General features: G+C 70.0%; 40 protein-coding genes, 6 pseudogenes and 1 riboswitch. Of the genes and pseudogenes, 20 read left to right on the forward strand and 26 right to left on the reverse strand.

Annotated features, from left to right (window positions below):
• Positions 1–96: 96 nt before the first annotated feature.
• Positions 97–717: pseudogene (locus AB0I23_RS33695) on the reverse strand (hypothetical protein); the annotation flags it as partial.
• A 54-nt stretch (positions 718–771) separates the two neighbouring features.
• Here AB0I23_RS33695 and AB0I23_RS33700 point away from each other — a divergent pair.
• Together AB0I23_RS33700 and AB0I23_RS33705 are read left to right on the forward strand one after the other, a co-directional pair.
• On the forward strand, positions 772–1,698 hold the full coding sequence (locus AB0I23_RS33700; protein ID WP_359115163.1) for an N-acetylmuramoyl-L-alanine amidase: 927 nt from the start codon (positions 772–774) through the stop codon (positions 1,696–1,698).
• On the forward strand, positions 1,625–3,919 hold the full coding sequence (locus tag AB0I23_RS33705) for an FG-GAP-like repeat-containing protein (protein ID WP_359115253.1): 2,295 nt from the start codon (positions 1,625–1,627) through the stop codon (positions 3,917–3,919). The genes AB0I23_RS33700 and AB0I23_RS33705 overlap by 74 nt, the downstream gene beginning before the upstream one ends.
• A gap of 221 nt (positions 3,920–4,140) precedes the next feature.
• Here the strand turns inward: AB0I23_RS33705 and AB0I23_RS33710 are convergent, their stop codons facing one another.
• Positions 4,141–5,508: a peptidase C39 family protein gene (locus AB0I23_RS33710; RefSeq protein ID WP_359115166.1), complete on the reverse strand. Its 1,368-nt coding sequence runs from the start codon at positions 5,506–5,508 to the stop codon at positions 4,141–4,143.
• A 175-nt stretch (positions 5,509–5,683) separates the two neighbouring features.
• Here AB0I23_RS33710 and AB0I23_RS33715 point away from each other — a divergent pair, with 175 nt between their 5' ends.
• Positions 5,684–6,313 (forward strand): uridine kinase family protein, encoded by a 630-nt coding sequence (locus AB0I23_RS33715; protein WP_359115168.1) that lies wholly within the window; start codon positions 5,684–5,686, stop codon positions 6,311–6,313.
• 360 nt (positions 6,314–6,673) lie between these two features.
• Positions 6,674–8,587, forward strand: coding sequence for an AAA family ATPase (locus tag AB0I23_RS33720; RefSeq protein WP_359115171.1), 1,914 nt, complete (start codon positions 6,674–6,676; stop codon positions 8,585–8,587).
• Between the two features lie 435 nt (positions 8,588–9,022).
• Here the strand turns inward: AB0I23_RS33720 and AB0I23_RS33725 are convergent, their stop codons facing one another.
• The 10 genes from AB0I23_RS33725 to ribD all read right to left on the reverse strand — a co-directional run bounded on the left by AB0I23_RS33725 (position 9,023) and on the right by ribD (position 17,611).
• Positions 9,023–10,168 (reverse strand): hemolysin family protein, encoded by a 1,146-nt coding sequence (locus tag AB0I23_RS33725; protein ID WP_359115173.1) that lies wholly within the window; start codon positions 10,166–10,168, stop codon positions 9,023–9,025.
• A complete protein-coding gene (locus AB0I23_RS33730; protein ID WP_359115176.1) occupies positions 10,165–11,535 on the reverse strand; it encodes a hemolysin family protein in 1,371 nt (456 codons plus the stop codon). The genes AB0I23_RS33725 and AB0I23_RS33730 overlap by 4 nt, the downstream gene beginning before the upstream one ends.
• A gap of 183 nt (positions 11,536–11,718) precedes the next feature.
• The gene (locus tag AB0I23_RS33735) at positions 11,719–12,183 is read right to left on the reverse strand and encodes a PH domain-containing protein (RefSeq protein WP_359115178.1); all 465 of its coding nucleotides are present in this window, start codon (positions 12,181–12,183) and stop codon (positions 11,719–11,721) included.
• Between the two features lie 44 nt (positions 12,184–12,227).
• Entirely contained in the window at positions 12,228–13,076 is an 849-nt protein-coding gene (gene hisG / locus AB0I23_RS33740; RefSeq protein WP_037696727.1) for an ATP phosphoribosyltransferase, read from the reverse strand.
• A gap of 66 nt (positions 13,077–13,142) precedes the next feature.
• Entirely contained in the window at positions 13,143–13,415 is a 273-nt protein-coding gene (locus AB0I23_RS33745; RefSeq protein WP_018524273.1) for a phosphoribosyl-ATP diphosphatase, read from the reverse strand.
• Between the two features lie 35 nt (positions 13,416–13,450).
• Positions 13,451–13,936 carry a 6,7-dimethyl-8-ribityllumazine synthase gene (gene ribH / locus AB0I23_RS33750; protein WP_266988058.1) on the reverse strand — a complete coding sequence of 162 codons (486 nt, stop codon included), beginning with the start codon at positions 13,934–13,936 and terminating at the stop codon, positions 13,451–13,453.
• Positions 13,937–13,965: 29 nt separating this feature from the next.
• Positions 13,966–15,264 (reverse strand): bifunctional 3,4-dihydroxy-2-butanone-4-phosphate synthase/GTP cyclohydrolase II, encoded by a 1,299-nt coding sequence (locus AB0I23_RS33755; RefSeq protein WP_359115182.1) that lies wholly within the window; start codon positions 15,262–15,264, stop codon positions 13,966–13,968.
• Positions 15,261–15,905, reverse strand: coding sequence for a nicotinamide mononucleotide transporter family protein (locus AB0I23_RS33760; protein ID WP_359115185.1), 645 nt, complete (start codon positions 15,903–15,905; stop codon positions 15,261–15,263). Before AB0I23_RS33760 ends, AB0I23_RS33755 begins: the two co-directional genes overlap by 4 nt.
• Positions 15,902–16,510, reverse strand: a complete 609-nt coding sequence (locus AB0I23_RS33765) for a riboflavin synthase (RefSeq protein ID WP_359115188.1) — start codon at positions 16,508–16,510, stop codon at positions 15,902–15,904. Before AB0I23_RS33765 ends, AB0I23_RS33760 begins: the two co-directional genes overlap by 4 nt.
• Complete coding sequence (gene ribD / locus AB0I23_RS33770) at positions 16,511–17,611, reverse strand: bifunctional diaminohydroxyphosphoribosylaminopyrimidine deaminase/5-amino-6-(5-phosphoribosylamino)uracil reductase RibD (protein WP_359115190.1); 1,101 nt, start codon at positions 17,609–17,611, stop codon at positions 16,511–16,513.
• Between the two features lie 159 nt (positions 17,612–17,770).
• Positions 17,771–17,901, reverse strand: a riboswitch (FMN riboswitch).
• 161 nt (positions 17,902–18,062) lie between these two features.
• Here ribD and AB0I23_RS33775 point away from each other — a divergent pair.
• Positions 18,063–18,818: an SDR family oxidoreductase gene (locus AB0I23_RS33775; protein WP_359115192.1), complete on the forward strand. Its 756-nt coding sequence runs from the start codon at positions 18,063–18,065 to the stop codon at positions 18,816–18,818.
• Between the two features lie 116 nt (positions 18,819–18,934).
• Here AB0I23_RS33775 and AB0I23_RS33780 read toward each other — a convergent pair whose 3' ends face one another.
• Complete coding sequence (locus tag AB0I23_RS33780) at positions 18,935–20,125, reverse strand: ROK family transcriptional regulator (RefSeq protein ID WP_359115195.1); 1,191 nt, start codon at positions 20,123–20,125, stop codon at positions 18,935–18,937.
• A gap of 148 nt (positions 20,126–20,273) precedes the next feature.
• On the opposite strand from AB0I23_RS33780, the gene AB0I23_RS33785 reads away from it, so the two are divergent.
• Positions 20,274–21,503 carry an MFS transporter gene (locus AB0I23_RS33785; protein ID WP_359115197.1) on the forward strand — a complete coding sequence of 410 codons (1,230 nt, stop codon included), beginning with the start codon at positions 20,274–20,276 and terminating at the stop codon, positions 21,501–21,503.
• Between the two features lie 767 nt (positions 21,504–22,270).
• On the opposite strand, the pseudogene AB0I23_RS33790 reads toward AB0I23_RS33785, so the two are convergent.
• The 3 genes and pseudogenes from AB0I23_RS33790 to AB0I23_RS33800 form a co-directional block, all read right to left on the reverse strand.
• Positions 22,271–22,581 (reverse strand): annotated as a pseudogene (locus tag AB0I23_RS33790) (helix-turn-helix domain-containing protein); the annotation flags it as partial.
• Positions 22,582–22,623: 42 nt separating this feature from the next.
• Entirely contained in the window at positions 22,624–23,247 is a 624-nt protein-coding gene (locus AB0I23_RS33795) for a hypothetical protein (protein WP_359115200.1), read from the reverse strand.
• 65 nt (positions 23,248–23,312) lie between these two features.
• A pseudogene (locus tag AB0I23_RS33800) lies at positions 23,313–23,679 on the reverse strand (transposase); the annotation flags it as partial.
• Positions 23,680–24,247: 568 nt separating this feature from the next.
• On the opposite strand from AB0I23_RS33800, the pseudogene AB0I23_RS33805 reads away from it, so the two are divergent.
• The 3 genes and pseudogenes from AB0I23_RS33805 to AB0I23_RS33815 all read left to right on the forward strand — a co-directional run.
• Positions 24,248–24,406: pseudogene (locus AB0I23_RS33805) on the forward strand (nitrate reductase); the annotation flags it as partial.
• A 185-nt stretch (positions 24,407–24,591) separates the two neighbouring features.
• Positions 24,592–25,977 carry a uracil-xanthine permease family protein gene (locus tag AB0I23_RS33810; protein WP_359115203.1) on the forward strand — a complete coding sequence of 462 codons (1,386 nt, stop codon included), beginning with the start codon at positions 24,592–24,594 and terminating at the stop codon, positions 25,975–25,977.
• A gap of 42 nt (positions 25,978–26,019) precedes the next feature.
• Positions 26,020–26,145: pseudogene (locus AB0I23_RS33815) on the forward strand (3-hydroxyacyl-CoA dehydrogenase family protein); the annotation flags it as partial.
• A gap of 1,076 nt (positions 26,146–27,221) precedes the next feature.
• Here the strand turns inward: AB0I23_RS33815 and AB0I23_RS33820 are convergent.
• Positions 27,222–27,722, reverse strand: a complete 501-nt coding sequence (locus AB0I23_RS33820; RefSeq protein WP_359115206.1) for a hypothetical protein — start codon at positions 27,720–27,722, stop codon at positions 27,222–27,224.
• A 775-nt stretch (positions 27,723–28,497) separates the two neighbouring features.
• Positions 28,498–29,793, reverse strand: a pseudogene (locus tag AB0I23_RS33825) (RHS repeat-associated core domain-containing protein); the annotation flags it as partial.
• Positions 29,794–30,074: 281 nt separating this feature from the next.
• Here AB0I23_RS33825 and AB0I23_RS33835 point away from each other — a divergent pair.
• Entirely contained in the window at positions 30,075–30,776 is a 702-nt protein-coding gene (locus AB0I23_RS33835) for a DUF5995 family protein (protein WP_359115255.1), read from the forward strand.
• Between the two features lie 18 nt (positions 30,777–30,794).
• Here the strand turns inward: AB0I23_RS33835 and AB0I23_RS33840 are convergent, their stop codons facing one another.
• The 6 genes from AB0I23_RS33840 to AB0I23_RS33865 all read right to left on the reverse strand — a co-directional run bounded on the left by AB0I23_RS33840 (position 30,795) and on the right by AB0I23_RS33865 (position 38,387).
• Complete coding sequence (locus AB0I23_RS33840) at positions 30,795–31,736, reverse strand: GNAT family N-acetyltransferase (protein WP_359115209.1); 942 nt, start codon at positions 31,734–31,736, stop codon at positions 30,795–30,797.
• Positions 31,733–33,871 (reverse strand): peptidase C14, encoded by a 2,139-nt coding sequence (locus tag AB0I23_RS33845; RefSeq protein ID WP_359115212.1) that lies wholly within the window; start codon positions 33,869–33,871, stop codon positions 31,733–31,735. The genes AB0I23_RS33840 and AB0I23_RS33845 overlap by 4 nt, the downstream gene beginning before the upstream one ends.
• Before the next feature lie 89 nt (positions 33,872–33,960).
• Entirely contained in the window at positions 33,961–34,800 is an 840-nt protein-coding gene (locus tag AB0I23_RS33850) for an SDR family NAD(P)-dependent oxidoreductase (RefSeq protein WP_359115215.1), read from the reverse strand.
• Between the two features lie 190 nt (positions 34,801–34,990).
• Positions 34,991–35,836 (reverse strand): amidohydrolase family protein, encoded by an 846-nt coding sequence (locus AB0I23_RS33855; RefSeq protein WP_359115217.1) that lies wholly within the window; start codon positions 35,834–35,836, stop codon positions 34,991–34,993.
• Positions 35,833–37,020 (reverse strand): mandelate racemase/muconate lactonizing enzyme family protein, encoded by a 1,188-nt coding sequence (locus AB0I23_RS33860; RefSeq protein WP_359115220.1) that lies wholly within the window; start codon positions 37,018–37,020, stop codon positions 35,833–35,835. Before AB0I23_RS33860 ends, AB0I23_RS33855 begins: the two co-directional genes overlap by 4 nt.
• Positions 37,020–38,387 (reverse strand): aspartate aminotransferase family protein, encoded by a 1,368-nt coding sequence (locus tag AB0I23_RS33865; protein ID WP_359115222.1) that lies wholly within the window; start codon positions 38,385–38,387, stop codon positions 37,020–37,022. The genes AB0I23_RS33860 and AB0I23_RS33865 overlap by 1 nt, the downstream gene beginning before the upstream one ends.
• A 291-nt stretch (positions 38,388–38,678) precedes the next feature.
• Here AB0I23_RS33865 and AB0I23_RS33870 point away from each other — a divergent pair, with 291 nt between their 5' ends.
• The 10 genes from AB0I23_RS33870 to AB0I23_RS33915 all read left to right on the forward strand — a co-directional run bounded on the left by AB0I23_RS33870 (position 38,679) and on the right by AB0I23_RS33915 (position 50,681).
• Entirely contained in the window at positions 38,679–39,533 is an 855-nt protein-coding gene (locus tag AB0I23_RS33870; RefSeq protein ID WP_359115225.1) for an IclR family transcriptional regulator, read from the forward strand.
• Positions 39,534–39,741: 208 nt separating this feature from the next.
• Positions 39,742–41,895: a peptidase C14 gene (locus AB0I23_RS33875; protein WP_359115227.1), complete on the forward strand. Its 2,154-nt coding sequence runs from the start codon at positions 39,742–39,744 to the stop codon at positions 41,893–41,895.
• 40 nt (positions 41,896–41,935) lie between these two features.
• On the forward strand, positions 41,936–43,192 hold the full coding sequence (locus AB0I23_RS33880; protein WP_359115230.1) for a Gfo/Idh/MocA family protein: 1,257 nt from the start codon (positions 41,936–41,938) through the stop codon (positions 43,190–43,192).
• A gap of 47 nt (positions 43,193–43,239) precedes the next feature.
• On the forward strand, positions 43,240–44,496 hold the full coding sequence (locus AB0I23_RS33885; protein ID WP_359115233.1) for an extracellular solute-binding protein: 1,257 nt from the start codon (positions 43,240–43,242) through the stop codon (positions 44,494–44,496).
• Positions 44,497–44,832: 336 nt separating this feature from the next.
• Positions 44,833–45,738 carry a carbohydrate ABC transporter permease gene (locus tag AB0I23_RS33890; RefSeq protein ID WP_266988015.1) on the forward strand — a complete coding sequence of 302 codons (906 nt, stop codon included), beginning with the start codon at positions 44,833–44,835 and terminating at the stop codon, positions 45,736–45,738.
• A 2-nt stretch (positions 45,739–45,740) separates the two neighbouring features.
• Positions 45,741–46,691, forward strand: coding sequence for a carbohydrate ABC transporter permease (locus AB0I23_RS33895; RefSeq protein WP_436847043.1), 951 nt, complete (start codon positions 45,741–45,743; stop codon positions 46,689–46,691).
• 6 nt (positions 46,692–46,697) lie between these two features.
• Complete coding sequence (locus AB0I23_RS33900; RefSeq protein WP_359115236.1) at positions 46,698–47,726, forward strand: NAD-dependent epimerase/dehydratase family protein; 1,029 nt, start codon at positions 46,698–46,700, stop codon at positions 47,724–47,726.
• Positions 47,727–47,734: 8 nt separating this feature from the next.
• Positions 47,735–48,796 (forward strand): dihydrodipicolinate synthase family protein, encoded by a 1,062-nt coding sequence (locus AB0I23_RS33905; RefSeq protein ID WP_359115238.1) that lies wholly within the window; start codon positions 47,735–47,737, stop codon positions 48,794–48,796.
• The gene (locus AB0I23_RS33910; RefSeq protein WP_359115241.1) at positions 48,780–49,793 is read left to right on the forward strand and encodes a hydroxyacid dehydrogenase; all 1,014 of its coding nucleotides are present in this window, start codon (positions 48,780–48,782) and stop codon (positions 49,791–49,793) included. Before AB0I23_RS33905 ends, AB0I23_RS33910 begins: the two co-directional genes overlap by 17 nt.
• A gap of 39 nt (positions 49,794–49,832) precedes the next feature.
• Complete coding sequence (locus AB0I23_RS33915; RefSeq protein ID WP_359115244.1) at positions 49,833–50,681, forward strand: fumarylacetoacetate hydrolase family protein; 849 nt, start codon at positions 49,833–49,835, stop codon at positions 50,679–50,681.
• A gap of 6 nt (positions 50,682–50,687) precedes the next feature.
• On the opposite strand, the gene AB0I23_RS33920 is transcribed toward AB0I23_RS33915, so the two are convergent.
• Entirely contained in the window at positions 50,688–52,394 is a 1,707-nt protein-coding gene (locus AB0I23_RS33920) for a flavin monoamine oxidase family protein (RefSeq protein ID WP_359115247.1), read from the reverse strand.
• Positions 52,395–52,443: 49 nt separating this feature from the next.
• Complete coding sequence (locus AB0I23_RS33925) at positions 52,444–53,241, reverse strand: carbon-nitrogen hydrolase family protein (protein WP_359115250.1); 798 nt, start codon at positions 53,239–53,241, stop codon at positions 52,444–52,446.
• Between the last annotated feature and the right edge of the window lie 245 nt (positions 53,242–53,486).

Genomic DNA, 53,486 nt, shown 5'->3' on the forward strand with positions numbered 1-53,486 from the left:
CTTGCTCATGTTGCTCTTGCCACTCAACCTGGACTGCTTCCTCCGGGACCCATCCGTCCCAGTATCAGGCTGTCCACTTCAGAGGGGGAACTTCATCTTGTCGATCGCCGACGTCAAGTAGCCGTCGCAGCCGAACAGGAAGCGGGTACCGTCCGGGCGCGTCAACGTCCAGGCGTCCGGGACGGGGTCCTTGGTCGGCTTGCAGTCCAGGCCTGACTTCATCGTGACCTTGTAGTGGACGCCCGCGGGGGCCTTCCACGAACCGTCGGGCTGCTTACGGAAGACGTGTGTGGTGCCGTCACCGTCCGGGAGACGGATCTCCGTCGGGTTCGGGTTCGGATGGAAGTCCAGCGGCGCACCCAACCGGATCGGACCGGCTGCCTGGAACGACCAGCCGTGACCGGCAACCGTGTCGGATGTGTCCTGCGAGTTGTAGGCGAACCGCGCGAACGTGTTCAAGCCCCGGCCGGGGTTGGTGAACGCGTTGTACGACCAGACACTGTTGCCCGAGGCCAGGTTGTTCATGACCGTCGAGCCCGCGCCGGTGTTCTTGCCCGTGTAGGAGTAGAACTTCTCCAGGCCCAGCGCGTTGGACGTCGGGTCTTCGACGGCGACGTTCTGCTTCAGCGGCGGGATGCCGCCGGTGCCGGCGGACAGCCAGGTGCCGTCGGAGATTTTGCGGATGTCCCAGCCGAGAACGTACTCGGTGCGCTTGCTGACTACACCTGCGCCGAATCGGCCTCCATCATCCGCGGCATCCTCACCTACCACGTGAAGAGCAACGGCTGGAACGACATCGGCTACAACTTCCTCGTCGACAAGTGCGGAACGCTCTTCGAGGGCCGCGCGGGCGGCATCGACAAGCCCGTCTACGGCGCGCACACCTACGGCTTCAACACCGACACCAGCGGCATCGCCGTCCTCGGCGACTACAACACCGCCACCACCACTCCCGTCGTACGGGAGTCCATCGCGAAGCTCGCCGCCTGGAAGCTCGGCCTGTACGGGATCAACCCGTCCGGCACTGTGGTGATGGCGGCCGGCGCCGACAACGGCAAGTTCACCGCGGGCCAGCTGGTCACCATGAACCGCATTTCCGGCCACCGTCACCGTCCAGCTCGGCAAACAGGGCGGCCAGGCCACCTGCGCGGTCCTGCTGCGCGGCCGGGAGGTGCAGATGGCTACAGCCTCCGGACCCTATGGCCGCGCCACCTGCACCGCCGAAATCCCGGTCGGGCGGGGATAGATGACAGCCCCGCGGATCCCGTCGCCGGCAAGTCCTACCCGGTGGCGACGGGACCCGCGGGGCCGGTTCGAACCCCTCGCGCGACCACCCTGAGACGTTTCGCGGTCCGGATGCGCTGTATGAGTTGCACCCGGATCAACACCCCACCACCGTTACGGAGTTCACTTGAACGGCAAGAGAAGGCTGCCGCGCCGGCGGCTGCTCAAGATCGGCGTGCCCGCACTCGGCAGCGCCCTGCTGGCCTCCGGGCTGCTCGCAGCGTTCGCCATCGGGTCGCCCGGCGAGCAGGGCGGGTCCGGTGGGGATCACCGGCGGGCCACCGTACGGACGCTGGGGTTCGAGAAGGAGCGGCAGCGGACCGGCACCGAGGCGTTCTCGATGGTCGGGGTGAGCTGGGCGTCGCCCACCGCGCGACCCACGGGCGCGGTGGAGGTGCGGACCCGCGGCAGTGAGAGCGGGCGGTGGGGTGACTGGCGTGCCCTCGAAGTGCCCGATACCCCGATGGACTTCGCGCGCGGGGCGACCGAGCCGCTGTGGGTCGGGCCGTCGAACGGTGTCCAGGCGCGGGTCGGGGGGCGTCCTGCGGGCGGCGGGCTGCGGCTCGACCTCGTCGATCCGGGTACGACATCGGAGGCGGCCTCCACGGCCTCGACTGTCGCGGCAGCCGACCCCGTGGCGTATGCCGCCGAGACGGCGACGCCCACCCCGACCGCGACCTCCGTCACGGGGCCCCGATGCCTGACCGGCCTCACCACTGCTCCCACGAAGCCACCGGCCGGCAAGGTGCCCCGCCCGCCGATGGTCACCCGTGCGCAGTGGGGCGCCGACGAGACGATCGTGCAGTGCCCCACCGTCTACAGCCCGGCCGTCAAGGCCGTGATCGTTCATCATGAGGCGGGCACCAACACCTACAGCTGCACCCAGTCCGCGGCCATGATCCGCTCCATCCAGGCCTACCACGTCAAGACCCAGGGCTGGGGCGACATCGGATACAACTTCGTCGTCGACAAGTGCGGCCGGATCTTCGAGGGCAGCAAGGGCGGGGCCGACCTGCCGGTCAAGGCGCGTCACACCCTCGGCTTCAACCCGGACACCGTGGGCATCTCACTCCTCGGCAACATGGAGACCGCCAAGCCCACCAGGGCCGCCCGCGCCGCCATCGCCCGCATTGCGGGATGGAAGCTCGGCCAGTACGGCGCCGACCCGCTCTCCAGGACCACGCTGACCGCCGAGTTCGACAACGGCAAGTACACCGCCGGTCAGCAGGTCGAGGTCGACCGGATCATCTCGCACCGCGATGTGATGGCCACCGCCTGTCCTGGGGCGAATCTGTACACGCAGCTTCCGAAGCTCCGTACGGCTGCGGCCGGTCCCACCGCATCGGCCGCCCCCGCGACCGCCGACGTCAACCGCGACGGCACCGCCGACCTGACCGCCGGCACCCCCAAGGCGTCCGGCGGCGGCAGCGTCACCGTCCTGCCCGGAAGCCCCAACGGCCCTGCCACCGCCGCGAAGAAGACGGTCGGCCAAGCCTCGGCCGGCGTACCCGGCTCGGCCGAGACCGGCGACGATTTCGGCACCGCCACCGCATGGGGCGACGTCAACGCCGACGGCTACGCCGACCTCGCCATCGGCGCACCCGGTGAGGACGACACCACCGGCCACACCGACGCGGGCGCCGTCACCGTCCTGTACGGCCCGTCCCTGACATCCGGCACGACCCACTCCATCCCCTCGGCCTCCCGCACCAGCGGCGCCAGGCTCGGCACCAAGGTCGCCCTCGCCGACTTCAACGCCGACGGCCGCGCGGACGTCCTCGCCCTCGCCCCCGGGGGCACCGGCCGCTGGTGGCACTTCGACTCGGCCACCGCCGCCGCTGTCTCCGGGCCCTCCGGCCTCACCCGCAACGGCGTGACCACGGGCGACTTCAACGCCGACGGCTACCCCGACGCCGCCCTCAACTACCGCGATACGACCGGCCACGACACCGTCCGCCCCCTGTACGGCTCCGCGAACGGCCCCAAGCCCACCACCGGCGTCCTGCTCACCGGCGCCGGCGCGGTCGCGGCAGGCGACCTCAACGGCGACGGCTTCGACGACCTCGTCATCGGCGACCCGTACACCGACGAGGCCACCGCCCGGACCGACGGCAAGGTCCAGGCCCTGTACGGCTCCGCGACCGGACTGTCCACCACCCGCGTCACGACGATCACCCAGTCCACCACCGGCGTCCCCGGCGCCGCCGAGGCCGGCGACAAGATGGGCACCTCCGTCGCGGTCGGCGACTTCGACCTCGACGGGTTCGCCGACGTCCTGACCGGCCTGCCCGGCGAGGACGTCACCCGCGACTCCATCGCCCGTACCGATGCCGGAACCGTGCTTCTGCTCAAGGGCTCCGCCACAGGCCTCACCGGCACCGGCTCCGTGTCCTATACGCAGGACAGTGCGGGGATCCCCGGCTCCACCGAGGCCGGCGACCAGTTCGGTACGGCAGTCTCGCTCGCCGACGTCACCGGCACCACCCGCGCCGACCGGATCTTCGGCGCCGGCGGCGAGGACGCGGGCGACGGCGCCATCCAATACCTCAACAGCAGCGGAACCGGCACGCACTACAGCCGCACCACCCTCGGAACCCAGACCGCCACCCGCCTCGGCCAGAACCTGGCCCCGTAACAACGCCACCAGCAACGCCGCCCCCACCGAGGAAGGGCCAGGAACTCCTCCGCGGAGTCCTGGCCCTTCCTCATGGGGTACAGCACCCGGCTTGGTACTCCAGCAGCGTTTCGCTATTTTCCCTGGTCAGGAGCTTTCGTTTGAGTGCGGTTACCTGATGTCCCGTCAGGTGTGGGATTCGTTGGTTCAGGTCGTCGAGACCGCCATCGGGCCGTACATGCTCACACCAGTCCGAGCGACCGCAGAGCGCGGCGCTGACTCGGTGCCGGGTCAGCGGGCCAGTAGATGTAGCAGACACCGCCCGTACCGCTTCTGACCCTGCCGTTCGCGTCGTAGCGCTTGGTGCGGAGCCAGATCGTCTCCCACTCGCGGCGCTTGTAGACCCGGCGGACGGCCTCGTCGCTCGGCGAGGCGGGGTCGTTGGCGATCACGTCGCCGTCCGCAGTGAACCCGATCACGGTCATGAGATGGCCGGAGGTCCCGTATCCGGCCCCGGTCAGCTCCGTCTTGAGGAACGACTGCGACGTTATGACCGGAATGCCCGCCCGGATCAGCGTCTCCAGGTCCGTCAGCGAACTCAGCCGGGTCACCACCGCGCTCATGTCGTCGTACGTGGCGGCATAGGCGGCGTTGAACGGCCAGTTGCCGCATCCCTCGTACTGGTAGTCGTACGTGAAGCGGGCCGCGTGGCAGACCTGCGGATCCGCGAGGCCCGGCTTCACCCAGGCGAGATCCTCGGCGGTGGGCCTGCGCCCCCAGTACTCGATGATCATCTGCGAGGAGGTGGGGCTGCACCAGGCCTCACCGCCGTTGTCGTACTCCGGGTACTGGCCGGCGTGCACGTTCTGCGAGTAGCGCGGCACCGGCAGTTCCCGGGCGAGGCCGGGCGTACTGGGTTCCACGGTGAACCGGTCGGGGATGTCCGAGGCCATCGCGCCGAGCCGCCACACGGTCGGCGTGAGGCGACTGCCCGGGGTCCGGTAGAGGGTGAGCCGCAGCCGGTAGGAGACCAGCCGCAGCCCGCTCGCCGCGTCGTCCACCGAGAAGGTGTCCGTCCAGATCGAGCTCTTGCCGTCGGTCTGGTCGTCGACGGAGGTACGGCGGATGTCGCCGTCGCCCGCCGCCCAGCGGCCCATCACGTACCAGGGGGTCTCGGTGTCGTCCGAGTAGCTGCCGCACAGCTCGATCTGGATCCAGGTGCCGGCCGGGGCGTCCGCGTTCCAGGACGCGATCACCTCGGTCGCCGGAACCGACGAGCAGTGGCGCGGCGAGGTCCAGGTCGCGTACTCCCAGGCCGCCGCCTTCCCGGTGTGCGGGTCGGTGTAGTCGGTACGCCCCTGCGGGGTGTCGATCACCAGTCCGGGCCGCCGGCCCGCGACGGCGCGCGTCCCGGCGCCGGAACCGCTGCGCCAGTCGGTGTACGTACTCCAGGAATGGTTGTCCACCAGGGACGCGGCCGCCGCGGGCGCGTGGGACGGGGCGAGCGAGGACGCGGCGGCTGCGGAGCCTGCGGACGCCGCCGTGCCGGCGCCGGCGGCCACGGCGAGCGCGGCGGTCAGCACGGTTCTGCGTGAAGTCGGTCTGTTCATGGGCGAGACCCCCGGTCGTAAGCGGAATGGGGTTGCGGGTGCACGACAGTGCGCCAACTATTGCGGTTCGCAGCCGGATTGGGCCAGCGATTCGCCTTGCGTCGCGAAACAAATATTGGTCTGGTCCACTGACGTGACCTGCGGTTGCTTCACATCACCTCGTACGCTGGTCCGCATGAACGACCTCGCCCGCCATGCCTCGCGACTGATCGCCCTGCCGCCGTCCTGCGGACCCGTGCGGCTGATCGCCGTCGACGGTCATGCGGGATCGGGCAAGAGCACTCTCGCCTCCCGCCTCGCGGTGGCGCTCGGGGACGCACCCGTACTGCATCTGGACGACCTGGCCACCCACGAGGAGCTGTTCGGCTGGGCGGACCGGCTCCGGGACCAGGTGATCGGCCCGCTGTCGCGCGGGGAGACCGCACACTACGCGCCGTACGACTGGACAGCCCGGCGCCTCGGCCCACCGCAGACACTGGAACCGGCACCAGTGGTACTGATCGAGGGAGTGGGCGCCGGCCGCCGGGCCCTGCGCCCGTATCTCGCACGGCTGTGGTGGATGGAACTCGGCCCCCTGGCGTCCTGGCAGCGGGGCCGACGGCGGGACGGGCCGGCACTTTCGGCCTTCTGGGACGGGTGGACCGTGGCCGAGGAACAACATTTCGCCGCCGATCCGTCGCGCCCGTACGCGGATGCTCTGGTACGCCAGTTGCCTGTGGGGTACGAGTGGCTGGAGGGGCCTCGTACGACAGCAGGAGCGAACCATTCCGTCACCCACCGTAAGCCTCCGTGCGCGACGTACTGACCAGCCGGAAAACGGCCCGGAAGTGCCTCAACTCCGCTTGACCCGGGGACGGTACAGGTCTTACGTTCTCAATGTGCGGCTTTTCGGAGCCCTCACGGACGCGAAGCCCCCGGTTGTTCCCCCGTGATCGGGGGCTTCGTTCTGTCCCCACACCCCCCTGCGTACGGCTGTTCACCGTATTCCGGTTACCCTCGGTCACAGCCCCCGTTCTGCTTGCGGTGCCCTTAGTCGCGCACCACCTGCGCAGGTACGATGCCTCTCGGTGCGGTCAATTCCCGTCCACGGCAGTGTGGTTCAGCGCGCCTGTACGAGCGGGTCGTGCGGCGGGACAACCTGGGGGCACGGCTTGTGGGGGACCTGATGGACATCGGCACGCAGGGCGCACAGGCCCCGGCCGACCTCGCCTGGCTGCGCGGCGTGGACGCCTGCACGATGGGCGCCTATCCACAGGCCGAGGAGGAGTTCAGAACGGCGGTGCGGCTGGATCCCGGCATGGCGGACGGCTGGCTCGGCCTCCACGCCCTGCGGATCGACACGACGACCGCGCTGCTGCGGATGTACCGCCATCGCGAGCGCTTCGGCGAACAGCGCACCCGCCATCGACGCACGCTCAACTCCTGGTACTGGCTGGGCTGGTGGGTACAGCCCGTACTGGAGAGCCCGCGTGATCTGCTGCTCGCGCACGCCTCGCACTGGCTGGACGGACGCCATGTCCCGGAGCTGGACCGGGCGCTGGCCGGGCTGCCACCCGTGGACGCGGACCCGCAGGTGCGGTTCCTGCACGCCTGCCGCTCGTATCTGGTCAAGGACTGGGAACAGCTCGTACGCCACACCGAACAGCTCGTCGACGATCCGCTGCTCGGCATCGAGGCGGGGCTCTTCGGCGGGATGGCGCGGGTGAGGCTGGAGATGTACGGGCAGGCCGAGCCGCTGCTCTCCACCGCCCTGATGCGCTGCCGCAGCGAACAGCCGCAGCGCAAGGAGCTGCGCTACTGGCTGGCCCGCGCGCACGAGGGAACCGGGCGAAGCGCGGCCGCCCTGCCGCTCTACCGGGCGGTGCACCGGATCGACCCGGCGTTCATGGACACCTCGGCGCGGCTCGCCGCGATCGCGGACTACGACGGGCTCGAAGGCGCCGACGAGGCGGCCGGTCTCGCGTCCGTGTCGCTGACCGGATTCGGCGCCGACTCCACGTCCGCGGAGGCGCTGCCCGACGGGGATTCGCTGCTCGACACCGATCTGGTGGACGGGCGGGAACTGCGGCCCGGCGGCGATCCGCAGAACCTGCCGGGTGTCGGGGTGCCTCCTCGGAGAGACGGAGCACGGGAGAAGAGCGCCGTGCCCGGCCAGTCGTCGCAGACATTCCCGGCGGGGCCCAGCGATCCGGTGCTGCTCGCCGCGGCGCTGGCGGAGCTGGAGAGGATGGTCGGCCTCGAACCGGTCAAGCGCCAGGTCAAGGCGTTGTCAGCACAGCTGAACATGGCGCGGCTGCGGGCCGGTCAGGGGCTTCCGGTCCAGCCGCCGAAGCGTCACTTCGTCTTCTCCGGCCCCTCGGGCACCGGGAAGACCACGGTGGCCCGCATCCTGGGCCGGGTCTTCTACGCGCTGGGGCTGCTCGGCGGCGACCATCTCGTCGAGGCCCAACGCTCCGATCTGGTCGGCGAGTTCCTCGGTCAGACGGCGGTCAAGGCCAATGAGCTGATCGACTCGGCGCTCGGCGGGGTGCTGTTCGTCGACGAGGCGTACAGCCTCTCCAACTCCGGGTACAGCAAGGGCGACGCGTACGGGGACGAGGCGTTGCAGGTCCTCCTCAAGCGGGCCGAGGACAACCGGGACCATCTCGTCGTCATCCTCGCGGGCTACCCCGAAGGCATGGACCGGCTGCTGGCCGCCAACCCCGGGCTCTCCTCCCGGTTCACCACCCGAGTGGACTTCCCCAGCTACCGGCCGCTGGAACTCACCTCGATCGGCGAGGTGCTGGCCGCCGACAACGACGACGTGTGGGACGAGGAGTCCCTGGAGGAACTGCGCTCGATCAGCGGCCATGTCGTCGACCAGGGCTGGATCGACGAGCTGGGCAACGGCCGCTTCCTGCGCACGCTGTACGAGAAGAGCTGCGCCTACCGGGATTTGCGGCTCTCCGGGTACGCGACGGTGCCCACTCGCGACGATCTGGCGACGCTGCGACTGCCGGATCTGATGCAGGCGTACGGCGAAGTGCTGTCCGGCCGGGGACCGGTGGATCGGGGGCAACAGGAGCCTCCGCCGCTGTGACCTTGCCGGTCGGGTGCGGCGGGTGGCGGGACAGGGGCCGCCCGGTGGGTCGGTCTGTCCTCAACCGTCGGACGGGCGTCCCTGGGCGCCCGTCCGACGCGGAGCCCGGGTCGGGCCGTGCGGCACACGATCGCACTCAGATCCTGTCGGGTGACCTTCGATCGGAGAGCGGACGCGACATGGTGCGTGCGATTCCAAGGCGCCGGGATGGCCTTGGATGGGGTCTCCCCTGCTCGAACGAAGCCGAGAGCTTGGGGAAGGAGTTACCAGGCCATTTCGGCAACGCCGGAAGCGTGCGTGCCAGGGCGTGGCCGCCCGATCAGAGGTCACCCGACAGGATCTCGACCGCCGGACGGGCTCGCGGGCGGACGGGCCCTGACATGAAGCCCGTCCGACGACCGACCCGGATCTGACCGCCCGGCCCCACGACCGTCCTCAACCGCCGGACACGCTCGCGTGTGCGGACGGACCCGATGCGGTCTCCAGTGGCTGCACTTCGTCCGGGACCGGGGCTGTTGCCGCCACCTCCACCGTTCGGCGGGGTATCGAGACCCGGTGCGCCGGGTCGCGCACCTCGCCCACCAGCATTTCCAGGACGTCCTCCATCGCGACCAGGCCGAGGATCCGGCCCGACGCGTCGGCGACCTGGGCCAGATGAGTGGCGGCGCGGCGCATCACCGTCAGGGCGTCGTCCAGGGGCAGCTCCGCGCGCACCGTCGCCATCGGACGCCAGATGTGCTGCGGAACCGCCCGTTCGCCGTCCTCCAGGTCGAGGACGTCCTTGACGTGCAGATAGCCCATGAACGGGCCGCCTCCCTCCGCGCAGACGGGGAAACGCGAGTAGCCGGTCCGTACGGTCAGCTCCTCGATCCTGCGCGGGGTGACCGACGGATCCACCGTCACCAGGGCTGCCCTGGCGAGCAGTACATCGGTGACCGGCCTGCTGCCCAGCTCCAGGGCGTCCTCCAGCCGTTCCTGCGCCTCCGGTTCCAGCAGTCCGGCCTGTCCGGAGTCCTCGACGAGCCGGTTGAGCTGCTCGCTGGTGAAGACGGCCTCGACCTCGTCCTTGGGTTCGACGCGGAAGATCCGGAGCACCAGCCGGGCGCAGGCGCCCAGCGCCCTGGTGACGGGGCGGCACAGCCGGGCGAAGCCGACCAGGGCCGGGCTCAGCCACAGTGAGGTCTTCTCCGGGGCTGCCATGGCCAGGTTCTTCGGAACCATTTCGCCGATGACGAGGTGGAGGAAGACCACGAAGACAAGCGCCAGCACGTAGCCGAGCGGGTGAATGAGTCCCTCGGGCAGGTACACCGCCTGGAAGACCGGCTCCAGCAGGTGGGCGACGGTCGGTTCGGCGACGGCTCCGAGAGTCAGGGAGCATACGGTGATGCCGAACTGGGCGGCGGCCATCATCTGCGGCAGGTTCTCCAGGCCGTACAGCACCTGGCGGGCCCTGCCGGACCCGGCCGCCGCGAGGGGTTCGATCTGGCTGCGGCGTACGGAGACGAGTGCGAACTCGGCACCGACGAAGAAGCCGTTCGCCAGCACGAGGAGCCCGGCGAAGAGCAACTGGACGACGCTCATCGCGCGGCCTCCAGGACGCCACGGGCGGCCGACGGCTCGTCGACCGGTTCGGCCGCATCGGCGACGCGTACGAACCGGACCTGCTCCGCGCGGTAGTGACCGACCTGGCGGACCGAGATCCGCCAGCCCGGCAGTTCGGCCCGGTCGCCGGGGGCGGGGATCCGCCCGAGCAGATCGGCGACCAGTCCGGCCACCGTCTCGTACGGTCCTTCCGGTACGTCGAGGCCTATCCGGCGCAGGGTGAGGACCCGGCAGCTGCCTTCGGCGTCCCAGGTGGGACGACCGTCCTCGGGGGCCGCAAGGACCAGTTCGGGCCGGTCGGCACCTTCCGCGTCGTGCTCGTCCCTGACCTCGCCGACCAGTTCCTCGATGATGTCCTCCAGCGTGACGACCCCGGCGGTGCCGCCGTACTCGTCGACCACGACGGCGATCGGCTGCTCGTTGCGCAGGCGCTGGAGCAATTGTTCGACCGGGAGCGTCTCGGGAACGAGGAGGGGCGGTACGGCGATCCGGCCCGCGGTGGTGCGCAGGCGTTCCTGGGCGGGCACGGCAAGCGCGTCCTTGAGGTGGATCATGCCGACGACCTCGTCGATCCGGTCCCGGTAGACCGGGAAGCGGGAGAGGCCGGTGGCGCGGGTGAGGTTGAGGACGTCCGCCGCGGTGGCGGTCGACTGCAGGGCGCTGACCTTTACGCGCGGCGTCATGACGTGCTGCGCGGTGAGTCCGGCGAGCGACAGGGTCCGTACGAAGAGATCGGCGGTGTCCTGTTCGAGGGTGCCCGCCTCGGCGGAGTGCCGGGCCAGGGAGACCAGTTCACCGGGGGTGCGGGCGGAGGCCAGCTCGTCGGTGGGTTCGACGCCCAGCAGGCGGACCAGCCGGTTGGCGACGGTGTTCAGCAGCGTGATCACCGGCCGCAGAGCACTGGCGAAGCGGTGCTGGGGGCCTGCCACGAACCGGGCGACCTGGAGCGGCCTGGAGACCGCCCAGTTCTTCGGTACGAGCTCGCCGATCACCATCTGGACGGCGGAGGCCACGAGCATCCCGATCACCACGCTGGCGCCGGGTACGGCCCCGTCGGGGAGGCCGGTCGCGGTGAGGGGTCCGGCGAGCAGCTGGGCGAGGGCCGGTTCGGCGAGCATGCCGACGACCAGTGAGGTGATGGTGATGCCCAACTGGGTGCCGGAAAGCTGGAAGGAGAGCTCGCGCAGGGCGTCGACGACGGTACGGGCCCGCCGGTCGCCCTCGGCGGCGGCGCGCTCGGCGTCCGGCCGCTCCACCGTGACGAGCCCGAATTCGGCCGCCACGAAGAATCCGTTCGCGAGGATGAGAAGAAATGCCGCACTCAGAAGCAGCAGGGGGATGGTCATGCCGCCGCCTCCTGGGAAGGGGCGGCGCAGGTACTACCGGACGATCCGTCCATTGCTGGAGGGAGTCACTCCTTGGGTCGCAGGAAAGCCCCGCCGGCCCTGGGGCCTCTGGTGCGGGGCGGGGCGCACAGGGCGCCGCCGCCCTCCAGAGTAATCAAGAAGTGGCCGTGCGGGGCAGGGGGCTCAGCCGTTCTCCGTACAGGTGCCGTGGTTCTCGGCGAGTGCGCGGAGCGTACGGGCGTCGCGAATGGCCTGTTCCTTGCCGATTCCGGGCTGGATGCCGAGGGCGGGCATGCTGGTCCCGTCGCTGAGGTCGAGAAAGACCCATGGGTCGCCGACGCGCAGGTTGACGCGGAGGATCTCCGCCCAGGACAGCCGTCGGGTGCGGGTGAGATTGACCACGGTGACCCCGTGGTCGTCGGCGACGACCTTGGGGCGGCTGAGCAGCGCCAGGACGGCGAAGAAGAGCAGCGCGGTGAAGATGAAGCTGACCCGCTCCCCCGGGCTCAGCTGCTCCAGGCTCATCGCGATGACGGTGATGACGACGAACATCGCCGCCCCCACGGTCAGCAGGACCACCCGGGTACGGGTCGGCCGGAAGGTGACCGGGAGGGTGGGAAGTTCGGGCCGGGGCGTGGGGGCGGACATGGTGTTCTTCTGTCTTCCGGGGGTGATCGCTGGCGGTCCGGCCGTCAGAGGCGGCAGGCGTGGATGGCCGTGGTGAGGATGGCGCGGGCACCGAGCTCGTACAGGTCGTCCATGATCCGCTGGGCCTCCTTGGCGGCGACCATGGAGCGGACGGCGACCCAGCCCTCGTGGTGCAGCGGGGAGATGGTCGGCGACTCCAGGCCCGGGGTGAGGGCGACGGCGCGCTCCAGGTGCTCGACACGGCAGTCGTAGTCCATCATCACGTAGCTGCGGGCGACCAGGACGCCCTGGAGCCGGCGGAGGAACTGCTGCACCTTGGGGTCGTCCTCGGAGGCACCCGTCCGGCGGATGACGACGGCTTCCGACGTCATGATCGGCTCGCCGATCACTTCGAGTCCCGCGTTGCGCAGACTGGTGCCGGTCTCCACCACATCGGCGATGACCTGGGCGACGCCGAGCTCGATGGCGGTCTCGACCGCGCCGTCGAGGTGGACGACGGAGGCGGTGACGCCGACGTCGGCGAGGTGCTTGGCCACGATGCCCTCGTAGGAGGTGGCGATCGTCATGCCGTCGAAGTCCTGCGGCCCTGCGGCCGTGCCGGGCTTGGTGGCGTAGCGGAAGGTGGAGCGGGCGAAGCCGAGCTGCAGGATCTCCTCGGACTGCGCGCCGGAGTCCAGCAGCAGATCGCGGCCGGTGATGCCGATGTCGAGACGGCCGGAGCTGACGTAGATCGCGATGTCGCGCGGGCGCAGGTAGAAGAACTCGACCTCGTTCTCGGGGTCGACGAGGACGAGCTCCTTGGACTCCTTGCGCTGCTGGTAGCCGGCCTCATGGAGCATCGCCATCGCAGGCCCGGAGAGAGAACCCTTGTTGGGGACGGCGATGCGCAGCATGAGGTCAGGTTTCCTTTGTGCGAAGGGGATTTCTGCGGGCGTGACGTGCGGGGTGCGGAACTGTGCTCAGAGGTGGGCGTAGACGTCGTCGAGAGAGATTCCGCGGGCGACCATCATCACCTGGACGTGGTACAGCAGCTGGGAGATCTCCTCGGCGGCGGCGTCCTTGCTCTCGTGCTCGGCGGCCATCCAGACTTCGGCGGCCTCCTCGACGACCTTCTTGCCGATGGCATGGACGCCCTTGTCCACCAGCTCGGCGGTGCGGGAGGTGGAGGGGTCGCCGTTGGCGGCCTTGAGCTGCAGCTCGGCGAAGAGCTCTTCGAAGGTTTTGTTCGCCATGATGGTCCTTAGGGTACGGGGTCCCGCACCCCCGTTCAGCGCCAGGGCTCGCTGACGGTGCGCAGCGTGGCGGCGGTGGCGACGGCCGCGGTGACCGCTTCGTGCCCCTTGTCCTCGTTGGAACCTTCGAGTCCGGCCCGGTCGAGCGCCTGCTCCTCGGTGTCACAGGTCAGTACGCCGAAGCCGACCGGGACACCCGTGTCGACGGCGACCTGGGTGAGCCCGTTGGTGACGCCGTGGGACACGTACTCGAAGTGGGGGGTGCCGCCGCGGATGATCACGCCGAGGGCGACGATCGCGTCGTAGCCGCGGCCGGCGAGGACCTTGGCGACGACCGGGAGCTCGAAACTGCCGGGGACCCGGAGCAGGGTCGGCTCGTCGATGCCGAGCTCGTGCAGGGCGCGCAGCGCGCCGTCGACGAGGCCGCCCATGACCTTCTCGTGCCACTGGGCGGCGATCACCGCCACTCGCAGGTCACCGCAGTTGCGTACGGACAGTTCGGGTGCGCCCTTGCCGCTCATGTCTCTCCTACCGCTCGTTTCCGTGCTGGTTACTGGTTGCCGCAGGTCGACACCGAGGCGGTGTCGAGCCAGGGCAGGTCGTGTCCCATGCGGTCCCGCTTGGTGCGCAGGTACCGCAGGTTGTGCTCGCCGGCCTGGACGGGCATCGGCTCGCGTCCGGTGATCGCGAGGCCGTGCCGCAGGAGCGCGGCGGTCTTGTCGGGGTTGTTCGTCATCAGCCGGACGCCGTGGACGCCGAGGTCCTTGAGGATCTGGGCGCCTGCCGCGTAGTCCCGGGCGTCGGCGGGCAGGCCGAGTTCCAGGTTGGCGTCGAGGGTGTCGACGCCGCGCTCCTGGAGTTCGTACGCGCGCAGCTTGGAGAGCAGGCCGATCCCCCGACCCTCGTGGCCGCGCAGATAGACGACGACGCCACGGCCCTCCTCGGTGATGCGCTGCATGGAGGCGTGCAGCTGGGGGCCGCAGTCGCAGCGCTGGGACTGGAAGATGTCGCCGGTCAGGCACTCGGAGTGGACCCGGACGAGGATGTCGTCGCCGTCACCGAGATCGCCGTGGACGAGCGCGACGTGCTCCACACCGTCGACGGTGGAGCGGTAGCCGTAGGCGGTGAACCCGCCGAACGACGTCGGCAGCCGGACCTCGGCCTCGCGGCGGACGGTCGGCTCGGCGGAGCGGCGGTACGCGATCAGGTCCTCGATCGAGATGATCGTGAGGCCGTGCTTGCGGGCGAACGGGACCAGCTCCGGCAGCCGCAGCATGACACCGTCCTCGCCCGCGATCTCGACGATCGCTCCGGCGGGGCGGAGCCCGGCGAGCCGGGCCAGGTCGACGGCGGCCTCGGTGTGGCCGTTGCGGACCAGGACACCGCCGGCCCGGGCCCTGAGCGGGAAGATGTGGCCGGGGCGCACGAAGTCGCCGGGGCCGGCCCGGCCGCCCGCCAGCATCCGGAGCGTGGTGGCCCGGTCGGCGGCGGAGATGCCGGTGGTGACGCCGTGCGCCGCGGAGGCGTCGACCGAGACGGTGAACGCCGTGCGCATCGACTCGGTGTTGTGGGTGACCATCTGCGGCAGGTCGAGCCGTTCCAGCTCGTCGTTCTCCATGGGTGCGCAGATCAGGCCGCGGCACTCGCTCATCATGAACGCGACGATCTCGGGGGTGGCCTTCTCGGCGGCGATGACGAGGTCGCCCTCGTTCTCCCGGTCCTCGTCGTCGACGACGACGACGGGGCGGCCGGCGGCGATGTCGCGGATCGCCTGCTCGACGGGGTCGAGGGACAGGTCTTCGGCGGTGCTGTGGTCTTCCGGGTGCAACCAGGTGGGCTGGGCAGTCATGCCGTGGCTCCTTCCAGAGCGGGTGTCCGCGTACGCAGCCACCAGTCGCGCATGCCCCACAGGACGAGGGCGCCGTAAATGACGTAGACGAAGCCGGAGAAGGCGAAGCCGTTGGCGAAGTTCAGCGGCACGCCGACCAGGTCGACCAGGAGCCAGGCGAACCAGAACTCGACCATGCCGCGCGCCTGGGCGTACATCGCGACGACCGTGCCGACGAAGATGTACGCGTCGGGCCACGGGTCCCACGACAGTGTCGGGAACGCGGTGAACAGGCCGCCCACGGCAAGCGTGCCGAGGGCCGCGCCGCCGACCAGGTAGGCGCGCTCGCGCCAGGTGGCGAACCGTACGGCGATGGAGCCGTCCTGGGCCTGCTGCCTGCCGCGGTTCCACGACCACCAGCCCCACCCGGCCACGCCGATGACCACCAGCTGCTTGCCCGCGCTGCCCGAGAGGTGGGCGGAGGCGAAGGCGACCAGGAGGATCACACCGGAGAGCAGTTGGGCGGGCCAGGTCCAGATGGAGCGCCGCCAGCCGAGCGCGAGGGCGACCAGACCGACCGTGTTGCCGATCATGTCGGACCACTTGATGTGCTGGCCGAACAGGGCGAAGGCCTCCGAGTTGAGCCAGTCGACCGCGCTCACTTCCCGTCCTCCCGGTCCCGGTCGCCGAGCAGCCGCTCGACGTACTTCGCGATGACGTCCACCTCGAGGTTGACCGGGTCGCCGGGCTCCTTGATGCCGAGCGTGGTCAGGGCGAGGGTGGTGGGGATGAGGCTGATGGTGAAGTAGTCGGGTCCGGCGTCGACGACGGTCAGGCTCACGCCGTCGACGGTGATCGATCCCTTCTCCACCACGTAGCGGGTCAGCTCCGCAGGGAGGGAGATCTTCACGATCTCCCAGTTCTCGGAGAGCTTGCGCTCGACGATGCGGCCCGTGCCGTCGACGTGTCCCTGGACGATGTGTCCGCCGAGCCTGCCGCCGAGCGCCATGGGGCGCTCCAGGTTGACCCGGGAGCCGGTCTCCAGAGCGCCGAGGCTGGACCGGTTCAGGGTCTCGGCCATCACATCGGCGGTGAACTCGCCGTCGCCGAGGTCGACGACGGTGAGGCAGACACCGTTGACGGCGATGGAGTCGCCGTGCTTCGCGCCTTCGGTGACGACGGGACCGCGCAGGCGGAATCGGGAGGCGTCGCCGAGCTTCTCGACGGCGGTGACCTCACCCAGTTCTTCGACAATTCCGGTGAACACTCAGTTTCCCTTCCGGGCAGGGCCGGGGACGGCGGTGATGCGCAGATCGGGGCCGATGCGTACGGTCTCGGTCACATCGAGGCGCAACGCCTGGGCGATGGTGGAGATTCCGGCGTCGGCGAGGGCCGCAGGGCCCGCGCCGAGAAGCACGGGGGCGAGGTAGCCGACGACCTTGTCGACCGTTCCCGCCGCGACGAAGGCCCCGGCCAGAGTCGGGCCGCCTTCGAGGAGTACGGAGCGGACGCCGCGCCCGTGGAGCGCGGCGAGCAGGGCGGGGATGTCCAGGCCGCGGCCGGTGGCGGCACGCGGCAGTCGCAGGACGGTTCCCTCGGGAAGACGGCCGGTGTCGGCGTCGGCGGCGACCGCGATCAGGGTGGGCGCCGTGGTGTCGAGGACACGGGCGCCGGGCCGTACCGCGGTGGCGTCGGTGTCGACGACGACCCGGAGCGGCTGCACGGCACCTTCGATGCCGCGTACACCGAGCTGGGGGTCGTCCGTGCGGGCGGTGCCGGAGCCGACCACGACGGCGTCGGCCTCGGCGCGCAGCCGGTGGACGTCGGCGCGGGATTCGGCGGACGTGATCCAGCGGCTGGTGGCGTCGGCGGCCGCGATCCGGCCGTCGAGGGTCGCCGCGTACTTCCACAGGACGTACGGACGGCCGAGCCGCACCGAGGTCAGCCAGGCGGCGTTGCCCGCTTCGGCGAGTTCGACAAGGAGTCCCTGCTCCACGGTGACCCCGGCGGCCCGGAGGGTGTCCGCACCCCCGGTGGCCTGTGGATTCGGGTCGGCGACCGCGTACACGACACGGCTGACGCCGGCCTCGATCAGCGCCTGGGCGCAAGGGCCGGTGCGACCGGTGTGGTTACAGGGTTCGAGGGTGACGTAGGCGGTGCCGCCACGGGCCTTCTCGCCGGCATCGCGCAGGGCGTGGATCTCGGCGTGCGGCCCGCCGGCGCGCTGGTGGAAGCCTTCGCCGGCCGGCTGTCCTTCGGCGTCGAGAATCACGCATCCGACGACGGGATTGGGGCTGGTGGAGCCGAGTCCGCGGGCGGCGAGCGCGATCGCTCGGCGCATGGCGGTGCTGTCGGCTGCGGTGTCCACCGGGTCCTCCTGCCTCTTCGGGCACGGACTCCGGGGCCTGTCGATGACGACAGATGAAACGGAACGCAACAGGGGACGCCGAAACCGAAGACACGGACGCGGGTGTTCCGGGGATCCCGGAAACGCGTCCGCCGACGGCGGCGTACCTGTGACGGCCCGCCGCGCACTGCCTCCCATCCGGACTTTAACCGTCGGTCCAGGAATCCCACCTGGTCAACCGGCCGCTGGATGCGGACGGGTCGCGGACTATAACCGCCGGTTCGGAATTGCACCGACCCCGGAGTGCGCTGCTGCTGGTACACGATCAGTGTGCCATGCCTGCTCATGGGCCATGCGGGTGAGTACCTGTGGAGTGGCTCACAGGCAGGCTCGGGGAGCCCGGAGGTGATCGGTTCGCCCCCCGATCACCGACGGGCTCTGCCCATTCCCCGGTCTCTGACAGGCTGGGACCATGACGACGGTACTGGTGACCGGCGGAACCGGAACACTTGGACGACAGGTGACGGACCGGCTGCGCGCCGAGGGGCACGACGTCCGCGTGCTGAGCCGCCACTCACAGCCGTACGCCGTCGATCTGCGCGACGGTACGGGGCTCGACGCGGCCGTCGCCGGCGTGGACACGATCGTGCACTGCGCCACCGCGCCGCGCGGCGGCGACGACACGGCGGCCGAACACCTCATCGAGGCGGCGAAGCGCGCCGGTGTCCCCCATCTCGTCCACATCTCGATCGTCGGTGTGGACCGGCTGCCGCTCGGCTACTACACGGTCAAACGGCGCGTGGAGCGAATGATCGAGGAGTCGGGGCTCGGCTGGACGATCCTGCGGACCACCCAGTTCCACGACTTGGTGCTGCGCATCCTCGAGGGAGCCGCCCGGCTGCCTGTGATGCCGCTGCCCGCCGGGGTGCGGATGCAGTCCATCGACACCGGCGAAGTCGCGGACCGGCTGGCCGAGTCGGCGGTGGCCGGTCCGGCGGGGCGGGTACCGGAGCTCGGCGGGCCGGAGGTGCGGGAGCTGCCGGAGCTGGCCCGGGCCTGTCTCCGGGCGACCGGGAAGAAACGGCGGATCCTCCCCGTGCGGCTGGCGGGCAAGGCGTACGCCGGATACCGGCGGGGCGAGCATCTGACACCCGAACGGGCCGTGGGGAGGGCGACGTTCGAGGATTTTCTCGCACAGCGTTTCGGCCGCCCGGAGCGATCCGAGTGAGCCCACGTCGCGGCATGTGCGCGGGTCGCTCCGGCCGCCCGGGCTGAGGAGACGTTGGGGCACGGGCTCCGGCCGGCCGGAGGGAAGCCCCGTCGCGTACGGCCTCGCGGCCCGCGTCAGCCGCCTGCGGTGAACAGCTCGTCCTGAGCCGCCTCGCGGGCGGCGAGCAGCGCGCCTCGCAGCACCGCGGAGCCGCCCAGCGCGCCGGCCCTGACCTCCGTGCGCAGCGGGGACATCATGGCCAGCCGCTCCTCGACCCGCGACGCCAGCGCGTCGCCGCCCGCATGGCCGACCTCGCCCGCGAGGACCACACAGCCGGGGTCGATGACCGAGGCGACGGCGGCGGCGCCCACCGCGAGGCGGTCCGCGAGCGCGCCCAGGAACGCCTCGCTCTCCCCCTCCCCCGCCAGAGCCGCCCGTACGGCGGACACGGCGGCGGGTTCCTGTTCCCCGGAGCCCGACCGCGTACGCACGTCGATGCCGTGGCCCAGGGCCAGTTCACAGACCGGCGCCGAGCCGACCAAGGAGTGGAACCCTCCGTCGCAGTTGGCCGCGGAGGGCACTCCTGTCGCGCCCGGCACGGGCAGGAAGCCGATCTCGCCCGCGCCGCCGGAGGCCCCGCGGCGCAGCCTGCCGTCCAGCATGACGGCGGCGCCGATGCCGTGGCCGAGCCAGAGCAGGACGAAGGTGTCACGGTCGCGGGCCGCTCCGACGCGGTGCTCCGCGACGGCGGCGAGGTTGGTCTCGTTCTCGACGAGCACGGTCGCCGGCAGCCGCTCCTGCAGCACCCGGACCAGGCGGCGGTGCCAGGCGGGCAGGCCGGTGGTGTCGCGGAGCTCGCCGGTGACCGGGTCGATCAGGCCGGGGGCGCCGATGCCGACGCTGTGCAGCGGTGCGGCGCCCGCCTCGCGCGCGGTGCGTTCCAGGAGCGCCGCTGCCTGCTCGGCGGCGGAGTCGGTTCCGGTGTCGCTGCCGATCGGCAGGGTGGCCTCGGCGAGCGTGACGCCGAGGAGATCGGCGACGACGACGGCGACACTGTCGGTCCGTACGTCGAGAGCGGCGAGGTGGGCCCGGTCGGCGACGATTCCGTACAGCCGGGCATTGGGGCCGCGGCGCGCGGCGCCGCTCTCGCCGACGACCCGGATCAGCCCGGCGCCCTGCAGCCGCTCCACCAGATCGGCGACGGTGGGGCGGGAGAGTCCGGTCAGGGTCTTGAGCTGGGTGGCCGTCAGCGGGCCGTCCTGCTGGAGCAGTCGCAGGGCGAGCCGGTCGTTGATGGCCCGGGCGGTGCTCGGTGATGCGGGCATGCCGAGATCCTTCCAGATCACTGCCGCACGGGATCGAGCGTCATCGTCTATTTATCAGGCAGGGTTCCTGATAGTTTACTGGCCGCACCGCGGAGAGGGGCACCGGGGCCACCGGTGGCAGAGAATTCCCAGGGGAGGGAACGGCAGCATGACGACGGATTCCACTGAGACGGTCTTCGGAATGGGGCAGGTGAGGCGGGCCAGGTTCGCCGTCGCCGCGGTCTTCGCCGTCCACGGCGCCGTGACCGGCAGCTTCGCCACCCGCGTGCCCTGGATCCAGGACCACGCCGGGGTCAGCGCGGGGCAGCTCGGTCTCGCCCTCGCGTTCCCGGCGATCGGCGCCTCGCTCGCCATGCCACTGGCCGGTGCGATCAGTCATCGCTTCGGCGCCAGGGCGGCACTGCGCGGCCTCCTGGCGCTGTGGACACTGGCGCTGGTCCTGCCCGCGCTGGCACCGAATCTGCTGACCCTGTGCGCGGCGCTCTTCGTGTACGGGGCATCGGCCGGCATGTCGGACGTGGCGATGAACGCCCTCGGTGTCGAGGTGGAGAACCGTCTCGACAGGTCGATCATGTCCGGGCTGCACGGGATGTGGAGCGTGGGCGCCCTCATCGGTTCGGCGGCGGGCACGGTGGCCGCGCACATGGGCGCCGACGCCCGGCTGCACCACACCGTCGCCGCTCTCGCGCTCACCGTGCTCGGTCTGATCGCCTGCCAGGGCGTGCTGGATCTGCGCAGCGAGCCGGACGAGGAGCCGCCGCCGCGGTTCACGCTGCCGCCCAGGTCGGCGCTGGTCATCGGCGCGGTCGGCTTCTGCGCGGTGTTCGCCGAGGGAGCCAGCCTGGACTGGTCGGCGGTCTATCTCCGCGACATCATGGACAGCTCCGCAGGGCTCGCGGCCGCGTCGACGACGGCGTTCGCGCTCACGATGGCGGTGGCCCGGATCGCCGGGGACAAGGTTGTCGACCGGTTCGGCGCGGTCAGGACCGTGCGGGTCGGCGGCGTGCTGGCGACGGCCGGCGGGCTGCTCGTGGTCACGGCACCGAACTCGGCGCTCGCGATGTGCGGCTTCGGGCTGCTCGGCCTCGGTGTCGCCGTCGTCGTCCCGCTCGCCTTCGCGGCGGCCGGGCGCAGTGGACCGAACCCGAGCCAGGCGATCGCGGGCGTTGCCACCATCACGTACACCTCGGGGCTCATCGCCCCGTCAGCCATCGGTTCGCTGGCCGAGGCGACCTCGCTGATCGTCTCGTTCGGCCTGGTGACGGTGCTGGCATTCGGGCTGGTGCTGGGCGCCGGCGTGTTGCGGGCGGGCGACCGTCGGGTCGCGGCGAAGGGGGGCGGTGTGCCCGGCACGGCGGCGGCCGAGCCCCGCGCCTGAACCGTTCGGCCAGGCGGACCGAGGTGGACAGGGCCAGGGGTCCTGTCCACCTCGTGCGACCGGGTGCGGGCGTCCGGCCGACTACCAGTCGACGTCCGAAGGAGCGAACGTTGCCTGATGCGGCACCAGCGGCCCCCGTACGCTCCCCGCCGTAGACTTATCAGGGAGCTTGAGCCTTGCCAGACGTCCAGTTCAGGCGGGCCCCGCGAGATTGATCCCGCCAAGGGCGGCGGGATCGGAGTTTCGCACACGGCTCCGGCCATCGCGGGCTCTCTCTCCAATGAGCGGAAGCCTCTGCCTCGCTTTGTGAGCGGCGGAATCCCCTCAGGAAGGACGTGGGCCAGATGAGCCACCTTGTGAGCCAGGTGCCCATCAGTGACATCACAGTGGCCGCTTCGGCTGTGCGCTGGATCTTCCCCCTCGGTATAGCAGTGGTCGTAGTCGCCGTTCTGCTTGGCCTCGTCTGGTGGGACGCACGCCGTCGGTCTCGGGCACGACAGCAGGGACCACGGGCCGAGCGTTCCTCCCGAAGCCGCGAAAAGTTGAGGGATGCAGATGATTTCGGGGAAGGTCTCAGCCCATATGAGATCAACCGGCCCTCTTCGCCAAGGGACCTACACAAGGATGACAACGGTGGGGCTTTTGGTAGTGGAGGACCCGGCGGCTGACGGGTCGGCGACATCGGCGGCACTTGCCGAGATCATCGCGCGGTCAAGATCTTGTCAAGATCTACTTTCGATACACGTTGATCGATGACCTGCGCAAGCGACGGTGTCCTTGGCGAACCGCTTGCGGGGCTGGAGCGCGAGCATCGGCCCGAGGTGATCAATGATGCGGTCCGCCGCCGACTTCGACACCCCGAACAGCGGGGCGAGCTGCCGCAGCGTCACGTTCGTGCGCCAGGACGCCGCGATCAGGAGTGCCCGGTCTTCCAGCGGAAGGCTCCACGGCCGGTCCTTGCGGACGGGATCCGCGCCCTCGCGTCGCAGCACGGTCACCAGCTTGCCGAACTGGCGCGGGCTCAGCCCAGTAAACGGGGCTATCCAGAAGGTTCTGACGCCGTGATCACACCAGCCACACTTGGATCATCTCATCCGTGTCAGCGGCTCAGGGGCACTCTCTACGTACCGCTCAGGGGCGAACCCCATGTGTGATCGTGGTGCGATCTCCTCGCCAGGTGGGTAAGCAGCAGCCCCGCTGTGTCTGGGGCGGTGTCTTGGGGGGCGCCTGCCGCGGTCAGGGCGGCACTGAGCCGTGCCGGCGCCGACTCTGGGCTGTGCATGTCGTTAAGAAGGGGAAGGGCGAGCAGGAGACGGGCGGCAGAATCCTCGACACCTTCGGCTGCGGGGGCGGGGTTGTCAGCGATGCGGACCAGTTCGTGCCAGGTCAGCCCGGTCCCCGAGAGCGCTCCTTCCCAGCTGGCGATCTGCTGTGCGTAGCTCCGGCCTGGGTGAGTGAGGAGGTAGTCGATGCCGTAGTCGCCGACCAGGTTGCGGTAGACCACCACGACTCCAAGGCCGTCTGCCGCGGGTACCCGGAACACTGGCCAGCGTTCGGGATCGAAGAGGATCTCGGACAAGGCATCGGTATCGGCGCCGTCATCGCCGAACCACTCCGGAACAGGGCGCTCAGCACCTGCTCCGTCACCACACATCGCCATGAGGTAGTTCGACCAGAAGCCCGGGTGAGCCAGCAGTGATTCCCCCGCGACCAGCGGGCCATCGTCGTATCCCTTGATCAGCACCCCGTAAGCCTGTCAGCAACCACTGACACAGCTTGATCGGGGGATCGGTGCGGAGGCGCAGCCGGTTACGGGACAGGTCCCAGGCTGAGGAAGGCTTCGTGGATGTCATCGCGGATCTCCCAGCGGATCCGCAAGCGGCGGAACCAGTGCAGGTGGGCGAAGGCACGCTCGACGACCCAGTTGAGCGCCGAGCCCGGAGCCGTGCTCCGTGCCCCGCCGGGCGATCACCGGGTTCACGCCGAGCACGCGGACAAGGCGGCGGTACTTGTCGTGGTCGTAGCCACGGTCGCCGAGTACGACCTCGGGACGTCGCCGGGGCCGGCCGCGCTTGCCTCGCACGGGCGGCACCGCCTGGACAAGCGGAATGAGCCGGGTGACGTCGTTGCGGTTGCCGCCGCTCGGAACTGCGGCGAGCGGGATGCCGATGGCATCGGTGCCCGGGGCGGGCTCGGGCTTCTCGACGACCGTCCAGGGGCCCTGCCCGAGCCAGCTGTCGGCCTTCGCCGTCAGCGCCGCGGCCGCCGTACGCAGGGCGGTGTCGCCGCGGTCGAGCCGGAGCTTCGCCTGCTGGATGCGATATCCGTCGTTGACAACGGTCCTCGGCGCGCGGGGCGGCGGGCGGCGTCCGTGCGCGGTGGCGGCAGCCGAGGAGGCGGCCGGCCAGGACCAGAACGGCGGTCAGAGCGGCCTCGGCGGTGGGCAGGGCCCGAGACGCCGACGGGGTCTTCCGCTCGTCCTTACTCCCATAAGGAATTCAGATATGTAAATGACGTTCATGGGCAAGACCGTGCGAGCGTAGAGCCGCCTGTTCGGAGTGACAATGCTTCGCGCACGATTCATGGATGGGACCTGGTCGCAGGCCGGCGCAAGGGAACCCCGACACGAGTCAATGAGCGCTCCGGCATTACCATGGCGCTGATCTTTTCCGCGGACCGCGCCGGGCCGGACGAACGGCACCGGGCACCGCACGGACCCACACACGGACACACAGGGAGCGACCATGGGCGGCCTCGGCGTGCGCTGGACCTTGCACGGCGACGGAATGACCCCCGCACCGGGGGCCGTGGTCCGTCCCGACGAGCGGCTCTCCTGGCCCCGTACATTCGGGCTCGGCGCCCTGGACATGGTGGCCATGTTCGGGGCGTCGTTCGTCGCCCCGTAGGACCCATGATGAGCGCGAAGACCAGCGCTCCCCCGCAGAATACGACGACGCAGGCCGAATCCCCACCCTCACGGCCCGTCCTGTCGGCATGCGCCTGAACCGCATGTTCCGCTAGTCGTCGAGCCCCCGGTCCAGCCGGCGGATCTCAGCACCACCCCAGCAACACATCAAGGAGCAAGACCATGGCGGGCTTCGGCTGGAAGCTGCACGGCGACGGCAAGAGCCTCGCACCGGGCGAGGTCGTGAGACCTGACGAACGACTCACCTGGGGGCGCACCGTCGGTCTCGGCGCGCAGCACGTGGTCTCCATGATCGGAGCCTGCTTCGTCGCCCCCATCTTGATGGGCCTCGATCCCAACCTCGCCGTGATGGCCTCCGGCGTGGCCACCATCCTCTTCCTGTTGATCACCCGGGGCCACATCCCGAGCTACCTGGGCAGCAGTCTGTCGTTCATCGGTGTCGCCGCCGTCATCAGGGCACAGGGGGGTGACGCGGCGACTCTCACTGGCGCGCTGCTGGTCGTCGGCGCGGTCTTGTTCCTGTGCGGGGCGGTCGTCCGCGCTCTCGGGGCCCGCATCATCCATGCGGTACTGCCGCCGGTGGTCACGGGTGCGGTGGTCATGCTGATCGGGTTCAACCTGGCTCCGGTCACCGCGGGCACCTACTGGCCCCAGGATCAGTGGACCGCTCTTGCGACCATGCTGTTCACGGGCTTCGCCCTTGTCGTACTGCGCGGCTTCTGGTCCCGTATCGCGATCTTCCTCGGGCTGGCCTTCGGGTACGTCCTCTCGTGGGTCCTCGACCGCGCGTTCGGTAAGATCCACTCCCCCGCGGGCGGTGCCGAGTCCATCGACCACTGGCGTCTCGACCTCTCGGGCGTGTCCAAGGCGGACTGGATCGGCCTTCCGACCTTCCATGCCCCGAGCTTCTCCCTCTCGGCAGTTCTGGTCGCCCTGCCCGTCGTCATCGCCCTCATCGCCGAGAACGCCGGACATGTCAAGGCTGTCGGCGAGATGACCGGTGAACCACTGGACGACAGGCTCGGTACGGCGATCATGGCCGACGGCGCGGCCACTGTGGTGTCGACGTCCGTGGGCGGCCCCGCCACCACCACGTACGCCGAGAACATCGGCGTCATGGCCGCCACGCGTGTCTACTCGACCGCTGCCTACTGGTGCGCCGCCGGCTTCGCGATCCTGTTCGGGCTCTGCCCCAAGTTCGGTGCCGTTGTGGCAGCCATTCCCGGTGGCGTCCTTGGCGGAATCACGGTCATCCTTTACGGCATGATCGGCCTGCTGGGCGCCCAGATCTGGGTTCGTTCCCGTGTCGACCTCTCCAACCCCCTGCACCTGGTGCCGGTGGCTGCGGGCCTCATCATCGGCATCGGCAATGTGAGCCTGTCGATCACGGACAACTTCCAGCTCAGCGGCATCGCGTTGGGAACGCTGATCGTCGTCATCGGCTACCACGCCCTGCGCATCATGGCTCCCGCCCACATGACCGACGAACCCCCGCTCCTCGAACCGGGCAATCCGGGGTACGACCGAGGGCTGCCGGGCGGATCGTGATCGCAGGCACCGCCAGTGAGGCAGAGGGCAGACTCCGGCAAAGTTGCCGCCTACATGAGCGTGACGTTCAAGGAACCGCTGTACGCGGCGCCGCCGCTGCCCCAGCGGATGGTGGACGCGGGGCGGCTGAGGCGGCAGTCGGGGTCGAGGTTCTGCACGTACGCCTGACGGTGCTCTGACGCCTCAACTGCGGGCCTGACGTGGAAAGTTCCGTGTCAGGCCCGCAGTTTTCCGCGCTGGCCGCGCGGCCAGGCGGAGCTGGTCCGCCGCCGCGTTCGGATCTTTCCGCGTTGTGCGGGGCCCTACCTGTTCAGGCAACGGAATGTCCCTGATGTCGCCCTCCGACAGCCGTGAAAGTCCCTGGGATATCCCCGGCTTTCCTGCCTGACACCCCTGCCTACCTGCGGAATCTCGCGACTGACGGCCCAACCTGGGTACACGGAGGCATCCAGTCGGCCACGGACCGCACGGCATCTCCCCGCCTTCCGCCTCGCTACGCGATACAGGGGGGGCTGGACGCCGGGGGACAGTCGAGGCCTTGGCCGGAAGGGGGCGTGACCTGCACGGACGCACTCTCGGCCCCAGCGTGTTGCGCAACCATTTCATGGAGCAGCAGCCGGTGGAGGGCCACAGCGCAGAGGCGAAGCAGCGTGCGATCGCCGCGTTGGGCTTCGCGAACCCGCGTGGGTTCTGCATGGGGACAACCAGAAGGCTGTCATCGACACGTTCTTCCAGGACGTCGTCAACAGCCAGTCGCTGGTCTTCTTCTACCTCAAGCACGCTCCGTTCGAGGATCATCCCCGTCGGATCCTGGTCGGAGCCGCGCTCATCGCCTCGGTCACACCACCTCCCCGGTGGCCGAAGGCAGGTCCTACCCCGTTTCCCCCTCACATGTGGGAGACGGTAGTACGGCATACTCTGCGCCCAGCCGGGAGCGGCGGCATCCTGCTGCCGATGCAGGCCCTGGCACGGCTCGCGGCCGACGGTACCGATGTCTCCCATGCCCTGGCACGGGCCCCCGAGACGTCCGTGAGCCAGATGCCGCCGTACACCGTCGTGCTGCGCTCGGGCCGAGCATCGACCGCCCGGAGCTCGGCCTCCAAGTCGGCCGCCAGGCACCCCAGACGATTCCCCCGCATACGGAACGCGAACCTACTTTTCACAGCGCCTCCAACGACGTGCGGCCGTCGGCCGTACGCGTGTGCGTACGACCGACGGCCGGTCCAGCGTTACTGCGACAGTGCTCAGGGATGGGCGACCGACGGATTCACGGCGTCGAACACCATGACCCCGGCCTCGGGATCAAGGAAGAACGTCCCTTCGAACGCTCCCCCCGTCACCTGGGAGGTGAATCCCTCACTCACCTCCCAGGCCACCCCCTTGGGCACCTTGGGGGAGATCCCCTCCAGCGTGGCCGGGGCCTCGTCGGCCGGTACCCAGTCGTGCTCCTGCTGGAGCCGTTCGGCATCGGCCTTCGCTAGCTGCGCCACGCCCGAGACACGGAAGTCCGTGGGGCCCGGCATCTCCGACGGCCTCCCGAACTCCTTCGTGACCCATTCGACGGCAATGATGTCCCCGAACTCCGGGAACCGCTCGAGAACCGGACCCTTGTCCCGCTCGATCGTCTGCTCCGCCTCCGCCGTCTCCGGCGAGCGGGCCGAGGACCCCGCAGGGCTCCGGACACTCGCCGTGTCGGCCACACCGCTGCCGCAGCCGGTGATCAGAGCCAGCGCAGCGACCAGCATGACTCCCCTGCGCGTCCGACGGACGTCACCGCGGCCCATTGGTCACCACCGTGCTGCTTCCCACGTCTCCCCTGTTCCATGTGACGACTCGGGTGAGCGATCCGCTCACCATGAACGGTTTCGCCCAGCCGAGCGTAGCGAAGCGGCCGTTCTCGGCGTCCGACGCACCCGATGCCTTGTCCTTCATCCCCTTGTTGAAGTCGTAGCGGTCCATGGCGTGGACCGTGATCGTCATCGTGAACTTGTCGCCCTGTGACGTGACTTCGGCGCTGCCCCAGATCTTATGATCACCCAGGGTCTTGTCCCAGTTCTCGGTCTTCGTGTACAAGCCGGCGCCCGTCATGCTCCGCGCCCCGCCGGTCATGTCGAAGGTGGACTTCCCGGTCTTCCCGCTGAGGATTTCCGCGGCGTTCTGTGCCCGGGCGATCTCGCCGTCCACGAAGGCCCCGATGGCCTCGTCCTCGTGGTACCCCTCGTTGTAGTTCACCTCGAAGTCCGCCCCGGTGTTCTCCCTGTAGCGGGCGTAGGCAGGCACGGCGTCGTCGAGGGCACCGTCACCGTAGAAGCCGAGCGAGGCGAGCAGGCCGCCACCGATCATCTCGGCCTTCCACTTGTTCCAGCTCACGTAGTCGCCCGCGGTCGGCTTGGAGTTGGGGTCGTAGGGGAAGTCGTTGTCGTATGTGACCTTGGGCTCACTGGGCGAGCCCTCCGTGTAGCCGCCACCGCTGGCCGGCTTGGAAGGTGCCAGGAAGAGGCTGGTCATCGTGCTGCCGGCGCCACACACGTCCTTGATGCCCTCGGCGCACGGCAGGTGCCCGTCCAGCTCGATGAAGCTGGTGGGGTTGCCGCCGGTGAAAGCGTAGCGGTTGCTGGTGTACGGATCGGAGCCGAGGCCCATGTCCGCGAGGGCGCCGTTGTACATGTCCCGGGTGGTGAAGCGGTTGAGGCCCGGGTTGTAGTTGCGGAAACCCATGTCGTACGTGCCGGACTGGGCGTCCCAGCGCTTGGCGTTGTACCGGTAGGGGTTGTAGCTCTCCTCCGTCGGGTCGCCCGCCTCCGGCTTGTCGATCCCGGTGAACTCGGACTCGTCGTCGTTCCCGTAGGCCGTGTACCCGTAGGTGGCCTTGGTGTCGCCGCCCTTGGTAGTCAGCGTCTCGACGTCGGTGTGGCTGTTGTAGCTGTAGAAGCCGTCCTCGCTCGTCCCGTCGGTGTTGTGCTTGACCTGGGAGAGGCGCTCGCCCCACGGGCTGTACTGGTACGACTTGGTCAGCTCGCCAGCCACCTTCTCGTCCAGCACCTCGCCGGACAGGCCGAGGTAGTCGAAGTCGGTCGTCTTGGCGTCCACCGTCTTGGTCGCTGTGCGGTCCAGCGGGTCGTAGGTGTACTCGGTGGTCTTCTCGGCCCCCGCGTCATCGAGGCTCGTGCACTCGGTGACGTGGTCGAAGCCGTCGTAGACGGTGCGCTCCACGACCTTGCCCCCGCTGGTCACCGACTGCTGGCGGCCGAACGGGTCGTAGTCGTACGTGGCCGTGGCCCCCGCGGTGGTCGCGGAGAGCAGCCGGTTGCGGTCGTAGTCGTACGTGGTCGTGTCGCCCTTGACTGTCTGGGACACGACATTGGCGTTGTCGTCATGGGTGTACGTGTCGGTGCCCGCGCCGGTTCCAGTCTTGACCGACTTGGAGAGCCGGTCGGCCGGGTCGTAGGTGTAGGCGGTGGTGGAGTCGAGGTACGCCGTGTTGTTGTCGGCGTTCATCTTCTTCGCCACATCCTGCGACTTGTTGCCGTTCGGGTCGTAGGTGTAGGTGTGCGACGACACCAGGGTGCCGTTGGCCTTCTTCTCGGCTTGGGTCCTGACGACTCCGTCGAGTTAGTAGGTGAGATCGACCGTGCTGCCGTTGGCCTTGGTCTCCTTGAGCCGCTGCCCGCGGTCGGTGTACGTGTACGACGTGACCTTGGGCGCCGTGTCGGTCGCGGACTTGCCGACCGACACCGTCTTCACGAGGTCCCGGAGGTCGTAGGTGTACTTGGAGAACTGGTCGGGATGGACGACCGTCTCCGGCTTGCCGTTGGCACACCGGCAATCCGCTGGCCTATCTCACCGCCCAGTTCGCCGCGGCGCTCGCCGACCCGGAGTACGGCCCCCATCTGCGCAGGCTCGCACAGGGACTCGGCGACCCCGTGCCGTCCGCCTGACCGCGAACCGCCGCGCCGACCGTCCGGAGCATCGCCGGGCCGGGCCTCCGGATCACCGATGGCTCTGCCGTCGTTCCCCCGTTCCGATGAACCCGTGGCCGGTCGGCGCCAGGACGGGCCCGCGGCTGGGACGCTGCCCCCATGGCGCAGTTCAAGCAGATGGAGCAGTTCACGGACGGGGCCGGTCCCGTCGCCGCGCCGCCCGAGGTCACCTCGGTGATCGGGCGGATGCGTGACTTCCAGTCCTCCTGGCCGCCGGTGGACGGGGTGGCGGTCTTCAACCGGGTCTATCTGACGGTCACCGAGACCGTCGACCGGCGGATCGCCGGTGGCGCGTTCCCGGACCGGGCGGCCGCCGCCGCCCTGGATGTGCGGTTCGCGGAGCGCTATCTGACGGCGGTCGACGCGGCGACGGCCGGGCGACGGCCGCCCGACTGCTGGCGCCCGCTGTTCCAGTACCGGCGCCATCCCGGCGTACGGCCGCTGCAGTTCGCACTGGCGGGCATCAACGCACACATCGGCCACGACCTGGCACTCGCGGTCGTGGACACCTGCCAGGCGCTGCGCTGCGCTCCGCCGGAGCTGGAGGACGAGTTCGACCAGGTGGGCGATCTCCTCGTGATGCTGGAGGAGCAGATCCGGGAGGATCTGATGCCGGGGCCCGATCTGCTGGAGGTCGCGGATCCGCTCACCCATCTGCTGGGGTCGTGGAGCCTGGAGCGGGCCCGTGAGGGAGCGTGGTCGGCGGCCCGGGTGCTGTGGCGGCTGCGTGATCTCCCGCTTCTCGCCGAGGAGTTCCGCCAGCGGATGGACGCGGGGGCCGGTCTGGTGGGGCGCTGTCTGCTCACTCCTTGCCGCTGACCGCGCCCCGCCGGATCCTCAGAAGCTGTCGCCGTACCAGTGGACGGCTCCGGGCGCGGTGACCGTCGCCCGTACCGCCGCCGGGTCGGACAGCAACGGTCGGGCCATGCCCACGTGCTCCTCCCCGACCACCGCGTCGGTGAGCAGCCGGGGCAGGGCTGCCCGGACCTCGGCGGTGTCGGGGAGCCGGACGCGGGCGCGGGTCAGTCCGGTGTCATGGCCGCGCGCGGCTGCCGCCGCCAGCAGGACGCCCAGGGCCTGGGGTGCCCGCGGGTCGATCGCGCATTCCCGTACCTCCAGGACCTGTTCGCCGTGGTGGGTGACGAGCGTGGAGACGATCCCGTGGGACTCGGGGTCCTCGGCGACCAGGGTGCGGTCGAGCGGCCCGTACCAGGCGGGAATGCGTACGGCCCATTCCTCGGCGGTCCGCACCGAACTGAGTGGCCGGTGCGCGTTGTAGGCCGCCTGGAGTGCGGCCACGGCCGGGCCGTCGTCGGGTGTGGCGGAGCGGATACGCAACCGGCCGCCGGCCGGGGGGCCGCCCCGGGCGATCGCGCCCTCGGTGACGGGGCTGGGGAATTCCTGCCAGCCCGAGCCGCGGTAGACGCCGGGCGTTCCGGTGAAGAGGAGCGACCAGGCGCACAGCTCCGCCGTCATGGTCCGTTCCGCCTCGACGAGCAGCCGGCGGATGAGCCCCTGGCCGCGCGCCTCGGGCCGGGTGGCGACGCTGCCGAGGCCACCGACCCGCTGCGGTTCGCCGTGCGCGTCGCGGAGCTGCCTCGGTACGTAGACGACGACGGCGTCGATCCGTCCGTCCTGCTCCGCCACGAAGGTGCGGTGGTGCCGGTCCGGGTCGAGGGCGTACAGAGCGGCGAGGTGCGGGGCGACGAAGCACTCGCCCCAGAGTGCGGCCAGGGCGGGCTCGTCGGCCGGGGTCGCGGTCCGGAGAGTGACGCTCACAGCGTCAGATTCCCTTCCGTGCGGACGGAGTTGCTGTCCTCCGGCATGGCCGTGCGCTTCGTGCCCCGCTCCACGCATGAGGTGTGGAGCACGGACTCCAGTGCGCGTGGGGCGAGATGGAGCGTTCCGCCGGTGAATCGGCTGCCGGTCGCCGCGTAGTGGTTGGTGCCGTCCGCGATCCGGATGTGCGCGGTGCCGGAGTCGGTGGCGGTGCTGGTGAGGGAGGAGATGTCCCAGGTCAGGGTGGCGTTGCCGGCGGCGCGGCCGAGGAGCGCCTTCGCCTTGTTGCTGCCGGTGAGGCGGGTCCCGCCGGTGACGGTGATCCGCTGATCGCGTACGGCGCTGAGCTCGACGCCCGTGTTGTCGTATGTGCCGCCGTCGATCCGGAGGTCCGCCGATCCGATGGAGAGCGGGGCCGCATTCTCGGCGCCCGTGACGGTGCAGTCGGTGAAGTGGACGGGGCCGACGCCACGCAGGATCACCCCGTCGACGCCCTTGAACGTGCAGCGCACGAAGTGGACCGGCGCGGTGACCGGGGTCTGGACGAGGACGGCGCCCGCGGGCAGCTCGAACGAGCAGTCGCTGATGACGGTCGGCCGGGTGGAGCGGGAGGAGCGCTGGGCCACGGCGAAGGTCCTGGCGGTACAGCCACGCACCTGGGCGCCGTCGGCGTTGACCGTGAGGGTGCCCGCCTGGTCGAAGGTCGGACGGGCGATCACCGTGATGTCTTCGAGCGTCAGGTCGGTGATCTTGGTATTGGCGGTGAACCAGGAGCAGACGTGTCTGCGTACAGTGATCCGCTTGGCGGAAATGCCCCATTGCGCACCGGAGTTGGCGATGTCCATCAGCCCGGAGTTGCCGTCGAAGAGCAGATCGTGCTCGTACTGCCCGTGGGTGGTGAAGGGGTTGCCGCCCGCGTCGTCGCCGTCGCCGTGGCAGTTCACGACGGTGCAGTAGGCGGAGGCGGTCAGGTCGTTGAGATGCCGGACATTGCTGGTCGTGCAGTCGGCGACCCGGCCGTACAGGCAGTAGATCTGCTGGGTGAGATAGCCCGCGCCACCGTAGTCGACGGTGGGCGGGTTCTTCAGGGAGCACTCCTCGGTACGGAACCGGGTGCACCACCGGCGCATGACGACCGGCCAGAAGCTGCCGGTGGCGTGGATGCCGGAGACGTCGCAGCCGACGGCGTACTCGAAGCTGACCGGGTGCGAGCCGGTGTACTCGTCGGGCCCCGCGCCCTCGAAGACGAGATTGCGGATGTGCGTGTTCAGGACCGGCTCGATGCGGGTCCAGGTGAGCCTGCGCCCCTCGGCGAGTTCCCAGCCGTTGAGGTAGCCGATCCGGATGTGTCCCCCGTCGACGATCTCGGTGATCTCGACCAGCTTCTGCAGCTCGCGTTCGTCACCGCCACCGCCCGCGACCGGGTCGACCTGCACGGACCACCACTGGCCGACCTCGAACGCCGCGGCGTCCGGGACCGGAAAGGTGTCCGTGAGCTCGATGACCTTGCCGGACAGCGCGTGCTTGACCGTGGTGCCGGTGACGGTGCCGCGGAAGGAGAGGACGGCGCCGAAGGGGTTGTCGTGGGTGTTCTTCTCGATGCCGTCGGTGACCATGCGGTGGCCGCCGAAGTCGAGTTCTATGTGGGATCGGTTCCACAGGTGTCGCTGGGTGAAGCGCAGGTCGGTGTGGGCCTCGATGCGGTGGACCGAGGTGTCGGCGATCATCGCGTCGAGAGCGGCGTCGGCAGGTTCCTCGGTGTCGAAGTGTCCGAAGGTACGGAAGTCGACGGTCCCGTTGTGGAGTTGGACCCAGCGGCCGGGCTTCCCGCCGGCGGGCGCGATCACGGTCCCGCCGTTGTGGGCGGTGCCGGCCTTCCTGTCCCAGCGCACGGCCATCGCGCCGCCGTCGCCCGGGGCGTGGTAGCCGGCGACCAGGACCTGGGCGCCGTCGTCGAGCGGCTGCGTGTTCAACGCGCGCAGCTCGGCGACCGTGTCGACACGCTGCACATCGCCGGCGAGTGCCGGTTCGGCGGCCTGCGCCGAGCCGGTGGCCACGGCCGAACCGGCCATGACCAGACCGGCCAGACCCGAAGCCCGCAGCAGATTACGGCGGGACGATGCATGGACGGACATGACGGAGGTGCTCCTCGCGTTGTCGATGCGTGTGTGATGCGTGATCGGGTTGGGTACGTGATGCGTGCTCGGCCGCGTGCCCGACGGCGTCAGATCGTGTTGCGGTACGGCGGCATGAACCGCATGCGCGGCATCTGGTCGGCCAGCACTCCCCCGTCGACGACCAGGCGCGCACCGGTCAGGTACGCCCCGGCGTCCGACGCGAGGAGCAGCAGCGCGCCCACGCACTCGTCGGGCTGCGCATAGCGGCCGAGCGGGATCCGCTCGCGGTACGCGGACTCGAACGCCTCCCGGTCGAACGGGAACTCCCCGTCGATGGGCGTCTCGACCATGCCGGGGGCCAGGGTGTTGGCGGTGATGCCGTACGGGGCGAGCTCGACCGCCAGGGTCTCGGTGAGCAGTTGGGCGGCGGCCTTGGAGGCGTTGTAGTGAGCCAGACCCGCCTCCGCCACCAGGGCGTTCTTCGACGTGATGGTGATGATGCGGCCCGCGACACCGTCAGCCGTCATGTGTTCGGCGATGCGCTGGCTGAGGAAGAAGACCGCATCGACGTTGACCCGCATGATGTGCGACCAGCTTGCGGGGGTGATCTCGTTGAAGCGCTCCAGCGCCGCCGTGCCCGCGTTGTTGACCAGGATGTGCAGCGGTCCGGTCTCGGCACGTACGGCGTCGACGAAGCCGGCCAGGGCCTCGATGTCGGCAAGGTCCTGCCCATGGGTCCAGGACCTCCGCCCGAGCGCTTCGACGGCCGCGGCCGTCTCCGCGACACCGTCCGCGCCGGGCAGGTCGACGAGGACCACATCGGCGCCCGCCTCGGCGAGCCCGACGGCGAAGGACCGGCCGAGGCCCCGGGCGGCTCCGGTGACGACCGCGGTGCGGCCCGTGAGGTCGAAGCGGTCGGTACCGCGGGGCGGGACGGCTGCGGTCATGGCGGGATTCCTCCTGGCTGGGTGGTACGGGGAGGTGGGCCGCCGCGCCGCACCAGGGGGTGAATTGCGCGGCGGCCCGGCTGCCGCACGACGGTCGGGGAATGGGGGAAGACCCCGGTGTCGTACCGGCAGGATCATGGGAACGGCGGGTGGTGCCGTTCGGTCCCGCTCGATCGTGGGGGCTGCGGGATCAGCCGTTCAGTCCCAGCAGGTCCAGCGACGGCCGGTGAATGATCTCTTCCACCGCGTCCGCGTCGAGCGGCGGCAGTCCGGGGATGCCGGGGATGCGGGCGATCTCCCGCAGCCCCTTCACCGAGTCGTCGACCGTCGTGAACGGGTAGTCGCTGCCGAACATCAGTTTGTCGAAGACCCCGTAGTCCTGGACCAGCCGAAGACTGTGCCAGAGCTGGAAGGGCCGGTAGTGCAGGGCGCTGATGTCCGCGTACACATGCGGGTGCTTGCGGATGACGGCGATGCACTCGCCTTCGAACGGGTGGCCGAGGTGGGCGAGGACCATCCGTAGTTCCGGGTGGCGGATGGCGACCGCGTCCAGGTGTCGGGGCATCGCCCATTCCAGCGGGGCGTTCGAGACGAACGTGGTACCGGTGTGGACGAGGAGCGGCAGGCCGTGCCGTTCGGCGTACCCGTACAGCTCGTCGTACTCCTGCGCCGCCGGGTCGAAGCCCGCGTACATCGGCATCAGTTTGATGCCGCGCAGGCCGAGCTCCTGGTGGCCGTGGCGGAGTTCGTCCTGCCAGCCGGGCTGGGTGGGGTCGAGCGAGAGGTAGCCGATCAGCCGGTCGGGGTGTGCTCCCGCGTACGAGGCCACGGCGGCGTCGTCGACCCAGAGTCCGCTGCGGCGGGCCTTGCCGCCGACGACGATCGTGCGGGTGCCCTCCGGTGCGGAGGCGGCGTACTCCTCCCACTTCACGGTCAGGTCGACCTCGCCCGCGTGGGCGCGGGCCGAGTCGGACTTGAACGGGTCGGTGAAGTCGTGGCTGTGCCGGAAGAGATGGGAGTGGACGTCGACGATCATGTCCGGTTCCGCTTCTCCCAGCCGTCCGCGAACATGTTCCAGAAGCGGTGGCTGGGTGGGTGTTCCTCGAAAACCTCGTCGACGAGTTCGACACCGATCCCCGGGGCGGTCGGCAGGCCGATGTGGCCGTCGACGATCGGGAGCGTGCCCTTGAGTGCGTCGAAGACGTACGGCTCCAGGAGCCCGTCGAAGGTTTCGAGGATCTTGAGGTTGGGGATTCCGAGCGTCGCGTGCACCGAGACCGTGGTGCAGAGCGGCGAGTTGGAGTTGTGCGGGGCGACGAGCATGCCGTGGGTATCGGCGATCGCGGCGAGCTTCCGCACCTCGGTGAAGCCGCCGGCCATGGAGAGGTCGGGCTGAATGATGTCGACGGCGTTCGTCGCGAAGAGCTGTTTGTACTCGTAGCGGTTGTGGAAGTGTTCGCCGCCGGAGATCGGGAAGGCGGCGCGCTGCCGCAGTTCCGCGTACCGCTCGATGTGGGTCCACGGCATCGGCTCCTCGAACCAGCCGATGTCGAACGGCTCCAGCTCGCGGACCAGCCGGGCGGCGGTCGGCATGGCGAACCGGGCGTGGCCTTCGATGAACAGGTCGACGTCCGGTCCGACGGTCTCGCGGACGGCGGCGACGAGGTCGATGGAGCGGCGGAGCTCGGCGCGCTCCAGCTCGTGGAGTCCGGGGCCGAACGGATCGAACTTCAGGGCGGTGAAGCCCTTCGCCACGGCCTCCTTCGCCTTGGCCGCGAAGGTCACGGGCTCGCGCTCGCCGGTGTACCAGCCGTTGGCGTAGACGCGTACCGTGTCGCGGCAGGCGCCACCGGTCAGGCGGTACGCGGGCACGCCGAGCGCCTTGCCCATCAGGTCGTACATCGCCTGGTCGAGGCCGGACAGGGCGATGCCGCCCATGTCGCCGCCGCGGAGGAAGTCGCCCTGGTAGACGCGGAGCCAGAGCTCCTCGATGTCGAACGGGTCGGCGCCGATGACGTGCCGCCGGGCGAGGGCCTCGGTGAGGGCGCAGACCTCACCGACCCGGTAGGGGTGGGTGATCTCGCCGATGCCGGAGAGGCCCTCGTCGGTGTGGACCCGCACGTAGCCGAAGTCGCGCCAGGAGGTGCCCAGCATCAGGGTCTCGACCCGGGTGATCCGTCCGGCGGGGCCGGCCGGGCGGGTGCGGTTCACGGTAAGCATCAGCGGGCTCCGCCCATGGTGGAGGTGTTCTCGAGGTCACGGGCGCCGCCCTCGGCGAGGACGGCCTTGACGGCGGCCTCGGTGCCCTCGATGAGGCGGTCGACGTCGGCGTCGGCGTGGGCGTAGCTGATGTGACTGCGCTTGAGGTTGAGCGGCAGCTCGAACAGGCCGTGGTCGAGGAGCCTCCGGCGGTAGCCGACGAACAGTGAGGCGTCGTTGTCGAGCAGGTCGGCGTAGGTACGGGGGGTCTCGCCCGGCATGAAGTAGCTGACGAAGACGGAGCCGTAGCCGGTGACGACGGCCGGGACCCCGAGGCGCTCGTACAGTCCGGTCAGCTCGGTGCGGACACGGTCACCGAGCCGGAAGACGTGCTCGTGGACCGGCTCCTCGCGGAGCTTGCGCAGGGTGGCGAGGGCGGCGGCGACGACGGACGGGTGTCCGTTGTACGTGCCGGCGAAGAAGGCGGGGGCGCCGGGGCGGGTGGAGAAGAGGTCCATCAGGTCGGCGCGGCCGCCGATCGCGCCGACGGGGGCGCCGTTGGCGATGGCCTTGCCGAGGGTGGTGAGGTCCGGGGTGATGCCGGAGATCTTCTGCCAGCCGCCGATGTCGTGGCGGAAGCCGGTGATGACCTCGTCGAAGATCAGGACGCTGCCGGCCTTCGTGGTCTCCTCGCGCAGGGTGGTGAGGAATTCCTGGAACGGCAGGAGCGCGCCGACGTTGTGCGGGACAGGCTCGACGATGACGGCGGCGATGTCGGAGCCGTGCTCGGCGAAGGCGCGGCGGACGGCGTCGCTGTCGTTGAACGGCAGGACGAGGGTGGCCTCGAGGACCTCGGGCAGGATGCCGGCGGAGATCGGGTCGTGGCCGCCGACCATCGAAGGGGCGGAGATGACATTGAGGCTGACCGAGTCGTGCCAGCCGTGGTAGCAGCCCTGGAACTTGACGACGAGGCGGCGGCCGGTGGCGGCGCGGGAGACGCGCAGCGCGTGGAACGTGGCCTCGCTGCCGGTGCTGGTGAGGAGGACCTTCTCGATCGACGGGATCAGCTCGGTGAGCTGTTCGGCAAGGAGGATCTCGCCCTCGGTGACGCCGACGCCCATGTGGCCGAGCATGGCGCCGGCCTCTGCGGTGGCGCGGGCCACGTCGGGGTCGTTGTGGCCGAGCAGCGGCGGCCCGAACGCCGAGTGGAAGTCGGTGTACTCGCGTCCGTCGGCGGTACGGAACCGTGCGCCGTCGGTCCCGGTGACGACCAGGTCGGTCAGTCCGGGAACGCTGCGCTGACCGCTGTTCACGCCGCCGGGTACGACCTGGCGGGCGCGCTCGGCGAGTCGGGCTCCGGATTCATTGCCTACCGGGCCTGAACTCATATCGCTTGCTCCTTGCGTCGAGAGTCGTCGGTTTTCGCAGGCCCTGCCCGGCCTGTGAGTCCCTGGCGCCATCCGCCCGGCAGTCGCCGCAGGAAGTGGTGGTCCGTGGTGCGTGATTCTTCGATGGTTCGATTCTTCCGAACACTGTTCTGTAGAGCAGAACAGTGCCTGGATATTACGTCCGACCCCGGTGCCGGTCAACCCCTTTCCGGCTCCGAAAGGCCCATTCCAGGCGGGTTCACCTCGCAGAGGGGTCCACTCAACCCGCGTGAGGGACTAGGCTGTTCTGCTATGAAGAACAGTGCTGCCCCAGAAGAACCGAAGTACTGGGTCAAGAGCGTGGCCAGGGCAGCGGACATCCTCGAAGCGCTCGCCGCCCCCGCACAGGGGAACGGCCTGAGCGTCACGGAGGTCGGCCAGGCCTGCTCCATCTCCAAGAGCGCCGCCTTCGGCATGCTCCAGACCCTGCGCGCGTACGGCCTCGTCTCGGACGACGGCGAAGGCATGAACCGCCGCTACCGGCTCGGCATGAGCCTGGCCCGGCTCGGCGACCGCGCACGGTCCCAGGTGTCCCTGCGCGGGGTCGCCCACCCCGTGCTGACGGAACTGACCAGGACCACCGGCATGGCCTCCCGGCTCGCCGTGCCCGAGGACGGCCATGCGGTCGTCGTGGACCAGGTCGAACTCGATCAGCGGGTCAGGCTCGATCTGCGGATGGGGCAGCGCGAGCTGCCGCACTGCACGGGCCTGGGCAAGGCGCTGCTCTCGGCGGTGCCGGAGAGCGAGGCCGCCGCGGTGATCGAACGGTTCGGACTGCCCCGGCGCACCTCCCGCACCATCACCGACCCGGCCACCTTCCTGTCGCATCTGCGCGACATCGCCCGGGCCGGCTACGCCCTGGACGACGAAGAGGACGCCGAGGGCATCATCTGCATCGGCGCACCGGTCTTCGACGACCGTTCGGTGTGCGCGGGGGCCATCAGCATCACCGGGCTCAAGCTCGGCCTGCCGGCCTGGCGCTACCAGGAACTGGGCGGTCAGGTCCGGGACGCGGCGCGGCGGATCAGTGTCTCGCTGGGCTGGGTCCCCGAAGAGGGCGACTCAACGGACCTCGACAGAACGCATTCCGACGGAATCAGCTCTTGACCGATCGGCTCCATCGGTCGTAGGTTCCCTGCCAACCCCGATGACATCCAGACGACATCGGCGATTTACCCCTTCCGGTCCGCTTCCGACGCCTGCCCACCGCGTCGTGAACGCCTGACGGCCGGACCCTTTTCAGCCATCCGCCTCATGGCAGTCCATCGCAGGAACGCTCCCTCATTCTCGGCACTTCTCGGAAGGCGAAGTCCGCATGAGCGTTCCGCACCACCACACCTCTGCCCAGTCCCGCCGCACGCTGCTGCGGGCTTCGGGTCTGGCCGGTCTGGTCATGGCCGGTTCGGCCGTGGCCACCGGCTCGGCGCAGGCCGCCGAACCGGCACTCGCCGGCGATGTGCAGCGTGTCGACACGGTCGCCGAGCTGCGCGCGCTGAACACGCAGCCGCTCGACGACGGCGCCCAGGTCCTGGTCGCCGGCTACCACGCCCCGGGCGACGGCGGCGCGATGGCCGTGCGCTGGGACAGGAAGGCCGGCACCGCCCACAACGGCGGGACTGTGATCGCGCCCGCCGGCGGGAAGCCCGGCCGCTGGGTCCAACTCCACAACGGGACCGTCGACTTCCGTACCTTCGGACACTTCGACACCGAGGAACCTGCCGACGCCGCTCTCGACGCGATGATCGCCGACACCTCGGTCCACCGCATCGAGGCCCACACCGACCTGCGCTTCACCCAGCGCCACCTGTGGAACCGATCCCGCATAGAACTCGACTTCGGCGGCCACCGCATGGTCACCGACGGCATCGAGAAGAACACCCACGACAACCCCTTCGGCGCCGTCCTCTCCTTCCGCGGCACCGTCACCGACACCGTGCACACCCACACCCTGGGTGCGGCGATGCCGGACCTCTCCGATCTCTTCGAGGTCGGCGACTCCGGGAAGTTCTCCGTCGGTCAGTGGTGGGCCGTGGAGATCAACGCCCTGTCGGGGAAGTACGAGAAGGAGATCCAGCGTCTCGTCCAGGTCACCGCTGTCGTCGACGCGACGCACATCCGGGTCGACTACCAGATCGGCTGGGACCTGGCAGCCGGCCGGACGCTCACCTGGACCCGGATCGAGCCCGTCGACCGCGCCCATGTCCGCAACCTCGTCTTCGAGGGCTGGGGCGAGGACGAGATGACCGGCTCGCACCCGGTCGCCTACGAGTACGCGGTGCGGTGCGACGTCTCCGGAATCGAGGCCGTCGGCACGTTCTGGCCGGTGGTGATGCGCCGCTGGTGCACGTACTACCGCACCGAGCAGTGCTCGCTGACCAACCCGAAGTCCGTCACCTACGGCGGCGCGGGCTATCTGACCCAGCAGATCTACTGCCTGTACGGGCATGTCGAGGACTGTCACACCTCCAACGCCCGCCATCTCAACGACTTCACGGCCTCCGCCTACTGCTACGTCACCAACTGCCACGGCGACGGCGACGACGAGGGACCGTTCGTGACGCACGGTCAGTTCGAGCACGACCTCGTCTACACGGGTAATTCCGGTCTGATGACGTTCGCCAACTCGGGCGCCGCCTGGGGCGGCCGGGCCAAGCGGATCACCGTACGCCGCCATGCCTGTTCCTGGTTCGTCGCCCGGGTGAAGATCACCGATCTGACGCTCGAAGACGTTCTGGTCATCGGCAAGAAGTCGCTCTCCGGCTCCGGAATGCTCTGGGTCAACGCCGACGGTGTGCAGCTGCGCGGGTGCACGGCGAGCGGGCCACTGATCATCTCCCAGGCGTCCACGCTCTCCGCCCGGCCCAATGTGATCGCCGACTCGGCGTTCACGTTCGCGGCGGGCGCCGAGGTCACCCAGGCCAATGTGGCCGCGCCGGTCACCCTCGCACGGACGACGCTGAACGGCGTCGACGGTGCGGTGTTCAACGGCGCCGGGTCGCTCGTCCTCGACCAGTGCGCCCTCACCGGCTCCAAGGACACCGCACCCGTCTCGCTCACGCACACCGACATCACCGTGACCGGCGGTGAACTCCGCAACACCGGACTGAAGTTGACCTCGGCCAAGGACCAGCGGCTGCGGATCGACGGCGCCCGGATCAACGGCACCAACAAGGACGGCGCGCTGCTGTCCCGTACCGGCAGCGGCCGCACCGTCGACTGGCAGCTGTCCGGTCTCGACTCGACCGCACCCAAGGACACCGCCCATGTGCTGATCGCCGAGGGCCCCAACCGCTACCGGGCGACCGGCTGCACCTTCACGGGCGGCCGGCTCGAACTGCGGCCCACGGCCTTCGCCGGCTCCGGAAGCCATCTGCTGCACACCGGCTGCGTCGAGGACGGCACCGAGCGCACCGCGCTGCCGGACGAGGGCGGCCGCGTCGCCCACACCGCGGCCACGCTGCGGTTCTGACCGCACCACCGAACCCACCCACGAGTCCCAGGGAACCCCCGTGTCCACGCATCCCCCGATCACCGGCCGGCCCGTCCGGGTCGCGCTCGTCGGCGCCGGCAACCGCGGTCTGACGTACGCCGAGTGGATCAAGGCGCACCCCGACCGCGCCGAACTCGTCGCCGTCGCCGACCCGCGCCCCACGGCGCGTGCCGCGGCGGGCGCGCCCGTGGAGTTCGACGACTGGCGGCCGCTCGTCGAGAACCGCATCGCGGACGCCGTCATCGTCGCCACCCAGGACCGCTTCCATGTGGAGCCGGTACTGGCCCTCGCCGAGGCCGGTTACGCGATCCTCGCCGAGAAGCCGCTCGCCCCGACCGAGGACGAGACCCGGAAGATCGTCGAGGGCGTCGAGCGGGCCGGGGTGCTCTTCGCGGTCTGCCACGTCATGCGCTACACGCCCTACACCGACCTGGTGAAGGAGGTCGTGGACTCCGGCGTGCTCGGGCAGCTCGTCTCCCTCGACCATCTGGAACCGGTCGGCTGGTGGCACTACGCCCACAGTTACGTACGCGGTCCCTGGCGCAGCGAGAAGGACTCGTCGCCGATGCTGCTCGCCAAGTCGTGCCACGACCTGGACTGGATCACGTACATCATGGGCGGCCGGATCGAGCAGGTCACCGGCTTCGGCGGACTGAAGCACTTCCGGCCGGAGAACGCCCCGGCCGGGTCCGCCGACCGCTGTCTCGACTGCGCGGTGGAGTCCGACTGCCCGTACAGCGCGCTGAAACTGTACATGCCGACGCTGCGCGAGAAGGGCGCGGTCTGGCCGGTCACCCATGTCACCGAGGCGACCGACGAGGCCGGGTTGGTGCAGGCCCTGCGCGAGGGTCCGTACGGCGTCTGCGCGTACCGCAGCGACAACGACGTGGTCGACCACCAGGTGCTCGCCATGCAGCTGTCGGGCGGGGTGACCGCCACCTTCCAGATGGTGGCGTTCACCGAGCAGACCCATCGGCAGACCCGCGTCTTCGGCTCGCACGGCTGGCTGCGCGGTGACGGCGAACGCGTCACCGTACAGGACTTCCGTACCGGCGAAACGACTGTCCACGAACTCGGCGTATCCGGTTCGAACGCCGCCGATGGGCACGGGGGTGGAGACGCCGCGCTGGTCGAGGCGTTCGTCACCGCCGTGGCCACCGGTGACGCCGGGGCCGTCCGCTCCGGTCCCGCCACGTCGCTCGGCAGCCATCTCGCGGCGTTCGCCGCCGAGCGCGCCCGGCACACCGGCACCGTCCAGGCGGTGCCGGCCACGTGACACCCCCTCACCCCCGCCCCACCCTCACGTCCTCGGAGGACCACCTCATGTCCCGTCTCCACACCCGCCGTTCCAGAGTCCGTGCCGTGGCCGCCCCCGTCCTGGCCACCGCGCTCGCCGCCGGTGTGCTCGCCGGCTGTTCCGGCAGCGGCAGCGACGACAACACCGTCACCATGTGGACCTACCCGGTCATCTTCGACGAGGCCAAGAACAAGGCGTACTGGGACGGCCTGGTCAAGGCGTTCGAGAAGAAGCACTCCGGCGTCACGGTGAAGGTGGAGACCTTCCCGTGGGCCAACCGCGACACCGCGCTGGCCACGGCGATCGCCTCCGGCAAGGGCCCGGACGCGGTCTACCTGATCCCCGACCAGCTGCCGAAGTACGCCAAGAGCATCGTCCCGGCCGACGACTACATGCCGGCCGACGCCACGTCGGACTACACGGACTTCGCGCTGAAGTCCGTCACGGTCGACGGCAAGGCACTCGCCAGCCCGATCCTGACCAGCGCCAACCCGCTGATCTGCGACAAGCGGGTGTTCGCCGCGATCGGCGAGAAGACCTACCCGACGAGCTGGGCGGAGCTCGAGGCGCTGGCGCCGAAGCTCAAGAAGAAGGGCTACTACGCCACCAGCTACAGCGGCGACACCCAGCAGACGCTGAACATGACGTTCTACCCGCTGCTGTGGCAGGCGGGCGGCGACGTCTTCTCCGAGGACGGCAGGACGGTCACCTTCAACGACGCGGCCGGGGTCAAGGCCCTGACGTACCTGAAGAAGCTCGTCGACGGCGGCTACACCGACAAGGACCTGGTCACGACCACGCCGAAGCTGGAGCAGACACCGGTCGCCAAGGGCAAGGTGGCGTGCACCTGGCAGAACACCCCAGCGGACGTCGAGCCGTTCTGGGGCAAGGAGAACATCGTCGTCCAGCCGCCGCTGAAGGAGGTCGAGTCGATCGGTTACGGCACCGTGGGCGCACTGTCCATGCTGAAGGGCGCCGACAAGAAGAACACCGGCGACTGGCTGAACTTCGTCGCCGAGTCGCAGAACGCGGCCGGTCTGCAGAAGGCCGCGGGCTACTTCCCGGCCCGTAAGTCCGGCGGCGACCTGTACCCGGACGACGCGCTCCAGACGGCGGTCGGCGCGACTCTGCCGAGCATGACCGTGGGCCCGCTGCACGACAAGGCCCGCGAGGTCCAGGGCGTGCTCGCGCCGGAGATCCAGGCGGCGCTGCTGGGCAGGAAGAGCCCGCAGGAGGCGCTGAACGCGGCGCAGAAGGCGGCGCAGGGAATGCTCGGCCGCTGAGCCGTGACGGGCGGGGCCGGTCCCCGCCCGTCACCACGGGGCGCGGCGCGCTCCGCACCGAAGCCCCGTCGGGGGTCCGGAGCCACGAACCCGGACCCCCGGCGGACACCCCCGAGCCGCAGCACCGCACCACCGCCGGCGCGGGCCCGGAGAGATCGCCCCGCACCCCGTACAGCACCACCGGCACCACCCCCGCGCCACAGCCGGCCCCGCCCGGCACCGGCACACCCCCGCACCACCGGTACGGTTCCGCGCCACCCCATGCGGAACACCCGCGCAGCCCCCCGCAGGGGCCTCGCACCCACCGCAATTCCCTCGTCCCGCAAGGAGATCCCCGTGGCAGTCGTCGCGGAACCCACCCGCCGGGGCCGTCGCAGCGGGCCGCAGGCGCGCCGCGAGGCCCGGATCGGCCTGCTCTTCGTCCTTCCGTGTTTCCTGCTGTTCCTCGCCTTCCGGTTCGGTCCCGGCGTGGCCGGTGTGCTGATGAGCTTCACCGACTACTCCCTGACCGGCGGCGGCAGCTTCATCGGGCTCGACAACTTCACCCGCCTCTGGGACGACCCGCTGTTCTGGCAGGCGCTGAAGGTCACCGTCCTCTACACCGTCCTCGCCGTGCCCGGCACGCTCATCGCGTCCGTGTCCCTGGCGCTGATCACCCGCCGTGCGTTCCGCGGCGCCAGGTTCTTCCGTTCGGTGTTCTTCCTGCCGGTCGTCACCTCGCTGGTACTGGCCGCGACCGTCTTCGTCTGGATCTTCTCGACCGGCGGCCCGTGGTCGACCCTGATGGGCTGGTTCGGGATGTCCGAAGGCTCCTGGCTCTCCGACGACGTCCTCGTCCTGCCCGCGCTCGCGATCGTCGGCGTCTGGTCCCGCTTCGGTTACGGGATGCTGATCCTCCTCGCCCGGATGCAGGACATCCCCCGGGAACTGGAGGAAGCCGCGCTCACCGACGGCGCGGGCCCCTGGCAGCGCTTCCGGTACATCGTGCTGCCGCAGCTCAAACCCGCTCTGTTCTTCCTCGCCGTGATCGAGACGACGGCCTCGTTCCAGGTCTTCGACGCCGTCTACACCATGACGGGCGGCGGGCCGGCCAACGCCAGCTACACGCTCGTCTTCCAGCTCTACGACGCGGGCTTCAAGTACTTCGACCTGGGTTACGCCTCCGCCATCGGCGTCGCACTGTTCGTGCTGACGGTGGTGGTCGCCGTGATCCAGCGGCTCGTGATCGGGAAGGACCAGTGACCATGACCGCAACACCTGTGGAGACCGAGAAGAAGGCGCCCGCACCCCAGGCGCCCGCCGGACCCGACCGGGCCGCCCGCCGCGCCGAACGCAAGCAGCACAAACTGTCCGAGCAGGACACCGTCCCGCACGGCATGCGCGCCACCCCGGCCGGCCGGATCGCCCGCGGCTTGCTGCTGACGGCGGCCGCGATCGTGACGATCTTCCCCTTCTACGCGATGGTCGTGCTCTCCCTGAAGCCGTCCGCTGCGGTCGAGTTCCCCGGCAGCCTGCTGCCCTGGCCGCTGACCGGCGAGGCGTACGACACCGTCATGAACGCCCAGGACGTGCCGCGCTGGCTGGTCAACACCCTGGTCTACTCCGTCGTCTCGGTCGTCGGCGTGCTGCTGCTCGCCTCGCTCGCCGGGTACGCCTTCGCCAAGAAGCGGTTCCCCGGCCGGGAGACCATGTTCTGGTCGTTCCTGTCGATGGTGATGGTCCCCTACCACGTCACGATGATCCCGACCTTCGCGATGATCGCGAAGCTCGGCGGAGTCGACACGTACTGGGGTCTGATCGTGCCGACCCTGGCCAACGCCCAGGCGGTCTTCCTCATGCGGCAGTTCATCCAGGGACTGCCCGACGAACTCTTCGAAGCGGCACGCCTCGACGGCTGCAACGAGTGGCAGATCTTCCACCGGATCGTGCTGCCGCTGCTGAAGCCGATCCTCGCCACGCTCGGCGTGTTCGTCTTCCTGTGGCACTGGAACGACTTCCTCTGGCCGCTCGTCATCGGCCAGTCCACCGATATGCGCACCCTCACCGTCGGCATCGCCTCGCTCCAGCAGCAGAACGTGCCGCTCAATGTGGTGCTCTCCGGCTCCGTCATCGCGTTCGTGCCCATCTTCGCCGCGTACATGGTGGGTCAGCGCTACTTCACCGAGGGCGTCACCGCGTCCGGAATCAAGGGATAGCCACGCATGTTCACCGATGAGGCCGCTCTCGAAGAGCGGCTCGCCACCCCCTCCCCCGCGCTCGTCGCCGACCTCGGCCGCCTCGAAGGCGATCTGCTGGTCCTCGGCGCGGGCGGCAAGATGGGCCCCAGCCTGTGCCGGCTGGCCCGGCGTGCGCTGGACGCCGCCGGACGTACGGACACCACGGTGTACGCCGTGTCCCGCTGGTCGGACAGGTCCGCCGCCGAGGAACTCGAGGGAGCAGGGGTCCGTACCGTCGCCTTCGATCTGATGGACCCGGCCGCCGATCTGGCGGAGCTGCCCGACGCCGGAAACGTCGTCTTCATGGTCGGCGCCAAGTTCGGCTCGGCCGGGGCGCCTTCACACGCCTGGGCGGTGAACGCCGCCATGCCGGACCGGGTGGCACGCCGCTGGTCCGGGTCGCGGATCGCGGCGTTCTCCACCGGCAATGTGTACCCGCTGGTGCCCGTCTCCTCCGGCGGCTGCACCGAGACCGACCCGGTCGGGCCGGTCGGCGAGTACGCCATGTCCTGCCTGGGCCGTGAGCGGATCTTCGGCCACGCCGCGCTGACCCGCGGCACGTCGGTCGCCATCATCCGCCTCAACTACGCGGTCGACCTGCGCTACGGCGTTCTCGCCGACATCGCCTACCGCGTGCAGGCGGGCGAGCCCGTGGATGTGACGACCGGTCATGCGAACGTGGTGTGGCAGGGGTACGCCAACGAGGTCGCGCTGCGCTCGCTGCTGCACGCCACCGACGGCCAGGCGTTCACCCTCAACCTCACCGGCCCCGAGACCGCCTCGGTGCGCCGGATCGCCGAGTGGTTCGGCACCGAGTTCGGCCGGGAGCCGGTGTTCGAGGGCGAGGAAGCATCGACGGCGCTGCTCTCCGACGCCAGCCGCTGTCATGCTCTCTTCGGCTACCCGGACGTCACCCTGCGCACGCTCGTCGAATGGCAGGCCGACTGGCTGCGCCGCGGGCTGCCACTGTCCGGCAAACCCACCAAGTTCCAGGTCCGTGACGGAAGGTTCTGATCCACTCCATGTCCACTCCCTCCACCGCGGCCACGGCCACGCCCTCCCTCGACGCGCTCGCCCGGGGGGCGGTGATCCCCGCCCACCCGCTCGCACTGCACGCCGACGGTACGTTCGACGAGCGGCGTCAGCGTGCGCTGACCCGCTACTACCTGGCGTCCGGGGCCGGCGGTGTCGCCGTCGCCGTGCACACCACCCAGTTCGAGATCCGGGAGCCCGGGATCGGTCTCCTGGGGCCGGTACTCGAACTCGCCGCCGAGACCATCGACGCCGAGGCGGGCCGCCCGTTCATCAAGGTCGCCGGCACCTGCGGCTACACCGCGCAGGCCGTCACCGAGGCCGAGACCGCCGCCGCGCTCGGCTATGACGCCGTGCTGCTCAGCCCGGCCGTGCCGGGCGCCGACGAGAAGGGTCTGCTGGAGCGGGCCCGCGCGGTCGGCGAGGTGCTGCCCGTGATCGGCTTCTACCTCCAGGAGGCCGTCGGCGGGCGCTATCTCTCCCCGGCGTTCTGGTCGGCCTTCACCGATCTGCCGTCCACGGTCGCCGTGAAGGTCGCTCCGTTCGACCGGTACCGCACCGCGGATGTCGTACGGGCGGTGGCCGCCGCCGACCGCGCCGACGAGGTGGCGCTCTACACCGGCAACGACGACGACATCATCGGTGACCTGCTCACCCCGTACGAGACGGCGAACGGCACGCGGCGCTGGTTCGCGGGCGGGCTCCTCGGCCAGTGGGCCGTATGGACGAGCTCCGCCGCCACCCTCCTCGACGACGTCCGCGCGGCCCGCGCCGGCGACCACGCGGCGATGGTGCGCTGCCTGGCCCGCCGCTCCGAGCTGACGGACGCCAACAGCGCGGTCTTCGATGTCCGCGGCGCGTTCCGCGGCTGCATCGCCGGCGTGCACGAAGTGCTGCGCCGACAGGGCCTGTTGGCGAACATCCGGTGCCTGGACCCGGCCGAGACGCTCTCCCCCGGGCAGGCGGACGAGATCACCCGGGTGGCCACCGCCTACCCTTGGCTGACCGATGACGCCTTCATTGCGGAGCACCTCGATGCCTGGCTCTCCTGACCGCCCCCGGGTCGTCGTCGCCGTACCGCCCCGGCTGCGCGCCCAGTTCTTCACCGGCGCGGTCTGGCAGGAGCTGGCACGCGCGGCGGAACTGACCGTCCTCGACGAGCACTCCGACCGGGCGGCGGTGGCAGCGGCGCTGCCCGGCGCCCGCGCGCTGATCCTCTCCTGGCGCGCCCCCAAGGTCGACGCCGAACTCCTGGCGGCGGCCGACCGGTTGGAGCTCGTGGCGCACACCGGCTCGGCCGTCGCCCCCTACGTCACCGCAGAGGTGTTCCGGCGCGGGATCCGTGTCACCCAGGCCGGGGACGAGATGGCCCGGCCGGTCGCCGAGGTCGCACTCGCCTTCACCCTGTCGCTGCTCCACCGCATCCACCGCTTCGACCACGCGCTGCGGGGCGGCGCCGACTGGGCGGCGGCGAGCGAGGCCCCGCCCCGCCACGAGATCCACGGCAGCGGCATCGGGGTGATCGGCGCGTCCCGTACCGGGCGGGCGTACATCGCGATGGTGCAGGCGATGGGCGCGCGGGTCTCCGTCACCGACCCGTTCCTGTCCGAGGCGGACGCCAGGGCGCTCGGCGTGGAGTCCGTCCCTCTGGACACACTGCTGTCACGCAGCCGGATCGTGGCCGTGCACGCGCCGGTGACGGAGGAGACCCATCGGATGGTCGGCGCCGGACAGCTGGCGCTGATGCCGGACGGGGCGGGCCTGGTGAACACGGCCAGGTCATGGCTGGTCGACGAGGACGCGCTGCTCGCCGAGTTGCGGTCGGGCCGGCTCGATGCGGCGATCGATGTGTTCGACGCCGAGCCGCTGCCGTCGGACCACCCGTTCCGCGCCCTGCCGAATGTGCTGCTGACCCCGCATCAGGCAGCGGGCAGTGTCGAGTGCCGGCAGCGGCTCGGTGCCAGTGCCGTCGGCGAGGTGCTGCGGCTGCTGGCCGGGCAGCCCCCGGCCCACGCCGTCACCGTCGACGCCCTGACCCGCCTGCACTGATCCACCGCGCCATCCCCCTCACCTTTCAGGAGAGTTCCCATGCGCCTGATGCGCATCGGCGAGCCGGGCCACGAGCGTCCGGTCCTCGTCTGCCCCGAAGGCCGTCACTACGACCTGTCGGGCGTCACCGACGACATCGACGGCGCGTTCCTCGCCGCGCTCACCGAGAAGCCGCACCTGATCCCCGCCGAGCCGAAGCTCCCGGAGACCGATGTCGCCGGGGAGCGGATCGGCGCGCCCGTCGCCCGTCCGCACGCGCTGCTCTGCATCGGCCAGAACTACGCGGCCCATGCCGTGGAGTCCGGGTCCGAGCCGCCCGAGCAGCCGATCCTCTTCTACAAGTCGCCGAACACCATCGTCGGCCCGTACGACGACGTCCTCATCCCGCGCGGTTCGAAGAAGACGGACTGGGAGGTGGAGCTGGCCGTCGTCATCGGCCGCCGCGCCGCCTACCTGGACTCACCCGCCGACGCCGCCTCGTACATCGCCGGTTACGCCGTCAGCAACGACGTCTCGGAACGCGCCTTCCAGCTGGAGGAGTCGGGTGGCCAGTGGTCCAAGGGCAAGAGCTGCGCCACGTTCAACCCGCTGGGCCCGGTGCTGGTGACGGCCGACGAGGCCGGCGACCCGCAGCAGCTGCGGCTGCGCAGTTACGTCAACGGGAAGCCTCGACAGGACTCCAGCACCGCGGACATGATCTTCAGCGTGGCGCATCTGGTGCACCATCTGTCGCAGTATCTGGTGCTGGAGCCCGGGGACGTCATCAACACCGGTACACCGCAGGGCGTGGCGTTGTCCGGCCGCTTCCCGTACCTGGGACCGGACGATGTGATGGAGGTCGAGATCTCCGGCCTGGGCCGGCAGCGCAGCGTCTGCCGGCCCGCGTGACGCCGCTCAGTCCTCCGGGAGTTCGACCGGGGCGATGTCGTCGAAGACATCCCCGGGGCCGGGGTTCGTCGCGTCCGTGGCACCGCCGAAGTGGTGCATCACACCCCAGACGGCGTTGAGCGCGGTCTGCACGGCACCCTCGGCCCACCCGGCCGTCCAGGAGATGTCGTCGCCCGCGAGGAAGAGCCCCCGCTTGTCGGCGGGCAGCCGGTCCTGCATGAAGTGGGTGAACAGCCGCCGCTGGTAGCGGTAGTGGCCCGGCAGGTTGGCCTTGAACGCGCCCATGAAATAGGGCTCGTTCTCCCAGGAGACGGTCACCGGGTTGCCGATGATGTGCTTCCTGATGTCGACGCTCGGGTAAATCTCGCCGAGCGACTTCAGCATCACTTCCATGCGCTCGTTCGGGGAGAGCGGCAGCCACTTCAGACTGTCGTCGCACCAGGTGTACGAGAGGCAGATGACGGCCGGCTTGTCGGGCCCGTCGTCGAGAAGGTACGTGCCCCGGGTCATCCGGTCGGTGAGCGTCATCGACATGGTGTCGCGCCCGGTGGGAACCCCCCTGCCGTCGACGGCCTTGTCCAGCCAGAACGGCCGGTCGACGGGGACGAACAGCTTCGACGACTCCATGTAGTGGGTCCGTTCCATCGCCGTCCAGTGGTCGATGGGGAACAGCTCGTCGTCGCAGGCGATCTTGGAGAGCAGCAGCCAGGACTGCCCGGTGAAGATCGCCGCCCGGAAGGTGCGGATGTCGCCGGTCGCGTCGGTGACGGTGATCCGGTTCCCGGCGGTGCGGTGCAGCCGGGTCACGGCGGGACGGGGCTCCCCGTCGTGCAGCAAGGACAGCGAGGTACCGAGCGGCCAGTGCACGATCTTCTGCGGCTCGCGGTCCCAGAGCCGCAGCGGGAGCTGCTGGCTGCCGCCGACGATGCCGCGGTGGTGGTCGTCGGCCTCGGTGTAGACGACCCGCAGGATCTCCAGGATGGAGTTGGGGAAGTCGGTGTCCCAGCCACCGGTGCCGAACCCGACCTGGCCGAAGATCTCACGGTGCCGGAACGACTTGAAGGCGTCGGAGGCGCAGAGGAAGCCGTAGAAGGTCTGGTTGTCGAGCTTCTCGACGAGCCTCGCCCAGATCTCCCGGATCCGCGGGACGTCGCGCTCGCGCATCGCCCGGTTCATGTCGGAGAAGTCGGCGCCCTCCTCCAGACAGGCGTTCCAGGCGTCCATCACGTCGCGGTAGACCTGCGGCAGGTCGTCGATCGTCTCCGCGTAGTGCGACTCGCCCTTGAGGTCGACGACGGTCGACGGGGTGGTCGGCGCGAGCGGGTTGGGGAACGGGCTGGTCTCCAGGCCCACCAGGTCGATGTAGTGCTGCAGCGCCGTGGACGACGGCGGGAAGCGCATCGCGCCCATCTCGGCGGTCAGCGAGGGGTCGCACCCGTCGAAGCCGACGGTGCGCAGCCGCCCCCCGATCTGATCCGCCTCGTAGACGACGGGCTTGAGGCCCATCTTCATCAGTTCGTACGCGGCCACGATGCCGGAGAGCCCGCCGCCGATGACCGCCACCTCGGCGCCGTGCTCGGTCGCCGGTATCTGCCCGAGCCCCGCGGGGTGCGCCAGGAAGTCGTCGTACGCGTAGGGGAAGTCCGGACCGAACATGATGATCGGCGGCTGCGCGTCGGTGTGCTGGACGGCGTTGGGCACCGTGGACGTCATGGGGTGGGGACTCCTTGCGAGGGCAGGGGAAGAGAGGGGCGCGGTGGACTCAGACGAGGGAGCCGTACAGGCCGGGGCGGCGGTCGCGCAGATACGGGTTGGCGGCGCGGGACGCACTCAGGAACTCCGGGTCGACCTCGCCGAACACGAGCTCCTCGCCGCGTCCGGCGCGGGTGCGGACCGCGCCGTCGGGGCCGGCCAGACAGCTCAGTCCGACGAACTCGAACTCGCCTTCCGGGCCGGTCCTGTTGACGTACGCGACATACATCTGGCTCTCGAAGGCGCGGACCGGCACAAGGGACTCGGGTACGAACTGGAAGGGGTGCATCTGCGCGGTCGGCACCAGCAGCAGGTCGGTGGCGGCGAGTGCGTGCGCCCGTACGTTCTCCGGGAACTCGACGTCGTAACAGATCATGATCCCGATGCGCACGCCGTCGAGCTCGGCCTGGACGACGGTCTGCTCGCCGGGTGTGAACCACTGCTGCTCGAAGCAGCCGAAGAGGTGGGTCTTGCGGTAGTTGGCGAGCCGGGTGCCGTCGGGACCGATCAGCTGCGCGGAGTTGAAGATCAGCTCGTCCGCGCGCTCCGGGTACCCGTAGAGGACCGCGAGCCCGTGCCGCACGGCGATGGAGGCGACCGTCCGCGCGGACGCGCCGTCGGCGGGCTCGGCCAGCCGGGGTACGTCGTCGCCGATGGCGTACCCGGTCAGGAACAGTTCGGGGCAGACGAGCAGCCGCGCCCCGGCGGCTGCCGCGCGCTCTGCCGCCTCGTCGAGTGTCTTGATGTTCTCGGCCACCGAGCCCGGACGTCCGGAGCTCTGGAGCAGGGCGGTGCGCAACGGCGGCATGGCTGACCTCGGGCAGTGCGGGCGGGGCGGGGACGTATAGACGGTACGGGCCGGTAATCCCGCCGGACAAGGCGCGAGCGTTGCGCGCCGACCGTCGATCCATTGCGCAATTCGCCTGTCCGGCGGTGATTCGTTGCGTGGAGCGTCTCCGCAGGTCAGCGATCCAGCGCACCTTCGGTGCGCGCCGGGGGCGTGGTAAATCCCGTGGCGCGCGCCGGGGGTGCTTCTGTCTGCCCTGACGTGGG

Origin of the sequence: Streptomyces atratus (genome assembly GCF_040655115.1) — a bacterium.
GTDB classification, from domain to species: Bacteria; Actinomycetota; Actinomycetes; order Streptomycetales; family Streptomycetaceae; genus Streptomyces; species Streptomyces atratus_D.

Coding starts and splice junctions, on each gene's coding strand:
- AB0I23_RS33905 (WP_359115238.1), top strand. CDS start 47,735: ATGTCCACTCCCTCCACCGCGGCCACGGCCACGCCCTCCCTCGACGCG.
- AB0I23_RS33855 (WP_359115217.1), bottom strand. CDS start 35,836: ATGATCGTCGACGTCCACTCCCATCTCTTCCGGCACAGCCACGACTTC.
- AB0I23_RS33735 (WP_359115178.1), bottom strand. CDS start 12,183: ATGTCCGCCCCCACGCCCCGGCCCGAACTTCCCACCCTCCCGGTCACC.
- AB0I23_RS33730 (WP_359115176.1), bottom strand. CDS start 11,535: ATGACCATCCCCCTGCTGCTTCTGAGTGCGGCATTTCTTCTCATCCTC.
- AB0I23_RS33925 (WP_359115250.1), bottom strand. CDS start 53,241: ATGCCGCCGTTGCGCACCGCCCTGCTCCAGAGCTCCGGACGTCCGGGC.
- ribH (WP_266988058.1), bottom strand. CDS start 13,936: ATGAGCGGCAAGGGCGCACCCGAACTGTCCGTACGCAACTGCGGTGAC.
- AB0I23_RS33835 (WP_359115255.1), top strand. CDS start 30,075: ATGGAGCAGTTCACGGACGGGGCCGGTCCCGTCGCCGCGCCGCCCGAG.
- AB0I23_RS33915 (WP_359115244.1), top strand. CDS start 49,833: ATGCGCCTGATGCGCATCGGCGAGCCGGGCCACGAGCGTCCGGTCCTC.
- AB0I23_RS33885 (WP_359115233.1), top strand. CDS start 43,240: ATGTCCCGTCTCCACACCCGCCGTTCCAGAGTCCGTGCCGTGGCCGCC.
- AB0I23_RS33895 (WP_436847043.1), top strand. CDS start 45,741: ATGACCGCAACACCTGTGGAGACCGAGAAGAAGGCGCCCGCACCCCAG.
- AB0I23_RS33705 (WP_359115253.1), top strand. CDS start 1,625: ATGGTCGGGGTGAGCTGGGCGTCGCCCACCGCGCGACCCACGGGCGCG.
- AB0I23_RS33745 (WP_018524273.1), bottom strand. CDS start 13,415: ATGGCGAACAAAACCTTCGAAGAGCTCTTCGCCGAGCTGCAGCTCAAG.
- AB0I23_RS33920 (WP_359115247.1), bottom strand. CDS start 52,394: ATGACGTCCACGGTGCCCAACGCCGTCCAGCACACCGACGCGCAGCCG.
- hisG (WP_037696727.1), bottom strand. CDS start 13,076: ATGCTGCGCATCGCCGTCCCCAACAAGGGTTCTCTCTCCGGGCCTGCG.
- AB0I23_RS33850 (WP_359115215.1), bottom strand. CDS start 34,800: ATGACCGCAGCCGTCCCGCCCCGCGGTACCGACCGCTTCGACCTCACG.
- AB0I23_RS33720 (WP_359115171.1), top strand. CDS start 6,674: ATGGACATCGGCACGCAGGGCGCACAGGCCCCGGCCGACCTCGCCTGG.
- AB0I23_RS33845 (WP_359115212.1), bottom strand. CDS start 33,871: ATGTCCGTCCATGCATCGTCCCGCCGTAATCTGCTGCGGGCTTCGGGT.
- AB0I23_RS33910 (WP_359115241.1), top strand. CDS start 48,780: ATGCCTGGCTCTCCTGACCGCCCCCGGGTCGTCGTCGCCGTACCGCCC.
- AB0I23_RS33710 (WP_359115166.1), bottom strand. CDS start 5,508: ATGAACAGACCGACTTCACGCAGAACCGTGCTGACCGCCGCGCTCGCC.
- AB0I23_RS33870 (WP_359115225.1), top strand. CDS start 38,679: ATGAAGAACAGTGCTGCCCCAGAAGAACCGAAGTACTGGGTCAAGAGC.
- AB0I23_RS33755 (WP_359115182.1), bottom strand. CDS start 15,264: ATGACTGCCCAGCCCACCTGGTTGCACCCGGAAGACCACAGCACCGCC.
- AB0I23_RS33785 (WP_359115197.1), top strand. CDS start 20,274: ATGACGACGGATTCCACTGAGACGGTCTTCGGAATGGGGCAGGTGAGG.
- AB0I23_RS33865 (WP_359115222.1), bottom strand. CDS start 38,387: ATGAGTTCAGGCCCGGTAGGCAATGAATCCGGAGCCCGACTCGCCGAG.
- AB0I23_RS33875 (WP_359115227.1), top strand. CDS start 39,742: ATGAGCGTTCCGCACCACCACACCTCTGCCCAGTCCCGCCGCACGCTG.
- AB0I23_RS33725 (WP_359115173.1), bottom strand. CDS start 10,168: ATGAGCGTCGTCCAGTTGCTCTTCGCCGGGCTCCTCGTGCTGGCGAAC.
- AB0I23_RS33775 (WP_359115192.1), top strand. CDS start 18,063: ATGACGACGGTACTGGTGACCGGCGGAACCGGAACACTTGGACGACAG.
- AB0I23_RS33715 (WP_359115168.1), top strand. CDS start 5,684: ATGAACGACCTCGCCCGCCATGCCTCGCGACTGATCGCCCTGCCGCCG.
- AB0I23_RS33780 (WP_359115195.1), bottom strand. CDS start 20,125: ATGCCCGCATCACCGAGCACCGCCCGGGCCATCAACGACCGGCTCGCC.
- AB0I23_RS33860 (WP_359115220.1), bottom strand. CDS start 37,020: ATGCTTACCGTGAACCGCACCCGCCCGGCCGGCCCCGCCGGACGGATC.
- AB0I23_RS33810 (WP_359115203.1), top strand. CDS start 24,592: ATGGCGGGCTTCGGCTGGAAGCTGCACGGCGACGGCAAGAGCCTCGCA.
- AB0I23_RS33820 (WP_359115206.1), bottom strand. CDS start 27,722: ATGCTGGTCGCTGCGCTGGCTCTGATCACCGGCTGCGGCAGCGGTGTG.
- AB0I23_RS33900 (WP_359115236.1), top strand. CDS start 46,698: ATGTTCACCGATGAGGCCGCTCTCGAAGAGCGGCTCGCCACCCCCTCC.